Source organism: Bartonella sp. AU55XJBT, assembly GCF_028618525.1.
This window is the reverse complement of record NZ_JAQITC010000001.1, coordinates 1-57671: the sequence shown is the minus strand read 5'-3', so window position 1 is coordinate 57671 and position 57671 is coordinate 1. Positions and strand designations below refer to the sequence as shown.

At 38.2% G+C, this 57671-nt stretch carries 34 protein-coding genes, 3 tRNA genes and 1 pseudogene (1 of these 38 running past the window's edge); 24 read left to right on the top strand and 14 right to left on the bottom strand.

What is annotated here, in order from left to right; translation table 11 throughout:
- Nucleotides 1-325: the beginning of a heme exporter protein CcmB gene (ccmB, locus tag PVV70_RS00190; RefSeq protein WP_273717503.1), read on the bottom strand. It extends 341 nt beyond the left edge of the window; the window shows 325 of its 666 coding nt (coding positions 1-325); the start codon lies at nucleotides 323-325; its stop codon lies beyond the left edge, outside the window.
- An 11-nt stretch (nucleotides 326-336) separates the two neighbouring features.
- Nucleotides 337-948 carry a heme ABC exporter ATP-binding protein CcmA gene (ccmA, locus tag PVV70_RS00185; protein WP_273717504.1) on the bottom strand — a complete coding sequence of 204 codons (612 nt, stop codon included), beginning with the start codon at nucleotides 946-948 and terminating at the stop codon, nucleotides 337-339.
- Nucleotides 949-1244: 296 nt separating this feature from the next.
- On the opposite strand from ccmA, the gene acnA reads away from it, so the two are divergent.
- From acnA to gpsA, 11 genes are all read left to right on the top strand, one after another.
- Nucleotides 1245-3932 (top strand): aconitate hydratase AcnA, encoded by a 2688-nt coding sequence (gene acnA / locus PVV70_RS00180; protein ID WP_273757411.1) that lies wholly within the window; start codon nucleotides 1245-1247, stop codon nucleotides 3930-3932.
- A gap of 241 nt (nucleotides 3933-4173) precedes the next feature.
- A complete protein-coding gene (rpsT, locus tag PVV70_RS00175) occupies nucleotides 4174-4440 on the top strand; it encodes a 30S ribosomal protein S20 (RefSeq protein ID WP_273757410.1) in 267 nt (88 codons plus the stop codon).
- Nucleotides 4441-5143: 703 nt separating this feature from the next.
- Entirely contained in the window at nucleotides 5144-6715 is a 1572-nt protein-coding gene (dnaA, locus tag PVV70_RS00170; protein ID WP_273757409.1) for a chromosomal replication initiator protein DnaA, read from the top strand.
- Nucleotides 6716-6903: 188 nt separating this feature from the next.
- The gene (gene dnaN / locus PVV70_RS00165; protein ID WP_273757408.1) at nucleotides 6904-8025 is read left to right on the top strand and encodes a DNA polymerase III subunit beta; all 1122 of its coding nucleotides are present in this window, start codon (nucleotides 6904-6906) and stop codon (nucleotides 8023-8025) included.
- A 20-nt stretch (nucleotides 8026-8045) separates the two neighbouring features.
- Entirely contained in the window at nucleotides 8046-9179 is a 1134-nt protein-coding gene (gene recF, locus PVV70_RS00160; RefSeq protein ID WP_273757407.1) for a DNA replication/repair protein RecF, read from the top strand.
- Nucleotides 9180-9232: 53 nt separating this feature from the next.
- Nucleotides 9233-9700 (top strand): type II 3-dehydroquinate dehydratase, encoded by a 468-nt coding sequence (aroQ, locus tag PVV70_RS00155; RefSeq protein WP_273757406.1) that lies wholly within the window; start codon nucleotides 9233-9235, stop codon nucleotides 9698-9700.
- A 106-nt stretch (nucleotides 9701-9806) separates the two neighbouring features.
- A complete protein-coding gene (gene cyoA / locus PVV70_RS00150; protein ID WP_273757405.1) occupies nucleotides 9807-10778 on the top strand; it encodes a ubiquinol oxidase subunit II in 972 nt (323 codons plus the stop codon).
- Nucleotides 10779-10853: 75 nt separating this feature from the next.
- Nucleotides 10854-12872 (top strand): cytochrome o ubiquinol oxidase subunit I, encoded by a 2019-nt coding sequence (gene cyoB / locus PVV70_RS00145; protein WP_273757404.1) that lies wholly within the window; start codon nucleotides 10854-10856, stop codon nucleotides 12870-12872.
- Nucleotides 12869-13537 (top strand): cytochrome (ubi)quinol oxidase subunit III, encoded by a 669-nt coding sequence (locus PVV70_RS00140; RefSeq protein WP_273757403.1) that lies wholly within the window; start codon nucleotides 12869-12871, stop codon nucleotides 13535-13537. The genes cyoB and PVV70_RS00140 overlap by 4 nt, the downstream gene beginning before the upstream one ends.
- 5 nt (nucleotides 13538-13542) lie before the next feature.
- A complete protein-coding gene (cyoD, locus tag PVV70_RS00135; protein WP_273757402.1) occupies nucleotides 13543-14325 on the top strand; it encodes a cytochrome o ubiquinol oxidase subunit IV in 783 nt (260 codons plus the stop codon).
- Between the two features lie 405 nt (nucleotides 14326-14730).
- Nucleotides 14731-15735 (top strand): NAD(P)H-dependent glycerol-3-phosphate dehydrogenase, encoded by a 1005-nt coding sequence (gene gpsA / locus PVV70_RS00130; RefSeq protein ID WP_273757401.1) that lies wholly within the window; start codon nucleotides 14731-14733, stop codon nucleotides 15733-15735.
- 494 nt (nucleotides 15736-16229) lie between these two features.
- Here the strand turns inward: gpsA and fabI are convergent, their stop codons facing one another.
- The 3 genes from fabI to fabA are packed head-to-tail and all read right to left on the bottom strand — an operon-like array spanning nucleotide 16230 to nucleotide 18883.
- On the bottom strand, nucleotides 16230-17048 hold the full coding sequence (gene fabI, locus PVV70_RS00125; RefSeq protein ID WP_273757400.1) for an enoyl-ACP reductase FabI: 819 nt from the start codon (nucleotides 17046-17048) through the stop codon (nucleotides 16230-16232).
- Between the two features lie 48 nt (nucleotides 17049-17096).
- The gene (fabB, locus tag PVV70_RS00120; RefSeq protein ID WP_273757398.1) at nucleotides 17097-18317 is read right to left on the bottom strand and encodes a beta-ketoacyl-ACP synthase I; all 1221 of its coding nucleotides are present in this window, start codon (nucleotides 18315-18317) and stop codon (nucleotides 17097-17099) included.
- 56 nt (nucleotides 18318-18373) lie between these two features.
- Nucleotides 18374-18883 (bottom strand): 3-hydroxyacyl-[acyl-carrier-protein] dehydratase FabA, encoded by a 510-nt coding sequence (gene fabA, locus PVV70_RS00115; RefSeq protein WP_005774470.1) that lies wholly within the window; start codon nucleotides 18881-18883, stop codon nucleotides 18374-18376.
- Between the two features lie 232 nt (nucleotides 18884-19115).
- Here fabA and irrA point away from each other — a divergent pair, with 232 nt between their 5' ends.
- The gene (irrA, locus tag PVV70_RS00110; RefSeq protein WP_273757596.1) at nucleotides 19116-19628 is read left to right on the top strand and encodes an iron response transcriptional regulator IrrA; all 513 of its coding nucleotides are present in this window, start codon (nucleotides 19116-19118) and stop codon (nucleotides 19626-19628) included.
- A 46-nt stretch (nucleotides 19629-19674) separates the two neighbouring features.
- On the opposite strand, the gene PVV70_RS00105 is transcribed toward irrA, so the two are convergent.
- The 4 genes from PVV70_RS00105 to PVV70_RS00090 all read right to left on the bottom strand — a co-directional run bounded on the left by PVV70_RS00105 (nucleotide 19675) and on the right by PVV70_RS00090 (nucleotide 24579).
- Nucleotides 19675-20235, bottom strand: a complete 561-nt coding sequence (locus tag PVV70_RS00105; RefSeq protein ID WP_273757397.1) for an SH3 domain-containing protein — start codon at nucleotides 20233-20235, stop codon at nucleotides 19675-19677.
- A 1457-nt stretch (nucleotides 20236-21692) separates the two neighbouring features.
- Nucleotides 21693-21926 carry a 30S ribosomal protein S21 gene (gene rpsU / locus PVV70_RS00100; RefSeq protein ID WP_273757396.1) on the bottom strand — a complete coding sequence of 78 codons (234 nt, stop codon included), beginning with the start codon at nucleotides 21924-21926 and terminating at the stop codon, nucleotides 21693-21695.
- A 186-nt stretch (nucleotides 21927-22112) separates the two neighbouring features.
- Nucleotides 22113-23786 carry a formate--tetrahydrofolate ligase gene (locus tag PVV70_RS00095; RefSeq protein WP_273757395.1) on the bottom strand — a complete coding sequence of 558 codons (1674 nt, stop codon included), beginning with the start codon at nucleotides 23784-23786 and terminating at the stop codon, nucleotides 22113-22115.
- Nucleotides 23787-24502: 716 nt separating this feature from the next.
- Nucleotides 24503-24579: transfer RNA gene (locus PVV70_RS00090), tRNA-Arg, on the bottom strand.
- 365 nt (nucleotides 24580-24944) lie between these two features.
- Between PVV70_RS00090 and PVV70_RS00085 the strand changes: the two genes are divergently transcribed.
- The 4 genes from PVV70_RS00085 to PVV70_RS00070 all read left to right on the top strand — a co-directional run bounded on the left by PVV70_RS00085 (nucleotide 24945) and on the right by PVV70_RS00070 (nucleotide 33145).
- Nucleotides 24945-26087, top strand: coding sequence for an efflux RND transporter periplasmic adaptor subunit (locus PVV70_RS00085; protein WP_273757394.1), 1143 nt, complete (start codon nucleotides 24945-24947; stop codon nucleotides 26085-26087).
- On the top strand, nucleotides 26084-29221 hold the full coding sequence (locus tag PVV70_RS00080) for an efflux RND transporter permease subunit (RefSeq protein WP_273757393.1): 3138 nt from the start codon (nucleotides 26084-26086) through the stop codon (nucleotides 29219-29221). The genes PVV70_RS00085 and PVV70_RS00080 overlap by 4 nt, the downstream gene beginning before the upstream one ends.
- 188 nt (nucleotides 29222-29409) lie before the next feature.
- Nucleotides 29410-31074, top strand: a complete 1665-nt coding sequence (gene pgi, locus PVV70_RS00075; protein ID WP_273757392.1) for a glucose-6-phosphate isomerase — start codon at nucleotides 29410-29412, stop codon at nucleotides 31072-31074.
- A gap of 838 nt (nucleotides 31075-31912) precedes the next feature.
- Entirely contained in the window at nucleotides 31913-33145 is a 1233-nt protein-coding gene (locus PVV70_RS00070; protein WP_273757391.1) for an MFS transporter, read from the top strand.
- Between the two features lie 460 nt (nucleotides 33146-33605).
- Here PVV70_RS00070 and PVV70_RS00065 read toward each other — a convergent pair.
- Nucleotides 33606-33695, bottom strand: a tRNA-Ser gene (locus PVV70_RS00065).
- A gap of 294 nt (nucleotides 33696-33989) precedes the next feature.
- On the opposite strand from PVV70_RS00065, the gene rplU reads away from it, so the two are divergent.
- The 4 genes from rplU (at nucleotide 33990) to PVV70_RS00045 (ending at nucleotide 38906) form a co-directional block, all read left to right on the top strand.
- Nucleotides 33990-34466, top strand: a complete 477-nt coding sequence (rplU, locus tag PVV70_RS00060; RefSeq protein WP_273757390.1) for a 50S ribosomal protein L21 — start codon at nucleotides 33990-33992, stop codon at nucleotides 34464-34466.
- Nucleotides 34467-34478: 12 nt separating this feature from the next.
- Entirely contained in the window at nucleotides 34479-34748 is a 270-nt protein-coding gene (gene rpmA, locus PVV70_RS00055; protein ID WP_273757389.1) for a 50S ribosomal protein L27, read from the top strand.
- Nucleotides 34749-35732: 984 nt separating this feature from the next.
- On the top strand, nucleotides 35733-38267 hold the full coding sequence (gene ptsP / locus PVV70_RS00050) for a phosphoenolpyruvate--protein phosphotransferase (RefSeq protein ID WP_273757388.1): 2535 nt from the start codon (nucleotides 35733-35735) through the stop codon (nucleotides 38265-38267).
- Nucleotides 38268-38816: 549 nt separating this feature from the next.
- A tRNA-Ser gene (locus PVV70_RS00045) sits at nucleotides 38817-38906 on the top strand.
- 153 nt (nucleotides 38907-39059) lie between these two features.
- Here the strand turns inward: PVV70_RS00045 and PVV70_RS00040 are convergent.
- From PVV70_RS00040 to PVV70_RS00030, 3 genes are all read right to left on the bottom strand, one after another.
- Nucleotides 39060-40265, bottom strand: a complete 1206-nt coding sequence (locus tag PVV70_RS00040) for an ATP-grasp domain-containing protein (protein WP_273757387.1) — start codon at nucleotides 40263-40265, stop codon at nucleotides 39060-39062.
- On the bottom strand, nucleotides 40262-41476 hold the full coding sequence (locus PVV70_RS00035; RefSeq protein WP_273757386.1) for an MFS transporter: 1215 nt from the start codon (nucleotides 41474-41476) through the stop codon (nucleotides 40262-40264). Before PVV70_RS00035 ends, PVV70_RS00040 begins: the two co-directional genes overlap by 4 nt.
- A gap of 530 nt (nucleotides 41477-42006) precedes the next feature.
- Entirely contained in the window at nucleotides 42007-42783 is a 777-nt protein-coding gene (locus tag PVV70_RS00030; protein ID WP_273757595.1) for a trans-aconitate 2-methyltransferase, read from the bottom strand.
- A gap of 624 nt (nucleotides 42784-43407) precedes the next feature.
- On the opposite strand from PVV70_RS00030, the gene PVV70_RS00025 reads away from it, so the two are divergent.
- Nucleotides 43408-44619: an MFS transporter gene (locus tag PVV70_RS00025; protein WP_273757385.1), complete on the top strand. Its 1212-nt coding sequence runs from the start codon at nucleotides 43408-43410 to the stop codon at nucleotides 44617-44619.
- Nucleotides 44620-44936: 317 nt separating this feature from the next.
- Here the strand turns inward: PVV70_RS00025 and PVV70_RS00020 are convergent, their stop codons facing one another.
- Nucleotides 44937-45206: a hypothetical protein gene (locus PVV70_RS00020; RefSeq protein WP_273757384.1), complete on the bottom strand. Its 270-nt coding sequence runs from the start codon at nucleotides 45204-45206 to the stop codon at nucleotides 44937-44939.
- Between the two features lie 961 nt (nucleotides 45207-46167).
- Between PVV70_RS00020 and PVV70_RS00015 the strand changes: the two genes are divergently transcribed.
- The 3 genes and pseudogenes from PVV70_RS00015 to PVV70_RS00005 all read left to right on the top strand — a co-directional run.
- The gene (locus PVV70_RS00015) at nucleotides 46168-46692 is read left to right on the top strand and encodes a helix-turn-helix domain-containing protein (RefSeq protein WP_273757383.1); all 525 of its coding nucleotides are present in this window, start codon (nucleotides 46168-46170) and stop codon (nucleotides 46690-46692) included.
- A 681-nt stretch (nucleotides 46693-47373) separates the two neighbouring features.
- Nucleotides 47374-53670 (top strand): Vomp family autotransporter, encoded by a 6297-nt coding sequence (locus tag PVV70_RS00010; RefSeq protein ID WP_273757382.1) that lies wholly within the window; start codon nucleotides 47374-47376, stop codon nucleotides 53668-53670.
- A 1225-nt stretch (nucleotides 53671-54895) separates the two neighbouring features.
- Nucleotides 54896-57671 (top strand): annotated as a pseudogene (locus tag PVV70_RS00005) (hypothetical protein); the annotation flags it as partial.

Below are 57671 nucleotides of genomic sequence, written 5' to 3'. Positions count from 1 at the left end.
TGAGAGGAAGCATCGTTCCTACCCAATGGGCGATGCATTTGGTAAAGACAATCAGCATAAAACTTTGTCTTTGTTCTGAAAGGATAAATTGGTCGAGATTGCCATCATCACGATCAATTTGAAAAAGTTTATTCAGATTGAGGAGTCCTGAAAGAAGGGCACCAAACCACAATATTCCTGGCCCTATTTGTGCAAGAATTTTGGGATCTGGTCCAATAGCAAAGGGGGTTATGATCACAACAGCGATGAAAAACAATAGTCCTGTTAGCGACGAGGCTTGTGGCGCTAATAATAGTTTAAGATCACGCCAGAACAGTGCTTTCATTTTATTCTCTCCTAGAGAGGTAAAAATTTTTCCAGAGCGATTGTATGGTTTTCTGGAATGCCTAAAGAATTATGGGTTGCGGCGATAATCATACCACCTTGATTGAGATGACGCTGAAGAATACGAGTAAGGCGTTTTTGAGCATGGTTATCAAGTCCCGATATGGGTTCATCTAAAATCCAAATAGGACGATAGGAGAGCAAAAGGCGGGCAAGAGCGACACGCCTTTGTTGTCCAGTAGACAGAGCGTTAAAGGGTAAATATTCAAGATCAGAAAGACCAAGATCGGCAAGGGCTTCATAGGGGGAGCATAGAGGTTGTCCATAAAACTCTGCCCAAAATTGCAAATTATCAATGACAGATAAAAGAGGTTTCATGGCATTTTGAGGACCAAGATAATGACACGCAGTTGTAACAGGGTATCTTTGTTCATAGTCTTTAAGTATGATATGACCTTCAGCAGGTTCAAGAAGACCGACAATGATTCGGAGCAATGTAGATTTTCCAATGCCATTTGGTCCAGTGATTGTTATCAATTGCTGTGGAAATAAACGAAAAGAAAGACCTTTGAATAGAATTTCCTCGTTTCTGTAAGCTGCTAAATCTTTGCCTGATAACACCATGCGATTGCCTATTTTTTTATTTTCCTATTCTTTATTGCATTATAGAATAAAAAAACACGTTTTTTTATGCAATTGTCCCTAGAATAGTTCTAGAAATAGTTCTATAAGAGGTGCGTTACATCAAAATCTGGTGTAGAATGGTTTTTGGCGCTGATTTCCGCATTTACCTATGCAAGGTGGAGGGGGAAGTGGATGGCGGAGGTAATTGCGTCTGCACTCAAGCTGCGACCTTGACTCGTGGTTTGTGTTGTTCATTCCTGGAAATTGGGTAGTTTGTAGTATGAGGGTGGACAGTCATGACTCACATTGATAGCTTTAATTGTCGCAGAACGTTAAATGTTAGTGGCAAAGAATATACTTATTATAGCTTGATCGAAGCGGAGAAGAATGGGCTTGAAGGCATTTCGCGTTTGCCGTTTTCGATGAAAGTTATTCTCGAAAATTTATTGCGCTTTGAAGATGGTCGCACGGTTAAAAAAGAGGATATCCTCAATGTTGCTAAATGGTTAAGCGACAAAGGGAGCGCAGGGGCAGAAATCGCCTACCGTCCTGCACGCGTTCTTATGCAAGACTTTACTGGTGTTCCGGCGGTTGTTGATCTTTCTGCAATGCGTGATGCTATGGTCAAACTTGGTGGTAACGCTGAAAAAATTAATCCTCTCATACCCGTTGATCTCGTCATTGATCACTCAGTTATTGTTGATGATTTTGGCACTCCCATGGCTTTTAAGGAAAACGTTGAGCATGAATATGAACGCAATGGTGAGCGTTATCGTTTTCTGAAATGGGGACAACAAGCCTTTCAAAATTTTCGCGTTGTTCCTCCAGGAACAGGGATTTGTCATCAGGTTAACCTCGAATATTTAGCACAATGCGTGTGGATGAAGAATGAAGAGGGGAGGGAGACAGTTTATCCTGATACTTGTGTGGGAACTGATTCGCATACGACGATGGTTAATGGTTTGGGTGTTTTAGGTTGGGGTGTTGGTGGCATTGAAGCCGAAGCGGCAATGTTAGGCCAACCCGTCTCTATGTTGTTACCTGAAGTGATTGGTTTTCGCCTAACAGGGAAGCTTAAAGAAGGTGTAACAGCTACCGATCTGGTGTTGACGGTGACCCAAATGCTCCGCCAGAAGGGCGTTGTTGGTAAATTTGTTGAATTTTTTGGCCCTGGTTTGGAGCATATGACGCTTGCTGATCGGGCGACGATAGGGAATATGGCACCTGAATATGGAGCAACCTGTGGCTTTTTTCCAATTGATAAGGAGACGGTGCGTTATCTCAATATGACAGGGCGTGATGAAAATCGAATTGCCTTAGTGGAGGCTTACTCCAAAGCACAAGGAATGTGGCATGACGAAGTGGTGGCTAATCCCATTTTTAGTGATACCATTGAATTAGATATGGGAACCGTTGTTCCTTCTATGGCTGGTCCTAAACGTCCTGAAGGACGTATTGCATTGGAAAATGTTGGGCAAGGTTTTGAAAAGGCATTGGTTGAAGACTATAAGAAAACTTCTGGACAAGATGAGCATTATCAGGTTGAAGGAGAAGAATATACGCTTAGTCACGGTGATGTGGTAATCGCAGCGATCACTTCTTGTACAAATACATCGAATCCAAGTGTTCTTATTGCAGCAGGTCTTTTGGCGCGAAATGCTGTGGCAAAAGGTCTCAAAAGTAAGCCATGGGTAAAAACTTCTCTTGCACCTGGTTCACAAGTCGTTGAAGCTTACCTTCAAAATTCGGGATTGCAAAAAGATTTAGATGCATTAGGATTTAACTTAGTAGGGTTTGGGTGCACAACATGTATTGGGAATTCTGGTCCTTTGCATCCAGATATTTCCAAAACGATTAATGACAATGGTGTCATTGCCGCTGCAGTTCTTTCAGGAAATCGTAATTTTGAAGGGCGAGTTTCCCCTGATGTGCAAGCGAATTATTTAGCTTCCCCTCCATTAGTTGTTGCACATGCGCTTGTCGGAACGGTACGTAAAGATTTAACCAAAGAACCTCTTGGTGAAGATTCAGATGGTCAACCGATTTACTTGAGAGATATTTGGCCAACTTCTCAAGAAATACAGGCGTTTATCGAAGAAAATGTCACGCGTAAGGTTTTTGCCGAAAAGTATGCAGACGTCTTTAAGGGTGATGAAAATTGGCAAAAAGTTCAGATCCCTACGGGGTCTACGTATTCTTGGGATGAACAATCCACCTATGTTCGTAATCCACCATATTTCGATGATATGCAGAAAACACCAGATGTTTTACCAGATATTAAGGAGGCACGAATTTTAGGTTTGTTTGGTGATAAAATCACGACAGATCATATTTCTCCTGCTGGTTCTATTAAAGCAGCTTCTCCTGCTGGAAAGTATTTAATGGATCATGGTGTTAACGTCGCTGATTTTAATCAATATGGGACCCGTCGTGGGAATCATGAAGTTATGGTTCGTGGGACCTTTGCCAATATTCGCATTCGTAATTTTATGTTAGGAGAAAATGGACGAGAAGGAGGTTATACGGTTCATTATCCGTCAGCGGTAGAACAAACCATCTACGATGCAGCAATGGCGTATAAACAAGAAGGTATTCCGCTCGTTGTTTTTGCGGGAATTGAATATGGCAATGGATCGTCACGCGATTGGGCCGCTAAGGGGACCAATCTTCTTGGTATCAAAGCGGTAATTGTGCAATCTTTTGAAAGGATTCATCGCTCTAATCTTGTTGGTATGGGCATTGTTCCTTTTGTCTTTGAGGAGGGGCTAAGTTGGAAATCTTTAGACTTAAAGGGAGATGAAAAGGTAACGATTGAAGGGATTCATAACTTGAAACCTCGTCAAAAGACAGTGGCGACAATTACTTTTTCTGATGGTACGGTAAGAACCATTCCATTATTATGCCGTGTTGATACTGAAGATGAGCTAGATTATTTGCATCATGGTGGAATTTTACAATATGTCTTGCGTAAGCTAGCTGTTTAAATACCTTTGTTCGTTGAGGAATATCTTTAAACGATTAAGCTATAAAGTTGCGGATTAGAGAATTTAGCTTCGTTTTTTATGTCTGTCTTTGAAAATTTAATTGACGTTGGCTTTGACATTGCGCTATAAGCTACATGAGTTATAGGAAACTTTATAGTTTTGCTTGGGTTAGGTTTATTTACATTGGTAGAGTTGTTATTGAGAATCATTTTACCAAGGTGTTGAAAGAGAGATTATATTTATGGCGAATACACCTTCTGCTCGAAAAGCGGTGCGCAAGGTTGCAGCACGCACACAGGTTAATAGGGCCCGCCGTTCACGCGTTCGTACTTTTATGCGTAAGTTTGATGATGCTTTAGCAGGGGGCGATAAAGCGTCTGCAGAAATTGCATTTAAGAATTTTGAGCCTGAGATTATGCGTGCGGTTTCTAAAGGCGTTTTTCATAAAAATACTGCTGCGAGGAAAGTGTCACGTTTAGCGAAGCGTTTAAAGGCTCTCAGCGTTTAAGCTTTTTCTATTTTATTAAGAATCAAGCCAGTATCCGTAAGGATACTGGCTTTTTGTTTATCTTTTCAAAGAGTTTCGATTGAAAACAAGAATCGACAACGATTCTCCTCTTGAAAAAGGAGAGAAAGTTTATAGGGGAGGAGTATGGTTATCCACAAGCTTTGTGGATTTTTACAGAGTCTTTTTTGTCAAGCATTTTATTTTTTTTTTTTAATTTGAAGAGATTCTTTAATGATTGGTAAATTCAGAGAAAAAAAATGAATTGAATCAATTATTTTTCTCATTCCTCATTGAAATGAGCATTTTTTTGGAGCTTTTGATTTTATTTTGACCTCTTGCTTTTTACCTCTGCTGTTTTGTATGGTTCTCATGAAGACTAAAAAGTATGAAGGGGTCACATCAGCACATTATCCTATATTTTGTTGAATATAAAATCTTTGGTTTAGGCTTTTTAAAAGCTTTTGTGTTGGGTGGTTTTTTTTGATGGTTTTTTAGTTCTCTTAGTTGGTATGTTTACCATTTTAGAAGGGTGGGTCATATCATGAGTGCAAGTAAATCTTATTGGTCATCTTTGTTAGTGGGGTTGTGATGAGGCTATCCTAGGGGAGGGTGAGTAATCTTATTTGGGGTAGGGCGTTTTGCCTTTGCTAGATTTATTTTAGTGGTTTGGCAGGACAAAATTTTATTTTTATCAGGATGGAAGATGGTGGATAAATTGAACTCTAAAGCTAGTTCCTTTAAAAGGGTTTCGGTGAATATCCTGTCGGCAGAGAACATAATAAAGAATAGAATGACAGAGAGTGATGGGGTTGTTTGTAGAAGTGCTTCTATAGGGCATTCTATTGTTTCAGAGGAGGAGAGTGCGGCGGCTTTTGTACGCGTTATGGCACAATTAAAGGCGCAGGTTGGTGTTGAAGCTTATACCAGTTGGTTTGGTCGTGTGAAACTTGCTGAGTATAGCCATACTTTTGTAAAGCTTTCTGTTCCTACAGCTTTTTTACGTTCATGGATTAATAATCACTATGGTTCTCTTTTGACTCATTTATGGAAACAAGAGAACTCAGCAATTCTTCGTGTTGAAGTCATCGTTCGCGGTATGGAACGGGTTTCAAGAGATGTTGTTTGTAAAACAAGTGCGCCTTCTGTTGTGCTGGAGGAGCCGGCGACTTCATCTTTTGTTGAGAATTCTGCAGAGCATTCAGTCAAAAGTTCTCAAGCGGGAGTTTTTGGATCTCCCCTTGATTCTCGCTACACTTTTGAAAGCTTTGTTGAGGGGGCATCTAATCGCGTTGCTTTAGCAGCGGCGCGTTCAATTGCAGAGGGGCATAAAAGTGCTTTGCGTTTTAATCCTCTTTTTATTCACGCGTCTGTTGGTTTAGGAAAAACACATTTGCTTCAAGCGATTGCGGCTTCTGCATTGAAGCGTTTAACATCTGCACGTGTTATTTATTTAACTGCTGAATATTTTATGTGGCGTTTTGCAACAGCTATTCGTGATAATGATGCTCTTTCTTTTAAAGAACAGCTTCGCGATATCGACCTGTTGATTATTGATGATATGCAGTTTTTGCAAGGTAAGTCGATACAACATGAATTTTGCCATTTACTTAATATGTTGCTTGATAGTGCAAAACAGGTTGTTGTCGCTGCAGATCGTCCGCCAGCGGAATTAGAATCGCTTGATCTTCGCGTTCGGTCTCGTCTTCAGGGAGGGGTTGCCCTTGAAATTGAGGCACCAGATTATGAAATGCGTTTGCAAATGTTGCGCCAGCGGTTGAAAGTGGCACAGCAAGATGATAGCATGATATCAATTTCTGATGATGTTTTGGAATATATTGCAAAAACGGTTTTAGGGTCAGGGCGCGATATTGAAGGTGCATTTAACCAGCTCTTATTTCGTCAATCTTTTGAGTCTGATTTATCTTTAGAACGAATTGATGAGTTATTAGGTCACTTGACTCGTCCTGGTGAACCTAAGCGCATTCGGATTGAAGAAATTCAGCGTACGGTAGCGCGCCATTATAATGTTTCTAAACAGGACTTGTTGTCTAATCGTCGAACACGTACGGTTGTAAAGCCACGGCAAGTTGCGATGTATTTAGCGAAAGTATTAACGCCTCGCTCGTTGCCAGAAATAGGACGCCGTTTTGGTGGACGTGATCATACAACGGTTTTACACGCTGTACGTAAAATTGAAGATTTAGTTTGCGGTGATCAGACCTTGGCCAAGGAACTTGAATTACTGAAGCGATTGATTGGAGAACAGGCTGTATAGCGTTTATCATTTCTTTTTTTGAAGAAACTTTAAGGGATTTAATAAAAGGGTTTGTTTTTTCTTATGCAGGAGTGACTTGCCATTTTAAAAGAGGTTTAATAAACTCCAGCAGGCGATTCTTTAAAAAGAATCTGTTGTTTTAATTCGAAGGAATTCTTATAGTTTTTGGTAAATCATACGGGGCTTTTATGCGCATTACAGTGGATCGGAATCAATTTCTCAAGTCTCTTGGTCGTGTTCACCGTGTGGTAGAGCGCCGTAATACTGTTCCTATTTTATCGAATGTTCTGATTGATGCAGAAAATGGTCATATACAGTTAAAGACAACAGATCTTGATTTAGAGGTTACAGAATCTTTTACAGTTAATGTAGAACAAGCCGGAGCAACGACTGTTCCGGCACATTTGCTCTATGATATTATTCGGAAGCTTCCTGATGGCAATGAAGTTGCATTATCCGTCGATGAGAATCAATCAGGTACAATGTCCGTTATTTCGGGTTGTGCGCATTTTCAACTTCAGTGTCTTCCAAAGGCAGATTTTCCAGAGTCACTTCCTGGGCAGTTTGGTTATCGCTTTTCTCTATCGGCATCAGGGTTGAAACATTTACTTGATTGTACGCAATTTGCCATTTCTACTGAAGAAACCCGCTATTATCTTAATGGTATTTACTTCCATGTTATTCATGATGATGTTTTGAAACTGCGTTTGGTGGCAACGGATGGTCATCGTTTGGCACAAGTTGAGATGGAAGCGCCTTCAGGAGTTGAAGGAATGCCTGGTGTTATTGTTCCTCGTAAAGCTGTAGGAGAGTTGCAAAAACTTCTTTCAGAAGAAAATGATGGTAATGTATGTGTAGAGCTTTCAGAGACAAAGATTCGTTTTTCTGTAGGTTCCGTGATTTTTACATCAAAGTTAATTGATGGAACATTTCCAGATTATCAACGTGTTATCCCTCTTGGAAATGATAAAGAATTAGTTGTTAATAGACAGGATTTTTCTTCTGCGGTTGATCGAGTTTCAACGATTTCGAGTGATCGGGGGCGTGCAGTTAAGTTAACGATTGAGCATGGACAGTTAAGGCTTGTTGTGAATAGTCCTGATTCGGGCAGTGCGGAAGATCAATTATCCGCAACTTACACATCTGAACCACTTGAGATAGGGTTTAATTCACGGTATCTTTTGGATATTGCTGGGCAGCTTTCAAGCGATGAAATGGTTTTTATGCTGGCTGAAGCTGGAGCACCAGCCTTGATTCGTGATAATGATGATGCGGATGTGCTTTATGTACTGATGCCTATTCGTGTTTAGGGGCGATTATTTTGCAATGCATGGCAAGTCATGTGCATAAAGTGTCTGTGAGGCAGCTAAAGCTTTTACGTTATCGCAATTATTCTTTTTTTAATATTCATTTTTCGGGTCAGCATGTGGTTTTCACGGGCCACAACGGTGCGGGTAAGACGAATCTTTTAGAGGCGTTATCTTTTCTTTCTCCGGGTCGTGGTTTGCGACGGGCTGCATATTCTGATATTAGCTTGATAGATGGAGGTGGTGAAGGATTTGTTATCTTTGCCTGTCTTGAATGTGCTCTTTATGGTGAAGTAAAGATTGGTACAGCTTTGGAGGTTAGCGATAACAGTCGAAAGGTCCATATTAATGGTGTGAATGCGCCAAGTGATTGTTTAACAGATTACAGTCATATTAGTATCTTAACACCCTCTATGGATAGTCTTTTTACAGGTCCTTCGCTTGAGCGCCGTCGTTTTTTGGATCGTATGGTTTTGGCCATTGATCCTTTGCATAGGCGCCGCATAGCTGATTATGATAGAGCGATGCGCGCACGTAATCGTTTATTTTTGGATGGCAATGAAGATACTGCTTGGTTTGATGCTTTAGAAAAGCAGATGGCAGAATTGGCGACAGCTATTTCTGCGGCGCGTATTGATGTTATTAGGCTTTTAAATGACATGTTTACACAAATGCCATCTCAGATACCTTTTCCACGGGCTTTTTTGCAAATTGATGGTTTTTTAGAAACAGCTCTAAGGAGACTATCAGCTACTGAAGTTGAAGAGCAATTTTGTGATCAATTGCAGCGTAATCGTGCAATGGATCGTGCTGCTGGGCGGACATTAGAGGGACCACATCGTACAGATTTACAAGTTTTTTATGCGGATAAAAATAGAGCAGCAACATCTTGTTCAACGGGCGAACAAAAAGCGTTGCTGACAGGTCTGGTTTTGTGTCATGCTCGTCTAACAGGTATGATATCGCAAAGGGCTCCCATTCTTCTTCTTGATGAAATGGCTGCTCATCTTGATTCACATCGACGTGCTGCTTTATTTGATATTCTTGATGATTTAGCTGTGCAAACATTTATGACAGGAACAGATCGTCTTTTATTTGATGACTTAAAAGGACGCGCGGAATTTTTTGAGATTAAGGATGGCACTTTATTGCTGTAAAAAACATGCTAAATATTTTTTAATAAGTGATGGTCGAGAAGAAAAGGGTTGCCATGTCTGTGATGATAACGATTTTAAATGGTCCTAATTTAAATTTTCTGGGTCAACGTGAGCCAGAAATTTATGGAACTGAAACTTTAGAAGATATAGAAAAAAGTTGCAAAGAATGGGCAAAGAAAGCTAATTTTATCATCAGTTTTTATCAAAGTAACTATGAAGGTCAGCTAGTAGAATGGATACAAGAAGCTATAGGGCTAAGTTCTGGATTGATCATCAACCCAGCGGCTTACAGTCATACATCTGTTGCTCTTCTTGATGCTCTAAAAATGTTTTCAGGGCCAAAAGTAGAAGTTCATTTATCCCATATTCATCAACGGGAAACTTTCCGTCACCATTCTTACACATCGGCAGGTGTAGACGCTCTCATAAGTGGGTTTGGAAGTGATGGATATCGGTTTGCGCTTGAGTATATTGCAAAACAATTAATAAGTTGTAAAGGTAAAGAGTTAAGCGTTGGATAAGAATAATATAGGCATTGAATTCACTTGATAATTATTTTCAAATCTGTACAATATGAGGTATTATATTTATGGCAATTTTTAGTGCATATGACGGGGGTAAAAGAAGATGAAAAGCTTTGTTCGACAATTAGGAATGCTTGTGATTTTAGGGGGAGCACTGCTTTTGTCTGGTTGTAAAATGGATGTCCTTCAGCCATCAGGTTATGTAGCACGTCAGCAGCTCATTTTGATTGTTGTTTGTGTGCTTGTTATGCTTTGTGTTGTCATTCCAGTCATGGTGAGTGTGGTATTTTTAGCGATAAAATATCGTGCTTCGAATACGAAAGCGAACTATTCTCCTGATTGGGCGCATTCAAATAAAATTGAAGCTGTAATGTGGGGTATCCCAATTGTAATTGTAATGGTTTTGGGTTCACTAGCGGCTTATTATACCTATAAGCTTGAGCCTGCTAAGCCTCTTCCAATAGAGGTTGTGGGTGAAGGAGAGCCGTTGCAGATTGATGCTATAGCTCTTGATTGGAAATGGGTTTTTATTTATCCTCAATATGGTGTTGCATCGGTCAATGAAATTTACGCGCCTAAAGGACGTCAAGTTTTATTGCAATTGACGTCAGAAAATTCTGTCAATGCCTTTTGGGTCCCTAAATTGGGTACAGTTCTTTACGCTATGCCGCAGATGAATGCTAAGTTGCATTTGATCGCTGAAGAACAAGGCGTATTCAAGGGGACCTCAGCAAATTACAGCGGCGATGGTTTTTCAGGGATGCGGTTTAAGTGGCATTCTGTGTCTTCGCAGGATTTTGAAGATTGGATTGTAAAAGCTCGGGCTAATGGTCGAGCACTTGATCGTAAGTCTTATCGTCAACTTTCTATTGCGCCTCGTATGGGTGATATTGCTGCGAAAGAGAAAGATGCTGAGGTTCGTTATTTTGCACCCGTTGAGAAGCGGCTTTACTATCGTATTGTTAATCGATGTGTCGGTGAAAATACGGTATGTAATGAAGATTTAATGAAACGTGCTGCTGCTCAGACACTGTGGGGTGCATTGTGTTCAGTATTTGATCCTGATGTTATTTAAAGGATCAATAGAGAAAGAGCCCTTTTAACATAAGGTTTCTTTTAAACTTGAATTTCATTTGAAATGGGTTGAGAAATGTTTGGAAGACTTACAGATCCTACGGCAGGTGCTTTTCATGCGCTTGCACATGAGCCGATCGTTTTATATACATGTATCGCGATTGTTGTAATTGGTTTAGTTGCTTTTGTTGCTTTAACGGCGCTTGGGTGGTGGGGGATTTTATGGCGAAATTGGATTACAACTGTTGACCATAAACGTATCGGTATTATGTATATAGTACTTGGAATTATTATGCTTGTTCGCGGTTTTGCGGACGCGCTTATGATGCGAACGCATCAAGCTTTAGCTCTTGGGAGTGAGACAGCAGGTTATTTGCCCCCTGAGCATTTTGATCAAATTTTTTCGGCGCATGGCACGATCATGATTTTTTTCATGGCTACGCCCATTTTATTTGGTCTTTTCAATTATCTTATACCGCTTCAAATTGGTGCGCGTGATGTTGCTTTTCCCTTTGCAAATAATCTAGGTTTTTGGATTACAGCAGCTGGAGCAATCTTGATTAATATATCGCTAGGTGTTGGTAATTTTGGTCGTGGTGGTTGGCTCATGTATCCACCTTTTACAGAGTTGCAAACGAGTCCAGATACAGGGGTAGACTATTATTTATGGTCACTTCAGCTTTCTGGTATTGCGACAACTATGGGGGCAATCAATTTCGTTGCAACAATGATTAAGATGCGTGCTCCTGGAATGACAATGATGAGAATGCCTGTTTTTTGTTGGAGCGCTTTTGTCAGTAATGTCCTTATTTTAGTGATTTATCCTGTCTTAACTGTAGCCTTTGCACTTTTGGCCTGTGATCGTTATCTGAGCATGAATTTCTTTACCAATGTTGGTGGCGGAAATCCAATGGTATGGATTAACTATGTTTGGGTTTTTGGTCATCCAGAGGTTTATGTTTTGGTTGTTCCTGCTTTTGGAATTGTTTCTGAGGTCGTATCAACTTTTTCTTCAAAACGCCTCTTTGGTTACACTTCCATGATATGGGCCATGTTGGTTATTTTGATTCTTTCGCTTCTTGTTTGGGGGCATCATTTCTTCACAATGGGTGGCGGTGAAGCTGTAAATACCTTTTTTAGTATCGCAACGATGATTATTGCCGTTCCAACAGGTGTAAAAGTTTTCAATTGGTTGCTCACGATGTATAAAGGAAGGATACGCTTTGAACCTCCAATGCTTTGGTGCATAGGCATGATCTTTACCTTTGTTGGTGGTGGATTAACCGGTGTTTTATTATCGATTGTTCCTGCTGATTGGCAGTTTCATAACTCGCTCTTTTTAGTAGCGCATTTCCACCATACAATTATTGGAGGTGTGGTTTTTGCTTATTTAGCTGGACTTGCTTTTTGGTTTCCAAAAGTTTTTGGTTATAAACCAAATCGTATGCTAGGGATTGCATCTTTCTGGTGTTGGTTTATTGGTTTTTATCTTGCCTTTTTCCCTGTTTATGCCCTTGGGCTAATGGGAGCGACGCGTCGTCTTCAGCATTACATGGAACCTAGTTGGCAGCCGATGTTTATTATTGCTGCTCTAGGTGCTTTTATTATCTTACTTGGTATCCTTTGTTTTGTGTTACAGGTTGTTTTGGCAATTTGGTACGGTATTAAGCATAAAGGTCACTTACCGGTAACGTTAAATGATTCTTGGGGTGATGCACGTACACTTGAATGGTTTACCTCTTCACCGCCTCCTTCCTATAATTTTGCTCTTCTTCCAAAGATACAGTCTGATGATGCTTATTGGAATATGAAGAAAAGTGGTTATCAACGTCCGACAAGTGGATTTACAAAAATTCATATGCCGTCGAATACATCGGCTGGAATTATTGCTGGCTTCTTCTCATTAGTTGTTGGGTTTGCACTTGTTTGGCACATTTGGTGGCTTGTTGCGATCGGACTGGTTGGTTTTATTGCAACGCTTGTGTGTCATTCATTAACAGGTGATCACCATGGTTATTATATTTCAGCTGAAGAAGTACAAAAAACTGAAGATGCCTTTACAGCTGTTCTTAAAAAACAAGGAGTGACAGTATGAGTGCAGTAACAATGAATAATGCGAGTACTGTGGATAAACTTCACCACGATAGTAGCTCGGTCATGACGTTTGGTTTTTGGGTCTATATTCTTTCAGACTTGATCCTGTTTTCGACACTTTTTTCAAGTTTTGCTGTCTTTTCTGCTTCTTATGGGGGCGGTAAAGCGGGCAATGAATTTATAGATTTAAAGTTTGTTTTAGTTGAGACTGCTTTCTTATTGTTTTCATCCGTCACTTATGGCTTTGCAATGGTACAGGCACATAAAAATAACATCAGTGGTGTGCGTTTATGGATGGCCATAACCTTTGCATTTGGGTGTTGCTTCATTGGTATGGAACTTTATGAATTCCATGAATTATTGGGTGAGGTCTTTTATTATGATCCAAATGCTTATGCGGGTATCGATCCTGCAACAGGTTTACAGCTTTTTGGTCGAGAAATTCTCTCTGCTTATTGGTCAGCATTCTTTGCTTTGGTTGGCACCCATGGACTTCACGTAAGTGTTGGTCTTCTTTGGATGGTTGTGATGTTTTTTCATCTCCGTCATAATGGCTTGGATCAGAATAATAAAACGCGTTTAGCATGCCTTTCCATTTTTTGGCATTTACTTGATATTGTATGGGTTGGTGTTTTCACCATGGTTTATCTGTTAGGAGCGTTGTGATGAGCATGCAAAAAGAAACACATGGTCCCAGTACTGGTTCCTATTTGGTCGGTTTTATTCTGGCTGTATTTTTCACTTTAGGTTCTTTTATTCCTGTAATGTATGGAATGATGGAAAGTTGGGCAATTAGTACAAAGGTTGCGTATCTTATTGGGATGGCAATTATTCAGATTATAGTACAAATTGTTTTCTTTTTACACTTGAGCTCTGGTCCAGATGCTAAGTGGAATTTAAGCGCTTTATGGTTTGCTGCTATTTGCGTTTTTGTTATTATTGGGGGTACGTGGTGGGCTATTTCCCATTTGAATTATAATATGATGGGTGGTTCAGGACGTGTTATTGAACCAGAAATATCAAGAATGGATGATTCTTCAGTATCTGGGCAGCTATCAAATAAAGATATATCTGTAAGAAAACAGCCAGAAAAGACGCTGAACTCAGAAATTTCCATGGAGCAAACTCCAAGTATGCAATCTGCTGTAGATCAAGTACCTGGTTCAGAAATGCCTATAGAGCAAGTTCCGAGTATGCAGACTCCTGTAGATCAAGCGCCTGGTTCAGAAGTACCTATGGAGCAAGTTCCGAGTATGCAGACTCCTGTAGATCAAGCGCCTGGTTCAGAAGTACCTATGGAGCAAGTTCCAAGTATGCAGACTCCTGTAGATCAAGCGCCTGGTTCAGAAGTACCTATGGAGCAAGTTCCAAGTATGCAGACTCCTGTAGATCAAGTGCCTGGTTCAGAAGTGCCCATGGAGCAAACTCCAAGTATGCACTCTCCTGTGGAATAGTTGTGAGAAATACCTGTAGAGCTGATGTGGCATGCATAAGCTCTACAGGGGGACTCGCAAAGATTCGTAGGATATGAAGAGGAGGTTAAGGGTAAGATATCAATAGAATGCATATCATGATTTTGGACGTGCTTTTATTTTTAAGAAGACGATCCATTGTGCATTTAGTCAAGCTTTGATTTTTGAGATAGAGAGCTATTTGTAGAATATACAAAGGATGGTATTTGTACAGTTCAATACAGATAAAGAGAGCGTGAAGAACACATTTTTATGTTTATGTGAGATAAAGCTACGAAGAAGTAACATTGTAGTTTTACAAGATTTATATTAAAGAGAGCATTGAAGTTATTTATAATAATAGCGTGCAACTGAAATCGACAATTTAGAGAATAATCAGAAAACTTAATGAAAACCGTTGCAATGACAGTTATTGGTGCTGGTTCTTTTGGTACTGCGTTAGCGATTGCTCTTGCTCGTAATGGTCATAATGTTTTACTTTGGGGATATAATTCTCAACACATCGAGAAATTACAAGAACAACGTTGTAATCAAGTATATTTGCCCGATATTCAATTTCCTGAAAATTTGTTACTTGAAGATTCGCTTGCAACTGCAATAACAGCAAGTGACAATATACTAATCGCTGTTCCAAGCCATGTATTTCATCAAGTGTTGTATAATATTCAGCCTTATTTGGATAAACATTCACGTGTTATTTGGGCAACGAAAGGCTTAGAACAGGGTACAGGACGTTTTTTACAAGAAGTTGCTCGTGAGATTTTAGGTGAAAAAATCCCTTTAGCTGTTTTTTCTGGACCAACTTTTGCTAAAGAACTCGCTATTGGTTGGCCTACTGCAATGACGATAGCTGCTTCTGATGTTGAGTTTGCTAAAGAATTGCAGCAACTTTTTCATTGTGACAAAAGTTTTAGAGTTTATAAAAGCTCAGATATGATTGGTGTTCAATTAGGGGGAGCCGTCAAAAATGTTATTGCTATTGGTGCAGGAATATCAGATGGCATGGGATTTGGGGCAAATGCACGAACAGCTCTCATCACACGAGGATTAGCTGAAATCAGTCGTTTAGGGGGCGCTATGGGGGCTGAGCTTTCCACATTTATGGGAATGACAGGCTTAGGTGATCTGGTTTTGACATGTACTGATAATCAATCACGTAATCGCCGTTTTGGAATACTTCTTGGTAAAGGAATAGGTATAAAAGAAGCGGAAAAAAAAATTGGTCAGGTTGTGGAAGGGTACTTAAATACCAAGGAAGTACATATGTTAGCGCAACGTATTGGGGTGGAAGTGCCTATTGTAGAACAAATTTATCAAATTCTCTATTGTGGTAAAGACATAACTGAAGCGGCTAATACATTATTGAGTCGCACTCTCAAGGATGAAATATAGTAGTATCCTGTATTCTTAAATAATTTCAATCGTAACAAATAGAAATATAAAATAGATTGTGTTGATGATTGTATAAGTCTGTTATATCTCAGAAAATTACAGATTCATATCATTCGATTTTTTTATGAAGTAGAGTTGAAATATAAAAGTTTTGGCTCTTGTTAAGTATCTCTTTGAAAATAATTTATTATTTCTACTTACATATGTTTGTCTAATGTAATGAAAGAGATATTTTAATTTTCTCTTAAACGCTAATAATATTTGAAGAATAGTAGAAAATTTATAGGGGAGTAGCACCTTATTTATATAAAGTTAAGCTAGAAATTTTCTATTATCCGATTTCCAATATTATTTGTGCGTTTAATAGCTTTTATGCAATAGATTGGATTTGAAGGCTTTCCCCATGAGATTTAATCTAGTAGAGAAAGCACTCATCACTATGCAAACAAAGGACTCTACAGATGAGCGATTTTATTTTTGAAGTCGGATGTTTTTTATCCTTCTTGGGAGTCTTCAGTTTTTTTCAGTTCTTCAAGTATTGGCATAGACATGATATTATAGCCTGAATCAACATAGTGAATTTCACCTGTAACGCCTGATGACAAGTCAGAGAGGAGATAAAGCGCGGATTTTCCAATTTCATGAATATCCACGGTACGACGTAATGGGGCATTACGTCGTTGGTGTGAAAATATTGCACGTGCAGCTGCAATACCATTACCCGCTAAGGTTCTAACAGGACCAGCTGAAATCGCATTGACGCGGATATTTTGCGGGCCAAAGTCTGCCGCTAAATAACGGACCATAGCTTCTAAAGCAGCTTTAGCAACCCCCATGATATTATAATTAGGGACAACTTGCTGTGAAGCGCCATAGGTAAGGGTTAAAAGTGCTCCTCCATGAGGCATAAGCTTTTCTGCACGCTGAGCAATTTCAGTAAAGGAATAAGCTGAAATAACCATTGTACGTTGAAAGTTTTCACGCGTTGTAACATCAACGTAACGCCCTTTTAGCTGATTTTTATCTGAAAAACCAATAGCATGGACAATAAAATCAATTGTTTTCCATTCTTTTTCAAGTTTTTCAAAGACCTCATCAACATTTTCAATTTTTTCAACATCACACTCTAGAACTAATTTGCAGCCAAGCTTATCTGCTAGAGGCTGAACACGTTTTCCGAAAGCATCTCCTTGATAAGTTAAGGCTAATTCAGCTCCTGCTTGTGCGAGTTGACAGGCAATGCCCCAAGCAATTGAATGGTCATTCGCAATTCCCATAATAAGGCCACGTTTGCCCTCCATCAAACCTTTCATATTATTCTCCGTAAGACCGTATTTTTTTCAATTACTAAGAACTTTCATTTATACATAGCGTTGAAAAATAAGCGTTGCATTGGTACCGCCAAAGCCAAAAGTATTTGACAATACGGTATTCAGTTGTTGATGATCGCGTCGTTCACGAACAATTGGCATATCAGCAAAAGCTGGATCCAGTTCTTCGATATGGGCACTTTCACAGATAAAATTATGATTCATCATTAACAATGTATAGATTGCTTCGTGAACACCTGCGGCTCCTAAGGAATGCCCTGTTAGAGATTTGGTAGCAGAAATGGGGGGGCATTGATCACCTGCTCCAAAAATACGGCGGATAGCTTCTATTTCAGGAGGATCTCCAACAGGTGTTGCTGTTGCATGGGGATTGATATAATCAATTTTATCGTGGACTTTTGCAAGGGCCATGCGCATGCACCGTTCTGCTCCCTCTCCTGATGGAGCAACCATATCATGTCCATCGGATGTCGCACCATATCCAACGATTTCTCCATAGATTTTTGCCCCACGGGCTTTAGCACATTCTAGTTCTTCAAGGACTAAAACGCCAGCACCTCCAGCAATAACAAATCCATCACGATTGACATCGTAGGCCCGTGAAGCTTTATGAGGGATGTCATTATATCTACTAGACATAGCGCCCATAGCATCAAATAAAACAGAGAGTGTCCAATCCAAATCCTCGCAGCCACCGGCAAAGACGCGGTCCTGTTTACCATATTGGATCATTTCATAAGCGTTTCCAATACAATGATTGGAGGTAGCACAAGCTGAAGAGATTGAATAGTTGACCCCTTTTATCTTAAAAAAAGTTGCCAGTGTTGCTGAAGCTGTAGAACTCATCGCTTTAGGCACAACAAAAGGCCCAACACGCTTTGGACCCTTTTGGCGTGTAATATCGGCTGCTTCTACGATTGACTGCGTTGAAGCACCTCCGGAACCCATAATAATCCCTGTGTGTTCGTTTGATACTTCATGAGGCTCTAAACCAGCATCAGCAATTGCTTGATCCATTGCAATATGATTCCATGCTGTTCCACGTCCATGAAAACGTAAAGCGCGTCGGTCAACGCGTTCTTCTATATTAATATCAGGCTTACCGTAAACTCTGCTACGAAAGCCTAACTCAGCATATTGAGGTGCGTAAGAAATTCCGGATTTTGCTTCACGTAAACTGGTTAAAACGGCTTGGGGGTCATTTCCAATCGCGGAAACAATTCCCATTCCGGTTACAACAACACGACGCATTCATACCTCCTTATTCCATACAGAATAGTAAAAAATTCTTCCTGATGAAAATAAATTCAATCTTCCTTGAATAAAGCAACGCGCAAATCATTCGCTTTATAAATAGTTTCTCCATCTGCTTTGAGCCATCCATCAGCTATTCCCAAGACTAAATTTCCCCGTCGAATACGCTTAAAATCTATTCCATATTCAAGAAGTTTGGTTTGTGGTGTTACCATACCTGATAATTTCACTTCACCTGTTGATATCGCTCTTCCTTTCCCTGGTTCTCCCAACCAACCAAGAAAAAAACCTGTTAATTGCCACATACCATCCAATCCAAGACATCCTGGCATAACGGGATCACCTATAAAGTGACAATTAAAGAACCAGTGGTCTGGTGTAATGTCAAATTCGGCACGAACCATTCCTTTATCGTATTTACCACCAGTTTCACTGATTTGAGTGATTCGATCAATCATCAACATTGGCGGTGCCGGCAATTGCGCATTACCCTTACCAAACATTTCGCCGCGAGCGCAGCTTAGAAGCTCTTCATAAGTGTAGCGAGACTTTTGTTCAGCCATGGTTACTCCATTTATTTGCATATATCTTTATTTCTGCGCTTTTCCCCGACCTACTTTTAGAGCAAATTTTAAAGAGAGGGAAATGATTTTATATCATTTTTAGTGACAAAAGCCCTTTTTTATGTATTCTACATAGATAATTATTTAAAAATGGAATACAAGATTGCACCATACTGTTCCCATTTTTTATATTTTTATCTTATTGAAGCAGGGAGATATTTTGGTTCGTAATATGTCAGGGAATGCAGACAATTTAGATATGAATGAAAAGCAACAGTCCACAAGAGAATGTGGAGAAGGTGTGCAATATTATTCCACTTCTATGTTACAAAAACGTTTGCGTGAAAATGGTTTGCGTCCAACACGTCAGCGATTAGAGCTTGCACATATGATTTTTTCTGAAGGAAATCGTCATATTACGGCTGAAGAGCTCTATGAGGAAGCGGTGAGGGCAGGTGTTCCTGTATCCTTAGCAACGGTTTACAATACGCTTCATCAATTTACTGAAGCGGGATTATTACGGATTATTGCCGTAGAGGGTTCGAAGACTTGGTTTGATACAAATACCTCTGATCACTACCATTTTTATATAGAAGGTGAAAATCATATCCTTGATATTCCTTGCAATTTAGAAGAATTTCCCATTATTGGAAATTTGCCTACACCACCAGAAGGTATGGAAATTTCACATGTTGATTTGATCGTTCGCTTGAAACAAAAAAATCAATCTTGTGATAGGGAATAAGCATATTCAATGAGGAATGAAAATTAAACTTGATGCATTTGAGCATTCACCAACCTTTTATTTTTTCATCAGGATAGATTCCCCATAATTGAGGTTGATGGAGCCATCCATGAACGTTATTAAGAGTGATTTCGCACCATTGTCCATCGCATTGGTGGATATTGCCAATGACATTAGGCTCTACTTCTGCCACTAGTTGTGCGTCGTCAGTGGGTTTGTTTCGTAGCATCAGCCTTTTTGTTTTATCTTTTTGCCATGGAATAGTTATAGCCGTTCGCTTTCCTGATAAAAGCGATTGATATACCCACCCTTCATCGCCTTCTGCATCACGAATTTTGCGCCATTGATCATATTCTTGTATGATTTCAATAGGTAACCCCTTCTTTTTGTAGGTAAAAATAATAGAATAGTTGCTTCCTGGCCCAACGCGTACATTAACACGAGTGGGTTTAATCGAAGCAAATCGCGGAAGGGGTAAACCACTGGGACCTAAATTTTGATTAAAGGTTTGTGCGTGCAACAAACGTGGTGGACCCAATACAATGACTTTTGCTATTAAGATACATGATGCAAGCATTAAAACGCGAAACCAACAAGAATTTTGCACACTGAACTCCTTTATTTCGTCATATATTAGTCATTTAAAATCTGGAAGATAAGATTGGAGACTGATAAAAAAATTATGCCATATCGCTCGTTAATGAGATCTAAACAATGAAAAAATTGTTGGAAGAAGAGCAAAATAAAGAAACAAAAGTTTGAATTTTTGAGTACTTTAGGGTGTTTATGAGGGGATAGTTGTAGATAAATATTGGGTTTTTAGCGATTTGTATGCGTGAGAAAAATATTAAAATAGCCAAGTATCAAGTATATTGTGGCCGGAGCAGTTTTGTATAGGAAATCAGAGCTAAAATTTTGTCTCTTTTTTCCAAGAGTGTTTCTCGAAATAAAAGTACAGTTATGCATGTTATGAATACGAAAACTGTTCAGTAAAAGGATTATGGTTTGGTTTGAGAAGACAGTTTTGAATGGACAAAAGAATACGATGTATGAAGCATTTAAGCGTAAAAATATGAGCAACATTATAGAATAAGTTGATATATAAAGAGCTAATTTTAACAGGATAGTTTTTGTGATAATTTAATATATGAAATTTGCTCTGTAGTGATCTTACGCAATGATAGTGCTTATCCGTATGTTAATAAGGTAGTGCCGTCATTCTATTTCACAGATCTCAATGTAATATTATTCCTATTATTTGGAGCGTTTATAAGAAGCATTGTTATTTTATTTGCATAATAAATTCCGCTTGTCGATGTACAAGCAAGAAAACTTGATTGATTCAATATGAGAGGATGTTGAGAGAATATGCTGTAAGGGATCAATTTAAACTCGTTATTTAAATTGTAAAACCATTTTCATCAAAAATAGGTATATAAGACACTTGCACCCATATTAAAATAAGAGTGTTTTCTTTGTTTATTTTCAATTTTCTTTTATTTCAGCTCAGTATAAAAAGTTTGATGAAAGAAGAGGGATTATTCGATACGCTTATGAGATTAATTACATAAGCAAAGAGACAGAGGACTATATATTTTCATACCCTTCCACACACAACTGCATATTGCGATAGTCATTTGGTTTTGCAATCTGCTCTAAAATCTTCGAAAGATGCAGAATATTTAAGAAGAAAAAAAGAAAATCATCATCAGACGTGCATATAAGAAATAGTTATGTGAGAGATAAAAAGAAGGAGGAGAATTATAGCAAAAAGTGGTAATAAATATCTTACACTCACTCCACATTTTATACAGGAACAAGTCCCTTAAATATCTAAAGTATCGTTATGTTATCTGTTTTTGAAAACCACAAGAGTGAAGAAAACTGCATCTCTATGACAAAAAAATTTAGCTCTTTCAGATAATTAATATATTCATTTATGTAACTAAAACACAACACAATACTGCACAAACAAACACCTTATTACACTTGCTTATGAAGATAAATTTTTCCGGTAACTTATTCTCTATTGCTTATGCAATTCTATGATGCATCAAAAGTGTATCACTTCACCGCAACACTCCGTCCGTTACTAACAAAACCCTCTCTTTGCGCACGCTTACGAGCAAGCTTACGTGTACGACGAATAGCCTCAGCTTTTTCACGAGCACGTTTTTCAGATGGCTTTTCATAATAACTACGCATTTTCATTTCACGGAAGATACCTTCACGCTGCATCTTTTTTTTCAACGCGCGAAGCGCTTGGTCAACATTATTATCACGAACGAGTACTTGCACTATTTATCCTGCTTTTTTCAGTGTCATAAATGATAGGAAAAACCTACGTCCTTTTAAAGACATATCTAAAAGGACAAAGGCTTATATCATATAAATAAGACATTTGTCTATATAACTTTTTAAAATTCTATTCTTTTTGTAATAAAATACTTTTTATAATAAAGGATAGAGTTTATGGTTATAAACTTATGAAAGCCCTTGTATATTATCATTTTCATCAAGATGGATTTTTTCAGCGGCAGGATAATGCGGTAAGCCGGGCATGGTCATAACATCTCCACAAATGACAACAATAAAGCCGGCTCCCGCACAGAGACGAACTTCTCGTATAGGAATTTCAAAATCAACAGGAGCACCATATTGCTTGGGATCAGCAGAAAAAGAATAAGGTGTTTTTGCCATACAAATAGGGTAGGTGCCAAAACCTTCTTTTTCCCAAGATTCAAGTTGTTTAAGAATAGGCGCTGAGATGATAGCGCCACGCCCACCGTATAACTTTGTTATAATACAATTAATTTTTTGAACGAGGGGAATATCATCTTGATAGAGCACTTTAAAATCGGAATCTTGTTTTTCAATTAAGGCAATAAGTTCTTGTGCAAGTTCTATAGCACCTTTTCCACCTTGTTCCCAATGCTTACAGACAATAGCTTTGTGTCCAGTTGCTGCAACTATTTTTTGTAATGTTTTTATTTCAGCATCGCTATCACTGTCAAAATGATTAATTGCTACAACACAAGGGATATCGTAGAGCTCCATATTTTTGATATGTCTTAAAAGATTAGTGGCTCCCTTTTCTAAAGCGGTGATATTTTCTTCTGTCAGATTATTTTTATCCAACCCACCATTCATTTTTAATGCACGAATCGTTGCAACAATCACTGTTGCATTTGGTACAATGCCTGCTTGCCGACATTTTATGTTGAAGAATTTTTCTGCTCCAAGATCGGCTCCAAATCCTGCTTCCGTGACAACATAATCAGCCAATTTTAAAGCGGTTTTTGTTGCTATAACTGAGTTACAACCATGAGCAATATTGGCAAAAGGCCCTCCATGAACGAGAACAGGATTATTTTCAATTGTTTGTACAAGATTGGGTTGTATGGCATCTTTGAGAAGAACTGCCATTGCGCCTTCTGCATTGAGATCAGCCACTGTTATGGGCGTTTTATCATAACGATAGGCAACAATCACTTTTTTGAGTCTTTGTGTAAGGTTTTCTAAATTTTCAGAGAGACAAAGAAGTGCCATAATTTCTGATGCAACAGTAATGTCAAAACCTGTTTGGCGTGGAAAACCATTTGTTATGCCCCCCAATGAAATAACAATATCGCGCAATGCACGGTCATTCATATCAAGAACGCGCTTCCAAACAATACGACGTGGATCAATGTTGAGAGTATTTCCCCAATAGATGTGATTATCGATCATCGCGGCAAGAAGATTATGCGCTGCTGTAATAGCATGAAAATCACCGGTAAAATGTAAATTAAGATCATCCATTGGGATGACTTGCGCATAACCACCACCAGCAGCACCACCCTTTACACCAAAACAGGGGCCTAAAGACGGTTCTCTCAAAGTGGCTATTGTTTTTTTGCCAATGAGATTAAGAGCATCATTTAGTCCAACCGTTGTTGTAGTTTTTCCTTCTCCAGCAGGTGTGGGATTGATAGCCGTGACGAGGATAAGTTTACCATCTGGATTTTTATTGAGCGATTTTATGTATGCAGAAGAAATTTTAGCTTTATCATGGCCATAGGGAATGAGATTTTCATGTGCGATACCAATTTTTTGTGCAATTTCAGTAATATGCTGCTTTTTAGCAGTGCGAGCAATTTCAATATCTGTTTTAGGCATGGAAAAATTCTTTAAACTAAGCTTTTATTAACATTTGGGATCTGTATTCTATGGATTAATGAAAAAAAACCATAGAGAATAGAAAGTATAAGATATCATAGAGGTCAATGATGTGTCGCGCAAGCGATAATACTAAAGAACGGCAAGAGGAGTTTTATTGTTTTTGGGAAAAAAGAATCTCTATGTTTTTAGTTTCGATAAGTTCTTAGCTAGTCTGCAATATTACGCTTAATATCAGCTCATGATGAATATCAGAAAAAAGTCTTTGGATAATTAATTTAAGAACTTTTTACGCAGCGATTTTGATATCTTATATCTGTTATTCCGAATAGTACACTGAAAAAGTTTTAGAGGTCGCTAAACCGCAATTTGTGGAGTCCCTCTTAAGATGGGGCGGACAGAAATGAAATGCTCAGAAATACCCGTTGATGAAAAAGTATAATCTAGAAGAAATCAAAAACAAGCGCATAGCTTGAAAAAAGAAAGCAACAGCACACACCAACTTATGTAATCTCCACGATTATTGCTAATAAAAAACACCTTTGGGCTGGATTGAAGGCCGCACAACATCCCATTCTATCAAAATAGCTAAGAAACGACTCAAAATAGAATGAAATAAAAAGCCATAAGAAGACCAAAGGTAAGCAAAAAATAAATCACATAAAAAAATTCAAAAGGCTTGAATTCATGAGCAAGATATTGAATTTATTGATAGATGGCGCACCCGAAGAGATTCGAACTCCTGACCCCCAGATTCGTAGTCTGGTGCTCTATCCAGCTGAGCTACGGGTGCACACATTGCGATTTTCTACATTGTCTAAGACAATGGGTTCCTAATCGTTTCATTAAAGAAATGCAAGTGAAACTTGGGGCGTCATAAAAAAAATCTCTTTTTTTTGTGAGATATTAAAAAAAATTATAATATATTATGGTTGCAATTGGATTTTTGATAGGGTCATTTTCCTGTTGTGACCTTACCACGCAATATGAACGATAGTTAACTTGACGTTTTCGTCTATGAACGATAGTCAGCCAGAGATGATATATGTTTTTGCGGTGGGGGGTAAGATATATACCTGCTGTTGGGTTTTTGTGTAAAACGCCGATATGACTGTTGAACACTATTTCAGATAAACATGATACAGTAAGGGTAGGTGTATGGCGTTATTAAAAAAGATCTTTCCATTGGTGTTTTTAATTGTTGTTTTAACGGCTACTTATTGGGCTGGAAAACAGAGCACAGAACAACCCATTTCTATAGTGGATAAAACAAGTATATCGTATAAAGATTCAAAGGGAAAAATGGGAAGACCCCCGACGAATGTTGTCGTTGATCTTGTAAAAGTCCAAGATTTTTATGAACAACTTAACGTTCTAGGGAGTGGACAAGCACTTGCTGAGGTATATTTAACCCCTTTATTACCAGGTGTTATTGATAAGCTTTTTGTGTCTGCTGGTACAAAAGTACAAGTGGGAGACGTAATTGCAAAGCTTGATTCTAAAAAGGAGGAAATAGCAACTGCAAAAGCAAAAGTACAACGTGATAATAATGCTTTAACACTTTCACGTATTCTTAAATTACGTGCTGGCAATACAGCAACGGAAGTTCAAGAAATTACAGCGCGCTTAGAGTTGGATAACGCAAATTTTGTTTTGCGTAATGCTGAGGTAGACCTGGAGCGGCGAACAATTCGTGCACCGATTCCTGGAGTTATTGGTATTCTACCCGTTGATGCGGGGAATAACGTGACCCTTAATACTGTAATAGGCCGTATTGAGAATAGAGAACGTATTTTGGTCGATATATGGGCCCCTGAACGATATGTTTCACGAATCCATAAGGGAGATGAGGTAACAGCAACATTAACAGCGCAGCCAGATAAATCTTTTGTTGGTCACATTTACGCGATTGATAATGTCGTTGACCCAGAAAGCCGTACACTTCACGCTCAGGTTGAAATCAATAATGAAAAAGATACACTCATGTCTGGTATGTCCTTTTCTGTTGCCTTACGATTCCATGGTGGATCTTTCCCTGTCGTTAATCCTCTCGCGATTCAATGGAATAGTAAAGGGTCATTCGTTTGGCGTGTGAGAGAAGGCAAAGTAGAGTCTATCCCTGTATCGATTATTCAGCATAAAGCAGATCAAGTTTTTGTGAAAGCCCCTCTGGAAAATGGTGATCAAGTTGTTATTCAAGGGGTGCAAATGCTTTATCCAGGGAGTAAAGTAATAATTATTGATGATCCAAAGTCCCATCAACAGCAATTATCAGCAGTTTATGGAATGGGTATACAATGAGCCAAGAATTGAGCACAAAACAGCCAATGTCACAGGCGGAGCTAGGTGGTCTCATTGCCTTATTTATTCGAAGACCGGTTTTTACTTTTGTTATAAATGCCATGATCATCATTGCAGGATTTGCAGCATGGTTGAATGTTGATGTGCGAGAATTACCAGATGTTGATACGCCAGTAACAACGATTGTGACGATATTTTCTGGAGCGTCGGCGGAAACAATTGATCGTGAAGTGACAAAAGTTATAGAAGATGTCGTTTCTCGTGTTTCAGGTGTTAAGACGATTTCTTCAACATCTTCTTTTGGACGTTCCCGTGTACAGATTAATTTTAATGTCGGTGTTGATTTAAATGTAGCGGCATCTGATATCCGTGATGCTCTGTCTCGCATTGCTTATTCTTTACCCAAAAATGCCGATTCACCTTTGATTATTAAAGCAGATTCGAATGCTGCAGCCATGATGTATTTGGTTGTGACATCACCAACAATGAGTATTGATGATTTAACAACAGTTGTAGATGATCAGATCGTTGATGCCATTTCTGCGGTTGATGGCGTTGGTGATGTTCAGATTGATAGTGCTCGTACAAAGATTTTTCAGATTGATATAGATCAAGCAAAACTTGCAAGTTATGGATTAACTGTCGCAGATATTTCACGTGTTCTTGCTGATATGACAACGGATGTGCCCGTAGGATCATTGCGCAATTCTAAACAAACTTTAGTTGTCCGCGCCACTGCACGTTTAACAACACCAGAATCTTTTGAACAAGTTGTTTTAAAGCCTCATGTATATCTTGGTGATGTGGCGCATGTGACTTTATCACCCGATATAGAAAATGTTATTCTTCGTATCAACGGAAAGACAGGGATTGGATTAGGTATTGTGCGTAAAGCACAATCCAACACTCTTAATATTTCTGCAGGCGTGAGAGCTGTTGTTGATAATCTCAAAAGTGTTGTTCCTTCTTCTGTACATATAGACGTTATTAGTGACGATGCAATTTTTATTAAAAGCGCTCTTCATGAGGTTGAGGTTGCGTTGGTCATTGCTATTTTGAGCGTTATCTTGGTTATTTTTCTTTTTCTCAGAGACATTCGTGTAACGCTTATACCTGCCGTATCTCTTCCCGTCGCTTTGATTGGGACTATTGCGGCTATTTATCTTGTAGGGTTTTCATTGAATATTCTCACATTTTTAGGACTTGTTTTGGCAACAGGGCTTGTTGTGGATGATGCTATTGTTGTTCTGGAAAATATTGTTCGATGGCGCAATATGGGGATAGGTCCTAGGGCCGCAGCGGTGTTAGGAACCCGTGAAGTCTTTTTTGCTGTTGTCGCAACAACATTGACTTTAGTGGCTGTGTTTGTCCCTATTTCCTTTCTTCCTGGACAAGTTGGAGGACTTTTTAGAGAATTTGGTTTTGTTTTGGCAATTTCTATTTTGCTTTCTTCAATCGTTGCCTTAACGCTTTGTCCCATGCTGGCTTCACGTTTTCTCAAAGAACATATTGAGGAGAAAGAGGGAAAAGCCCATCATCACTTTACTTTTTTATATAAATGGGGTGCTTTGTTTCATAAGGCTTATACGTACAGTTTGCATAAGTGTTTAGGAAAGCCTTGGGCTGTTGTTTTTGGTTCACTTGTTTTTGCAGCGCTTTGTGTTGGAGGCTATACGAAGTTGCAACAAGAATTAACACCAGCAGAAGATAGAGCTCTTATCTTTTTGGTCATTAATGGACCACAAGGTATTTCAACACAATATTTGAATGAGCAAGTAGAGCAAATTGAAGAAAGTTTACAGCCATTACGTGATGCAGGTGAGATAGCTAATAGTTACTCTATCGCGGGTATTGGCGGTTCGCCCAATACTGCTTTTTTGGTTTTATTGCTTTCGTCTTGGGATAAACGTTTACGCAATCAGCAAGAAATTGTGAAAGATGTTAATGCAAAGGTTAGGCAATTTCCAGCAGTTTTTGTGTTTGCTGCACAGGGAAATTCTCTAGGTGTGAGAGGAACGGGGCAAGGGTTACAATTTGCAATTCTTGGCAATGATTATGCGACATTACAACCCATTGCTGATACGTTAGTGCGCGCTTTACAAGCTGATCGGCGTTTTATTCGCCCACGTCTTACTGTTGATGCCACACAACCGCAATTTTTTATTGAAATAAATCGAAAAAAAGCCTCCGATTTAGGAATTGATATCACCAATTTGGGCGATACATTACAAGCAATGTTGGATGGTAAAAAGATTGGTTCCATTAACGTGGATGATCATTCTTACGATGTTAAATTGATATCGCGTAAAAATCCCATGAAGAGTCCTAGTGATTTAGAAAATATTTTTTTAAAGACCAAAGATAATCGATATGTTCCTTTATCTGTTATTGCGCATTTACATGAAAAAGCTATCGCCCCCCAATTAAAACGGGAAAAGCGTATGAGCGCTGTCATTTTAAGCGCAAATCTTGCTCCAGATATCACCTTAGGGGATGCTTACCAAACTGTGCAGAAAATTGCTTCTCCTTTATTATCGAAAGGAACCTATGTGGTCCCCTTAGGAGAAGCCGAAACACTTCATGAAACATCTTCCAATTTTATGATTGTTTTTGGCATTGCCTTTTTGATTATTTTATTGGTTTTAGCGGCTCAGTTTGAAAGCTTTATTTCAGGATTCATTATCATGGCCACTGTTCCATTAGGGATTGGTTGTGCTGTGATTGCTATGCTCTTAAGTGATGTGAGTCTTAATATTTACAGTCAAATTGGATTAATTTTGTTAATTGGCGTTATGGCAAAGAATGGTATTCTGATTGTTGAATTTGCAGATCAATTACGGGATCAGGGAAGAAGCGTGCGTGAAGCTGTAGAAGAAGCAGCAAATATTCGCCTTCGTCCAGTTTGTATGACAATGATTTGTGCCATTTTAGGAGGGATTCCTTTGGTTTTAGCCAAAGGTGCTGGTGCAGAAGCTCGTATAGCTTTAGGTTGGGTTATTGTTGGTGGTTTAGGTCTAGCAACGATTTTTACGCTTTATGTTACACCGGTTGTTTATCTTTTTTTAGGGCGTTTTATAAGATCAAAAGCAGAAGAGGATTTGCGCTTAACCAAAGAACTCAATCAAGTTAAATGATGTATTCAGTAGAAAAGATTTGAAAGTTTATTCTTGTAAAAATATCATTTTCAGATCTTATTTTTTACTTTTATATTCCTTCATTTTTTGTGTGAGCAGTGAAAAGAGCAAGCAATCAAGGAGACGTTTTCTACTTTGTTATTGTTTGGACAGAGATTTCATGATCAATAATCATATAGGATAAGCTTATGGCAAATAGCTTTTCGATTCGAAATGAAAAGGCTTTTGAAGCCGCATTAAGAGCTTTAAAAAACCATGCTGTAAAGGATGGAGTCTATGATATTCGTCAGCATTTTGTGGAGGATGATCAGCGTTTTTCCCATTTTTCTCTCAGACTTGATGATCTTCTTTTCGATTTTTCAAAATGTGGTGTAACATTCAAAACATTGCAACTTCTAGATGATTTAGCTGTCGCAGCAGATGTGTTGGGGCGGCGTGATGCAATGTTTTCGGGCCAAGCCATTAATACAACTGAAAAACGCTCCGTTCTTCATATTGCATTACGTTTACCTGCTGACGAAATTTTCATGCTGAATGGTCATAATCTTATTGGCGATATTCAAGACGTCCTTAAAGATATGGAGAGATTTTCTGAAAAGGTACGTGATGGCAGCTATAAGGGAAGTAGTGGAAAGAGAATAAGGGATATTGTCAATATTGGTATTGGGGGTTCTGATCTTGGTCCTGCAATGGTCACATATGCTTTAAAACCTTATCATGATGGTCCACGTTGCCATTTTGTTTCTAACGCTGACAGTGCCCATATTTCCGATACACTCTCTCTTTTGAATCCAGCAACAACACTTTTTGTCATTGCTTCTAAAACTTTTACAACGGCTGAAACAATTATAAACGCTCAAGTTGCACGTCAGTGGATTTGTTCACATTTAGGGGAAAAAGCTATTCACACGCATTTTGTTGCTGTTTCGAGTGCGCTTGATAAAGTGGCGGAATTTGGCATAGATTCCACAAGAGTTTTTAAATTTTGGGATTGGGTTGGAGGACGTTATTCAATTTGGTCCGCCATTGGGCTTGTTGTTATGTTTGCAGTAGGGGGGCGAAACTTTCGCCAATTTCTCAGTGGTGCTTTACAAATGGACCAACATTTTAAAACCATGCCTTTGCATAAAAATATTCCTATTCGATTTGCTCTTTTAGGGTTCTGGCATCGTGTTATTTGTGGTTATTCATCACGCTCTATCATTCCCTATGCACAGCGCTTAATACATTTTCCAGCTTATTTACAACAGCTTGATATGGAATCAAATGGGAAGCAAGTCTCGCTGGATGGAAAACTACTAAATTTTTCAAGTGGTCCGATCGTTTGGGGTGATTCAGGAACAAATAGCCAACATGCTTTTTTTCAGCTTCTGCATCAAGGAACCGATGTTGTTCCTGTAGAATTTATTTTATTTATAAAAGGGCATGAGAAAAATTTACATTCTATGTATGAGATGTTGCTAGCAAACGGTTTAGCGCAATCAAAAGCCTTGATGAAAGGACGTAGTGTTGAAGATGCTCGGCATATCTTAATAAAAAATGGTGTTGATGAACGTGAAGCAGATTATTTAGCACTTCATAGAAGTTTTAAAGGAAATCGTCCCAGCATGACGCTGGTTCAAGATTCATTAACGCCGTTTGCACTCGGTCGTCTCATTGCGCTTTATGAACATCGTATTTTTGTTGAAGGGACTTTAATGAATATTAATTCATTTGATCAATGGGGTGTTGAACTTGGTAAAGAATTAGCAAATGAGTTACTCCCCATTCTTCGTGGAGAAAGTAAAGCGGATAATCGCGATAGTTCAACACTAGGATTGCTCGCCCATATTCAAGCAAGACGCGCAAAATAAATATAATCTGATCGTAGTTTTGACGGTAGAGTGAGAGAGAAATATGAGACAATGCTCTATTTTATTCGGTGCTCCCTTATTTTTGAATTGGATTTTTGCAATAAATCAAAAAAAGAACAAAAAACAGATTTTACAGGTTCCATACAGTGTTTGTGAAATAACTATCCATGTGAAAAAAGGCTTTAAATGCTTTGCGGTCAGAAAGAGATAGATATTTTATGAGAAGATCTTTTGCCTCTAGAGAGGTGTTCTCCGAAATCGTGGGTTAAGTTATCACTTTGGAGCATAGAGGGATTATGAGGGATCATCAGAGAGGATTGGACGGGAAATTTAAAAAAGCTTATCCAGAGAATCTGATTGAGCGGTTATGGGAACTTTAGCAGTGAAGTTGGCTTTGTCTCGTGTTGCTCGAAAATGAGAATCCAATCTTTTTGTGGTTAGTCTAAATTTAAAAGATCTACTTGCTGAAAGTTTTTATAATTATCATAAGAGATAAAAATATTTCTTCTTGTCCTGTGTATAAAGGGGATGCTATTTGTATTTATCATTCGTAGTACCATTGCGCAACATACTTTAGATGGTTGTCATTTGAAATATGTCTTAGAAAATTATTTGGTAAGGGAGTCTCTCCATATGTATTGGAGAGCCGTTTTCTATTCTTTATTTCAATTTATGAGCACAACGTTGTCTCATATAGAATTGATACTGATAGATGACTTGCGCAAAATAAATACCTACAACGCATTTATATTCAAATTTTATGAAAAATCAGAATTTAGTACCGAGCTATATTCGACGATGAAGAAAAGCATAAAACGGCTTAACATTTTGCCTAGAGGTGAGAAAACGATTGCGTAATTCTGTTTTTCTTATGATTTTGATTGGATGTTTGACAAGTTTTTGTGCAAGCGGTGTACTATCTATAGGCCTTTCTTTATTACAATTACAAGATAAAACGGGACAAGCGTCTGCTGCTTTAAATGTTATTAATTTAATCGCAATCGGAATCGCAGGCTTTTGTTTGGGGAATGTGTTAGTCCGCTATCAAGGTTTTATCATTGGATTTTATAGTCAAATTATTTGTGCGGGCTTGTTGTCTTTCTTATTATTCATAAACAACTCAGTACTTATTTTATTTGTGTTTTTTTTACTCGCACTATTGATGGGGGCTGATAACCCAAATAATAACACTGCCTTGAATAAATTGATTCCAGACCCTAAACAAAAAGCCAGTATTTTTGCATTTTATACGAGTTGCTGTCAGTTTTTTATTATTGTGTCTCCATTGCTTATATATTTTATAATTGCACATTTTGGGCATAAAATAGCTATAGCCTTTGTTGTCTTTGTTTATCTTTTAAATGCTGGTCTATGGTTTCATATAAAGTCTATACAACAAATAAATAAGATAAAAGAGCCATCGAAAGAAGCAACCCAAAGAGCTTATGGAGCTGGTTTTAAGTACCTTTGGCGAATTTCTGCTTTGCGTTTTTTGACGATTAATCGTATTTTGAATAATTTTCTCTATACTGGAGCACTCGTTTTATTACCACTTATTCTTTCATCGATAACATCAGATAATATACAATTTACAGCCATTCAAAATTTTATTTTCGCTTTGTTAGCGTTGGGTTTTGTAATCAATGGCTTTGTCTCATCCTATTATTTACGGAAATTTCCATCTTTAATTCGTGTCTTTGTGTGGGGGGCACCGGCTTTTGCAATAATCGCAATTTCTTTTGTTTTATATTTAAATTTCACCCAATATTCTCTCTATATCATGGGCTTTTTATTAGGCATTGGGCAATTTTATTTTAGGGTATCTGGGATAACAATTGGTCAAGCTGTTACACCTAGTGACAATTTGGCGGAGGTGATTTTGATCGGTGATGCCAGCGTGCGGATTATAACAGCTTTATTTTCTATTGTACTTTTATATGCAGCAAACTTTTTTCCATTTTCTACATTATACGGTCTCTGTATATTCATAGGGTTTTGCGCACCTTTATTTATTTTACAAGGACTATCTATTTACTTAAAAAGCTTAGAAATAAAAGAAAGCACTGTATGAAAGATATTCAATTATTACACGCCTTTTTGTGATTATAAGAAGAGAGAAAAATTTAGAATAAATACTCATAATATTCATTCTAAATGCGCACATTGTATGAAAAAAGTTTGAGGGGCTTATTAATATAAAAACCTCTGATGCAGATAAAACGCCTTGAGCCCGTTAATAAACGGAGCCCTATGGTCACCATGGTTTCTAAAACTCTATTAAAGGTTGTGATTGGCAAAAGTCTTTCATAATATTTGAAGAGATATTTTATACCAGATTAGGAAATCTAAGGATCGGAAGAGGAGGAGCCTAGAAATTATAAAACTCGTGGAAATCTAATACCAATTTCTAGGGATGCATAGTGACAGGCATAGATGGGAGCAAACTGGCCAATTGCAAACCACAAAAATCCTGCAAAAGCTGCGCTTTAAGCTATACTATACTGAGCATAGACAAGTTTGTTTTAAGTCAATGGCGGAGAGAGAGGGATTTGAACCCTCGATAGAGTCACCCCTATGCCGCATTTCGAGTGCGGTGCTTTCAACCACTCAGCCACCTCTCCATATGAAGTACAACAAAAATGGACACTATTTAAGTTAAGTATAGTATATGATGGGTAGATAACCTTCAATTGTTTTTGGTACAACCTTTTTTTCTTTTTTATGGGACTTTATTGACAGAGAATAGAAATTCCTTCATATATGCAGGATATGAGCGTGGAGAAATCTGCGTATTTTTGTGTTGAGGAAGGTTTTATCCTTCTTGAAGATTGGTTACGACTGATAAAAAGCAGCTTATTTTCCCTTATTTCAAGGTAGAAATTAAATAAGAGCTGGAGTGAACGGAAGGATAAAAAATGTTCGCAGTCATTAAAACCGGTGGTAAGCAATACCGCATTGTTGCTAACCAAGTGGTAAAAGTTGAAAAAGTGAGTGGAAATGCGGGTGATGTTGTTGAATTCAATGATATCTTGATGGTTGGGCAAGAAGGTAATGCAGTTATCGGAACCCCTGTTGTTGCTGATGCGCTGGTGACAGCTGAGATTTTAGAACAGACACGTGGGCGCAAGGTTATCGCGTTTAAGAAACGCCGCCGTCAGAATTCTAAACGTACGCGTGGTCATCGTCAAGAATTTACAACACTGCGTGTTTTAGAGATTTTAATGGGTGGTTCAAAGCCTAAAAAAGCAGCTGCAAAACCCATAAAAGAGGAAGCAACGGCAGCAAAAGAAACAAAAGATGCTGTTGTTGAGAAGAAGGCTGAAAAAACGGCTGAAAAAAAGACTGCATCGCAGAAGAAAGCGGCTGTAGCATCAAAAAGTAAGAAAGATTAAAGGAGAGCGTCTATGGCACATAAAAAAGCTGGTGGTTCCTCGCGTAATGGTCGCGATTCAGAATCGAAACGTCTAGGCGTTAAAAAATTTGGTGGTGAAACCGTTATCGCTGGAAATATTATCATCCGTCAGCGTGGTACACGTTGGCATGCTGGTGACAATGTCGGCATGGGAAAAGACCATACGCTTTTTGCTTTATCAAGAGGAAAGGTTTCTTTTCAACGGAAAGCAGGTAACCGTTCCTATGTTTCAGTCATTCCTATATTGGAGGCAGCAGAGTAATCTGTAGTATTTTCTCTAACAATCAACGGGGGCATTGGATTTTGTAATTTTACTGAATTGCAGTTGTGGTTTTTAAGTATTAATAAATTTAAGTATTAATAAACGCTATAAGGGAAAGATAAATGTTATCTTTCCCTTATTTTATTGGTAATATGATAAATCTAGAAAATATACGGAAAACAAAAAAGGTAAAATTGAGGAAATGAGTTTTCTCAATAAGGGGAGAGACTTGTGCTGTGTTGTGTTTGTTTTGAAGGTATTGATGTTATGATGGAATTTATTGGTAAATTTGTGTATGATAAATAGTGAGAAGAATTTACTTTCCTCTATACATAAAGAAGGGCCTCGTGACTGATGATGGTGTTTGGGGGCGTTGTGTATTTTGCAAATGTGTGACAGAGGGCATTGTGTGTTTGCGATATTGATTGCAGCAAAGGGTTCGCTTAAAATATATCACTGTTATATGATGAATGGATGAGTATCGTAGGGCGAGTTGGGTAAAATTTTAAAGATAATAAGTTGCATAGAATAATTTTTAAGAGTGTAATAAATTGATAAGAGGGACACAGTAAGTTAAATCAGCTTGGAGGAAGAGTTAAACTGTTAGCTGAGTTACAGATGATTGAGAAGGATGCTTTCTTATAGGGAGAATAATGGTAAGTTATGTTGAATAACTTGGGATAAAGAGAGCGTTTTTAAAACATAGTTTTTCAGGTGATTGGGGCTGTAAAAATTGAGGTTTTGTCTTTGTAAAGTAAGAGTTAAGAGTCAGATTTGCTTATGATGGTTTAAGCAACCCGCGGGATTATAGTATCCAATTGTTTTATCGGTTATATTGAGGTATTTAAGCACCTCACTTAGCTCTATTGAATTGCGTGAAACAAAAAGTCGTGATGATGTGTACCTATTGTATTTTTGAAAATGGGGCTTTGAAATGAAATTTATCAGGGATATTTGTATTTAAGTGTGAGGCAGTTTGAATTCATGATGGGATTTGAGAAAGCAGAAGCAATGAATGTAGATTTTACCGAGAGTGAAATCTTGTCTATCAAATCAGTACAACTTGCAGCTGTTTTTAATCATAAAAATGATGCGATTTATGCTGCTGCTGAATTGCTTGTGCAGGTTGGTGCAGTTGACGAGTGTTATCTGGCAAGTATGCTTGCACGTGAAGAAATAACGAGTACTTGGCTTGGAAATGGTATAGCCATTCCTCATGGATTGGTTGAAAATTGTGATTTAATCATCAAGGATGCCATTGCTGTTATACAGGTTCCTGCTGGTGTTGAATGGCAGGATGGAAAGAAAGCACATTTGGTTATTGCCATTGCAGCGTGCCCAGATCGCTATAGAGAAATTTGCAAAAAATTGACGTCTCTTTTATTTGATAAAAAACAGCTTGAAGTACTTGCGACAACGACGGACAAACAGAAAATTGTTACAACTCTGTTTGATCAAGATATGAAGCAAGAAGAAACTTTTATTGGTGATCTTTCGGTGTGTCAGGAATGGACTTTAGACTATCCAAGTGGTCTTCATGCGCGACCAGCTTCTCTTTGGGTTGATTTTGCAAAAAAGATTCAAAATTCTATTAGAGTTCGCCATGGTCAATATGCCGTTGAAATGAAAAATTTGGTTGGGTTATTACAATTAGGCGCAAAAAATGGTGATGTTCTGATTTTTTCTACAGATGCTATAGAAGGAGCAAAACTTCTCAATGATGCCATTTCTATTGTAAAAAAGGTGAGTGTTAGTGAAAAATGCGTGGTAAGAGAGATAGAATCTCAAACAAAGACTTTTCATGGTTGGTATCCACGTTCCATGCAAAAAGGCATTTCTGGTGTTGCAGCAAGTTCAGGGTTAGCGTTTGGTAAGATTTTTGTTTTAAGGCAAAATGATATTTCCATAATAGACCAGCCAATTGATTTTGCGGTTGGTGCAGCGTGTCTTGAAAGTGCTCTTACAAAAACAAAACAAAAAATGGCATCTGTGATTTCTGATATTACAGTACGTATGGGAGCGGATTCTGCTGCGATTTTTTCTGCACAAATGGTTTTGCTTGAAGATGAGAATCTTATAGCTCAAGCTTGTCGTTTTATAGCAGAAGGTCATGGTGTCGCTTGGTCTTGGGATAGAGCGGTTCGGCAGTTTTCAGATATGTTTTCTAAGGTGGATAATCCTTTGTTAGCAGCACGTGCTGTTAATTTAATTGATGTTGGTCGTCGTGTTTTAGGTGAAATAAATCCATCTTATAGATCCTTCTTTTTAAATGATATTCCAAGTGGTGTTATTCTGGTTACAAATGATCTTTCTCCTTCTGATGTCGCACAACTTGATTGTACAAAAGTAAAAGGATTAGCAACAGCATGGGGAGGTCCACTCTCTCATACAGCTATTTTGGCGCGTACGCTTGGTATTCCGATGATTGTTGCCGTAGGTGATGATATTTTAGCGGTTCAGTCTGATATTCGGGCTATTATTGATGGCGATAACGGGTTCATTTACCTTGATCCTACGCATGAAGATGTTGAAGATGCTCAAAGGCATATTGATACTGTTGCGCAAAAACGTGTCAGTGAGATAAGTGCGTCTCGATTACCAGTGCAAACGACAGATGGTCAAAGAATTCGTATCATGGCTAATGTCAATTATGCAAATCAGGTTCCAGTTGCGTTTGATTTGGGGGCTGAAGGTATTGGACTCATGCGTACAGAATTTTTATTTTTAGAGAATCCGCATATTCCGGACGAAAAGATCCAATTTGATGTATATCGGGCGATGGTTGCAGCTGTAGGAGATAAGCCATTAATTATTCGGGCGCTTGATATTGGCGGGGATAAACAGGTTACGCATTTACATTTATCTAAAGAAGATAATCCTTTTTTAGGTGTTCGAGGAACGCGGCTTTTGTTACGTCGGCGTGATCTTTTGGTTCCTCAATTACGTGCTTTGTATCGAGCAGCAAAAGAGGGCGGAGATTTATGGATTGTGTTTCCGATGGTAATGTCTGTTTCAGAGATTGTTACTATAAAAAAGATTGCAGAAGAAATCCGCAATGATATTGATGCACCAAAATTAAAACTTGGGATTATGATCGAGGTTCCAGCAGCAGCTATTATGGCAGATGTATTGGGCGCTCATGTTGATTTTTTCTCAATTGGAACCAATGACTTAACACAGTATACAATGGCTGTTGATCGGCAAAATCCATATCTTGTGTCTGAAGCGGATAGTCTTGATCCAGCAGTTTTGCGGATGATTTATCAGACTATTCAGGGAGCCGCACAACATAAATGTTGGGTTAGTGTATGCGGTGGTGTCGCTGGAGATCCTTTTGGTGCGATGATTTTGACTGGATTGGGAATTAATGAGCTTTCCATGATATCTTGCGATATTTCCCCAGTAAAGGCGTGTTTGCAAACTCATAGTTTTGAAGAGATGAAAATTTTAGCACAAAAAGCACTACAATGTGAAACTGCACGAGCTGTACGTTCTCTAAGCAAGGATATACAGTGGTAAGAACGTGAAGAGAAAAGAACGCGCCCATTGTGGCAAGGCCTTAGATCTTTAATATGGTGGCTCATAGTCTTTTAAAGCGATTATAGGCAACATATTAATATTTATAGTGATAAATTATCATTATAAATTAAAACTTTGCCTATGAAGTAAAACATAAAAGTGATGAGCAGATAGCTCTCATTTTAAGAGAAAGCAATTTTAAATCAGATTTGTCATGGTTAAGAATCCTCGTTAATAGGCGAGAGAGGTTTAATTATTTCATTGTGAAGAAAACATAGACTGTATGCCAATTTTAAGAGCAGTGTTTTTTCATAAAGCAGAAGGTGCGTAAGTAAGCATGAAAGTTTATGGTTGGGGATAAGCTTTTTATTCTCATTTTTGCATTATACATAACTATCCACGGAAAAAGTTTTTTCTTAAAAAGGAAGGATATGCTTGTTATTCAAAAGGTATAAGCTTTTATTTTAATAAATGAATTTGTTTTTTGAATTTTGAATGTATAATTTGGGCTTGCACGTTATTTCTTTCTGGGTATAGTGCGAGACTTCTGGAGAGGTGGCCGAGTGGTTGAAGGCGCACGCCTGGAACGCGTGTATATGGGAAACCATATCGAGGGTTCGAATCCCTCTCTCTCCGCCATTTATCGTAAAATCAAAGGGTTATATAAAAGTTCAAGGATTTTTATTTCTTTGATTTTGTTGATTTATGTTGTACCCTTAAATAGATTTTTATAAGTTTGAAGGCATAGCTTAAAGTTCAGCGTTTTTAGGCTTTTTTCAATTGATGTTTTTTCTATAAAAAATTACGACGAATTATCCTTTCCAGAGTCGATAATTCATCATCACTCCGTCCCCAAATTGCTATAATGGCTGGGCAGGTATTTAAATCGATGGTCAGGGGCAGAGGCTCATTTTCTTTAAAAAAGAGCATAAAATGAACCACATTTTCCCAAGAATGAAGCTTTTTCTTCCACAGGTTAACATCTTTTATAATATGACCATCGATCTTGTTGATAAGAAAGATAATACGTCCTTTCTTCTTAAAACGGCTTGGTGTTGGCGAAAACACTCCCGCAATAAGGTTAACGGAGCTTTTCAGTAAATCATCTTCATAGCAATGCGCGAACAAGGAGGGTGCAATCCCTCCGTGGAGGCGGGCTCCCACTTCAATCATTACTAGACCGTGAGCGGTTTGCATGATCTCCATATGCGCAGGTCCATATTCAATCCCCACCGCGTGAATGCACTGTTTTGCATAAGAGATCAGAGCGGTATAAAGGGGGGCTTGAGCATCAAGCACATCAAGCGATTCATAAACAAAGGCACTTCCATTATGGATACCCTTTTTATAGCGCGATAAACTACATATCTTTATAGCCTCTCCCTTTACAACGGCATCTACGATGTATTCTTCTCCTTCCAATCTTTCTTGAAGCAAATAAGCCTCGTTAGGTACACCAAAAATATTTTTCTGCCTCCAGTCAATTTCAGAAATCCACGCTGCCACTTCCTCACGGCTAGAGAAAAACAAAACACCATCACTCCCAGCAGAATCGTTTGGCTTTATCACATAGCCGCTGGGGCTTTCAAAATCATTGAGAGCACAATCATCTTTTGTAAGAATCTTTGACCTTATATAGGATAAACCATTTTCACAAAGGCGCTTTTGCATTGCTGCTTTTTTCCGCCGCCAATCGGTGGTCAAGGGGTTATTTCTAGGACAACCATAGTAAGCAGCCAATTGTTCTGCACAATAAATACCTCCTTCGGCACCTGCTATAACAGCTTCTATCGCGCCGATAGGAAAGCGCTGTTTTATCTCATCGATACTATGAAGTTTTGCTTCTGCCATGCCTTCACCCTGATAAGAAAGTATGAAGTGTGAAAAAGGAATTGGTTGAGAGATAACACCGTAACAGGTATAGCCCAATTTTTGCAAAGCAGGGGCATAGAGAGCACCCGTGGAGAAAGGATCGACAATAAGAATGGTTTTGCTCATGCTTTGTCCCGCTGTGATGAAAGAAAAAGAACATAGATAAAGATTATGAATCCTATAAGGGGGAGAAGATAAATGGCTGCTTGAGGTCCCATAAGGGCAGAGCTTGTAAGAAGACCAAGGATAACATAACCAGCCGATTGAGAGAGAGTATAAAGCATGCCGCTATAGCTTCCCACCAGCTCTGCTTGAGTTTCTGTTCGGGTTGCTTCAATCATATGTTTGCGGGCGTTAATCCGCATGGTATTCATTGAAAAGCCAATAAAAAAGCAAAAAATCACAGCCAAATAAGGCGATTGCGTGGTGCTAAAAATAAGATCAGCTAAACCCAACATAAGAGCTGGAAGGATGAATTCAAAGCGCGGGATCTTGATAAAAGCAGCCAGAAAAGCGCCCACACCTGCAACAGCACTGCACAACCCATAATATTCAGAGCCAAAATTTTTCACACTCTGAAAAAGGATAGTTGCCAGTGTATTATAAGCGCAAATGTGAAAGCCAATAAGGCCTATGCAGATGCATAAAAGTTTAAGCTCTAGGGAAAGCCCATCTGCTTGCGGTATAAGCATTGGCTCTTTATCGGTGATAGGCGGCAAGCTGTTTGTAGTGCTGTCGGCATGATATTCATCGCGAAAGATGACATATCCGGCCACAAGGCTTACGATAATGTCAAACACACAAATCGCTGCAATCAAACCATTATAGCCGACTTCAGCTGCTACCCCTCGTGGGCTGGTTGCTTCTAAGAGATAACCACTCAATGCTGCCCCCAAAAAGGCGCCAATCTGCACCACTGTTTGCATAATGCGAGAAGCCTTTTGAGCACTAATATAGCCACTAAGCGCGAGTTTAGTATTATAAGTCTCCAGCGTACTTAAGGTGATCAAAGAGAGATAACCAATAGAGATAGAGACCACAATAAAACCAAAACGGGAGTCGACATAATGAAAAAGAGCAATCAATAAAAGGAGGCTATAGATGATGATCCGTCTTGTGTATAAATCGATCAATCGCAACGATGCTTTAATGTGCACAAAACCACTCTTTTTCAAAAGATAGGGTGTAAGGGTCCCTAAAGCCATGGTTATGCCTAGAAAAACCGATGAGGATGTTATGCGATAAGCATTCCAAAGGTTACTTAAGAAAAGCACCATATCAGAAAGATAGAGCAGAACAACAAGCCCATAAAACCGAAACATTAGCTGTTTGCGCACATCATTCCCCCCATGTCTGCATCTTTAAAAATATGCAGTATTATAATTGGTACACACGCTCATAAACAGTTAGTACATCTATTACGGGATAAGTCAAGTGTTTTCGATAGGGGCATGATATAAATTTGAACGCTGATATTTACTGTAATAATATCCCATTTTCAGAAATTTAAGTAGCGAGGACAACTGGTATTTTTGCTACGTTTTTTGTGGGACACCTTGCCGATAAAGGGGTACTTATTCGATGATGAGCGCAGCTACGCCTAAGAGCCATATTTGGTATTTTAAGGGGTGTCTCTGTTTAATTCAAGGTTGCTGGGTTGTTATTGATTATTGACTGGATAAGCTTGGATTTTGAAGGGACAACAAACCTTAATTATCGGGCAGAAATTATTTATGGCTTCAGATTGAGGTGTGCTAGTACAGCTTTAGGTGGCTCTTTATACAATCAATTTGGGGCGGACGACTTCATTTGTTGGGGGGAGATTATAATGCGTTGAAAGGTAACGGGGATAACCATAGATGTAAGATTATTTCATATAGATGTAGAGTTCACTTCGATACAAAAGTTCCAAATTTCCTTGCACTTCGTATTGTTTTATGAGTGTAACCAATTGCTGCAAATATTCTTCTCCATGGCTGGCAATGGCGCGTTGCGCTTGCGTTGAAGAGCGGCTCATGCCGATAAAAGCTTCGGATGGGATTGTCATTGTCCAATTGTGTGTACGTAAAGCAACCTTTTCTGGGTTTACTCCAAGACCGTCACGCATTTCTTGTAAAAAATCAAAATTGCGATAATAACGGGAATAATTAGGGCTCATCTTCTCTAATAATGTCTCATAAGTGGCTAGAAATTGACTATTTTGAAAATCACGATTGTTTTGAATGACAGCCATGACACCACCGGCGCGAAGTTGACTTGAGACATTGCGAAGCAACAGAGGGCGATCCATCCACTGAAACGCTTGTGCCGCAACAACAAGATCAACCTTGCCGATTTGGGGCAAGAGGCTTTCGGCTTTGCCGTGATACCACTGCACAAAAGGAAATTTGCTTTGTCCCTGTTTAATCATATCTGCTGATACATCAATAGCATGATAGTGGTGTTCATTTCCTAAAAGTTTGACAATTCCCTCTAATGCAATGCCCGTTCCAGCCCCTACATCCACGATAGACAAATGCTTTTTGTCTTTAAAAGGAAGCAGCATGGTTTTAAATAAGGTGAAGGGGTAGCGTGGACGATAACGATCATAATCATCAGCCAGTCCATCAAATTTTTCACTTTGCGGTTGAATAGTTTTTAACATATGGTGTGATCCCCCTTCACGAATTGCACTGTACATAAAGAAGCTCTCCTTTGTCCATTATGTCAAGTAATAAATTCTAAAAGAAAATTGAATGGGAGCTGCTCTTTGACACTTTCTATAGAGTTGATATTTACATTCTCTTCTGCTTCAAATGATGCATTTTGAAAGTAAATTGTTTTTTGAGCAATCAGTTGGAAATTCCATATATTCCTCTAAAAATCTGTCTTACTTCTGGTGCGATTACCTCTTGCATGCCTTTTATGAGCATTAAATTTATAACTTGCTTGCGGAAACGATTATTCTCAAACACTCTATCGTAAAAATGAGATTGCCTATTCGCTTTGTAACTGTACAGCCAAAACAACACATTTCAGCGTCACTATTTTATATCTATAGTGCCAATGTAACGCGCAATGAAAGTAGAAATATTTATTAATCTTCAGTATGTTAAACTTATCCCATATGATATTTAGAGAGTTTTCTTTTCATAAAAAATGTATCACGCTCTAATAAAACGAGGAATTTCATTCCTTTAAATTTAATGAACTAAAATAAGAACTCAATATATATTTTTAAATGTGATTATGTGGCATACTGAATGATGTATGTATGAGGGAATGATTTATGTTCGTTGCAAATTTGAAAGAACGTGCTGCTTTATTTGAAAATAGAACTTTCCTCTATTTTACCTTGAGCGGCTTATTTGCTACATTTGGAAATGGGCTAAATTATATTGCATTATCATGGCTTGCTTACAATCAGACAAGTTCGATCCGTGGTGTAGCGTTGATGATGCTTTTTCTCTGGACGCCTAGCATTCTTTTTGCACCTTTTTTGGGTGTATTGGCGGATAAATACAATCGTAAAATGCAGATTATCACTTCAAATCTTGTCAGAGGTTTGGTGATTGTGGGGTGGGTAATGCTTGGGTATTTTGGCATGGAAATTGATTTAATGATCTTATCTGCTCTATTGGGTATTTTTATTTCTCTTTATATGCCATCAGCTGTCCCTTTAATCCAAAGTATTGTTCCTAAAAAACAGCTCATCAATGCAAATGCAACCATCGATATGGTTTATGAACTTGGCACTATCATAGGTATGGGGCTTAGTGGATTTATACTCGCCTGTGCCGGAACAAAAGGAACACTTCTGATAGGCGGCATATTTTTTATTATTGCTGGTTTGTTTAATTTTGCAATGAAAGTACCTAATGCCCATAGATCTAAAAGTCAAAGTAAGCAAAACTGGTGGAAAAATTATAGAGCGTCCCTTCATTATTTTAAGCAGAATCCGGTTCTTTTTATGCCTTATATAAGCCAGATGATTATTATGACGCTTTTGATGACTATTCCTGTTATTTTGGTGCCTTATACACAAGAGGTTTTAAACGCAGATAGCAGGACTTTTGCAATATTTGAGGCGCTTTATTCCATGGGCGTATTTACTGGTGCGCTTCTTTCTCCATTTTTTTGTAAAGTTTTATCTATAAGGAAAACATTGGCACTTTTATTAGCTGTTATGGCTATCGGTCTTGCCATTCTATCTGTCAATACACACACGCTTGTTGTTTTTCCTGTTTATTTCATGATTGGATTTGGGCTTTCAAGTTGGGCTCTTTCGATTTCTTTATCGCAACTCTCTTGTGATCCCGAATATCAAGGAAGATTGCAGGCAAGTTTTAATGGTTTGTCTGGATGCTTTATCCTCGGAGTCTATCTCATTATGGCAAGCGATAGCAGTAACATATCACCTCAATCGATATATTTTCTTCAAAGCATTGTTGCGCTTGTTGGAATATTTATTGTGCTATTTTATCAACATGAAAAACGATAAATTACATTGAAGTGTAGTAAAACTATACGCTATTTTATAAACATTTATAACGCCGTATATTTCATATTTTGCTTTTAAAGGGGTGGTGAGCAAATGTGAAAGTGTTGGTGCTTTTAATGAAGAAAGCATAAATTAATTTATGCTATAAAATACTCTTTATTTTTTGATGATGACCAAAGAGGATTAATGCGTTTCTTTAATTCATCGGACTTTTGTAAGGAGGCAAAGACGCAACACGTTAAAGTTTCTTAAAAATTTTTTGGTTTAAACACAGCAGAAAGTAAAGTGCTCTCTCATCATATGGGGAGAGTGGTGCGTTATTTTTGTTTTTCAAAATCCATACGAAAAATTGCATCAATTTCATCCTCATTTGAATGAGCATTTCTGCGACGATGCAAGGTTTGTACAATCTCTTTTTTTAAAAGCGTATCTGTTTCACTTAAACGGAGAATACTGAGCTCTAATTCAAGAGATAAAGCTAAATCCACACATAGTTTAAGCTCTTCTCCAATGTCGAAACCACGTTGATAGTCGTCATAAAGGCCAACCAGTGTATCGGATAATTCCTTATCGCATAAAGAGGTCATGCTGAATTCCTCCACGTTGTGGTTTCCTGTGCAGCTTTGGTCTGTTTAAGGATTACTCCACTATCATCACTCAGAGTTGCCATATATACGAACCTCATGGATTTGTCAATTTTCTGCAAAATATGCACTTTTAAATCAATGCCTATTAAAAATTTTATCACTCCAAGATTTGGAAGCGCTCAATTGTAAATATAGATGGCAATGTGTTTACTTGTGTTTACTATAGAACTTATAGCATTTAAAATACATCGCAAAAAGGCTTTTAATTTTCGTAGAGGAGGCGTGTTTTGATGATAAACCAAATACCTTGAAATCTCTATTGCTAATCGCAATTAAATTAGTGCCATTAATATCTACAATAAGCAAGCATGGTTTGTAAACGTTTAGCTTTTTAAGAATGTGTGATAATCTCATTTTTTGTAGAAATGCAATGATTTTGCCTCTTTTATATTGAGTTTTAGACATTGATGAACCTTTTATCCTATAAAAAACTATGGAAAGTGCAAATGCATATTTCTGTAATAGGATTTCAATGGTATATTGCACGGTACGCAATGAAAAGAACCACATGTTTTTTTTACTGCTGTGAGACATATGACTGCGCTTTTTGAGAGAGCCGTTGAGTTGATAAGAACTTTGCTCAACGGGCATACAATTGGCCAGAGCAGGGATTGTTTTTTCATGAGAGGATGCTCAAATGTTTTTGACACTGAAGGTCGATATTTGGTAAACTTTCACGCGTTTTGCTTATGGGGATGAGAGTGAGGGCTTGGCAAAATACTATGGCGGTCGCATTTTTTGTGTAATTGTCATAATTTTCGCTCCTGCTGAAATGGATGCTGTAACATCCGTTTTTGTGGGGTTATGTATGTGATAAATGCTTTTTTCTAAGAGCAGTAACGATAGATATAAATCAATATAATTATTTAGTCAACAATTATATTGATTTTGGAGTAATTTTTTGGCTCGTCCGGAAGCAAAACCTAAAACTGAGTTGGCAAAACGTTTTCGTGAAGTGCGTCACGCTCTTGGTTTCACAGAGCGTAAGCAGTTTGCTGAACATCTTGGAATCACTGCTGGCTCTATAGGAACTTATGAAACGGGTATCAGTGAACCTACAGCCTCTGCGCTCTCCAAATATCAAGAAATTTGCGGTGTTTCATTAGATTGGCTTGTAACGGGTAATGGCGAGATGTTTTCAGATATGGCAAAGGCGAAAGCGGCTGGTTTAAAAGCACAAGCAATCCCTGCTGGTTTGATGAAAAAGCTTGGATATTTAGCTTATACAACATATCATGATGCGAACATAACACTTTCTCCTGAAGATGTTGCGGAATTAGCAGCAGAGCTTTACGGAAAATTGCAAGGGCTTATTGAAAATCTCAACGACATGGAAGAAGTCGAAGCCACTTTGCCACTTTTGAAATTGCATTTAAAGCGCAAAATTGAAGCTGAAAAGGTACATAAAACGCCCCAAGGTATATGAGTTACAGCCTTCTAAAATAAAATTCCTTCTGCTATAAAATCAGTTTGAAGAAAAACGCATTGAGTGATAAAAATATCTATAAAAACAATAAGTTATGCAATATTTTTTTAATTTTTTCAATATTCTATATTTCTTATAAAAATAGGGAACCTCTAGAATAGCTTATCCCATAACAAAGAACGAGGTTTCATAAGGGTCATAATCTACTAGATTATAAAATAAGTCTAAAAAGTTATAATTTTCATACAGATAAGCACAACTGTTATAAAACAACACTTTTTGTATTTCATAAGAAGTATTTTTACAAATTGATAAAAAATTATTTTTTATACTCTTGCCATTTTGCTGATGCGCTTTATTTGAAAGGTAGAATTGCTTTTTAGTGAAACTGTTTTTGTTAAGAGATAAATCGCAGTATTTTTTAATGGAGATTACGGTATATTTTCAAAGTCTTGTATTTTTATTTATTTTTTAGCTTGAATCCCTCTAGCTAAAAGGGTTGGGGACTTTTCTAGATTCGATGTTGTTGCAAAGATTTTAGGATGATGCCGTAAGGAATGCCGGCGTCAGAGGGGGAATTTTATATTGATTTATTGTTTTTTTGAGGTGCGCAAACAAGGGTTTTGCCATGAGTGTTTTTGCGCGTTGTGATGATGTTGAACTCTGTTGGAGGAGATTCTTATGAAAAAAAAATATTCCACACCAAATTTAATTAAAGCTGTCTCGCTCAGCGCGGCAATGGCCACACTCTTATCAAGTGTTTCTCCCGTTTTTGCTGCCAATCTCGCGATAACAGGAGCAGCTAATTTGAGCACAAGTGGCACCGGCGTTTCATATGCATATGGTAGTCATGGCAGTGTTGTTTTGTCTGGTGATGATGACTATTGCGGTGCAGACAACGTTGTTGGTCGTGGCGGTAAGCAACAACAAGGAATTGCTGATAATCAACGAATAACAGTACAACAACAATATGACAGATTTATCAATGGTTACACTGGGGGAAACGGTCGTAATGCTTATGGCACGACCACTGAAAAGGTTACTTGGCAGGGTGATGGGACTCTGACCAACAATGCTACTTATATGGGACCAGTTGGCTCTGGAGGGTTTCTAAATGCTATGCCTGAGGCTTATGGTGTTTATTCTTTTGCAACGGGCTGTGGTTCTGCGGCAACAGGAAATTATTCCACGGTATTTGGTGCAGGCGCGACAGCAAAGGCTGGTGGAGCACAAGCTTTTGGTGTTTCTGCGCTTGCAAGTGGTAAAGCAAGTGTTGCCATGGGCGTGGGATCAGAGGCGTCAGGGGAGTCTACGGTTGCTATTGGAGGGCTTGCGACTGCTTCTGGTTATAATAGTGTTGCGTTAGGGCTCAAAACCAAGGCAATGAAAGATTATACGGTTGCTATAGGTTCGAAGGCTGAGGCGCAAGCTCTTGGTTCTATTGCAATAGGTGGTGGAGAGCCTGCAGACAACGGGCAGGAAAGAAAGGTAATAGCGAAAGGTAAAAATTCGATTGCCATAGGTTCCCATACTTATGCTGAGATGGCTCATTCAGTTGCAATTGGTATAAACGCACAAGTACGTGTTATAGATGGTGTTGCTGTGGGGGGGGGATCTGTCTCTCGTATTGAAGCAAAGGTTGCAGGTTATGATCCTGTAACAAATGCTGCAACGAAAAAGACTAGTCTTGCATGGAAAAGCACTGGAGGTGATTTTAGTGTTGGTAATACTGAGCAGAAATTAACGCGACAGATTACAAATGTTGCAGCAGGGACCAACGATACTGATGCTGTGAATGTAGCGCAATTAAAAGCCTTGAGAGATGTGGCATCAGGAGCTTGGAAGCTGTCTGCTAACGATAAAAATCCTACAGACGTGAATCCAGGCAGCATAATAGATTTTTCAGTGAAAAATGGTAAAATAGGAAAAGACAATTTAAAGATTGAAAAAAATACTGAAGACACTAAGCATAAAATTGAATTTATTTTAAATGATCAGCTTGAATTGACGAAAGTCACCACAGGTCAAAGCACTATGAGTGATGATGGCTTTTTTGTTAATGGTAGTAACAACAGTTCACGCATGACTGTTGATGGCTTTTATGTTAATGATAATGGCCCAAGTATGACTGAGAATGGTATTGATGCTGGCCGTACAAACATTAGAAATCTGTTAGAGGCGACTGAAGATCATGAGGCAGTGAATTTTGGGCAGTTGAAAGAATATGTAAAAAAGAACGGGGGCGGCTGGAAGCTTGCTGTTGAAAATGCAGAGGCTGTAGATATTAATCCAGGCAACGAAGTTCATTTTTTTGCTGTTGAGGCTGTAGATACTGGTCACAAAAATATAAAAATTGCAAATACAAATGGGAAAAACGTCTCTTTTGATTTAGCTGATGATATTAATGTAACGTCTGTCACAGCAGGAGAAAGCATTATGGATGCTTCGGGCTTTCGGTTTGACAGTGCTGATGGGCCGAGCATAACTGTTAATGGCATTCATGCTGGAGATAAAGCGATTAAAGGAGTAACGGCAGGGGAAGAAGATACCGATGCAGTGAATTATAAGCAGTTGCAAGAGGTAAAAACACTTGCAGAACAAGGCTGGAAACTTTCCGTTGATGGTAACAATGCTACAAATGTTGAAGCAGGGAGTACAGTAGACCTTGTTCCAGGTGCTGATGACAACGATATTAAAAACATTAAAATTGTCAAAAGTAATGGAAATAAAGTTACATTTACTTTGAAGAGTAATCTTCAGTTAACAAGCGTCACTGCAGGTAACAGTCTTATAAATAGTGAAGGCTTTAAGTTTATTGATGATAATGGACCAAGCATAACTTTGAAGGGTATTGATGCGGGTAGTAAAAAGATTACAAAAGTAGCAGATGGGTCTGATGAGACTGATGCAGTAAATTATAAACAGCTGAAAGATGTAAGACAGCTTGCAGAAAAAGGCTGGAAGCTTTCTGTTGATGGAAACAATGCTACAGATGTTACAGCTGGGGGTACAGTAGATCTTGTCGCGGCGGAGAGTGGGGACGGAAGCAAAAATATCAAAATTGCAAAAGATAACAGCAATAAAGTTACTTTTTCTTTGAATGATACTCTTAATCTCACAAGTGTCACGACAGGCAACAGCATTATGGATAATAATGGCTTTGGGTTTGTTGACGGTGGTCCAAAGATAACGATGAATGGGATTGATGCTGGCAATAAGAAAATTACGAAAGTGGAAACTGGGACTGAAGATACGGATGCTGTAAATTATAAACAGTTGAAAGACTTTAGAGCAGGAATAAAAACGGGTTGGAAACTTGCTGTTGAAGATGAGGAAGCTACAGATGTTGAAGCAGGAAGTACAGTAAAGTTTGTAGGTATTTCAAGTGAGGCTAATAACAAAAACACCAATAATATAAAAATTACAAAAGGCGCAAACAATGAAGTACAATTTGCTTTAAACGATATTATCAGAGTGGACCGTGTTATAGCAGGAAAGTCGAGTATAAGCGATAATGGTTTTGTAATTACTGATGGTCCTAAAATGACTACTGGAGGTATTAATGCTGCAAATACACAAATTAAAGGAATTGCAAATGGTAGCCATGATAATGATGCTGTTAATGTTTCACAGTTGAAGACGGTAGAAGAGAAAATAAAAGAAGTAGAAGATAATAGTCTTGTTAAATGGGATGATGAAAAACTACTCATTACCATTGGAGCAGAAAAAGGTGGCAAGACAATCAATATTGCCAATAATGGAGATGAAAATCGAAATATTACTGGTGTTGCTGATGGGATTATTTCTGAGGTTTCTACTGAGGCGGTTAATGGTTCACAACTCTTTACAACGCTTGAGCGAATTGATAGGTTGAATGATTATTTTGGTGGTGGTGCAGACGTAATTAAAGGTCAAGCACCCACATATACTGTTCAGAAGGAAACACATCAAAATGTTGGGTCTGCATTTGAGGCGATCGATACCTCTATTACGGATATTTACAATCAGATTAACAATGTAACAGAAAATAGCCTTGTTAAATGGGATGAGAATGAGAAATTTATCACTATTGGTAAAGAAAAAGGCGGTACAAAAATTGATATTACAGGTACTGATGGAAAGCGAACCATTGCAGGTGTCAAAGATGGTAAAATTTCTGACAGTTCAGCAGAAGCCATAAACGGTAGTCAGATTAATAAGATATCTGGAGATATTGCAAAATTCTTTGGTGGTGGTACAGAATTTAATAACGGAGTTTTTTCAGGTCCACAATATAACTTATCGATAGTTTCTACAGATGGTAATGTAAAGCAAAAAACCTTTGAAAATGTTGGTGATGCTTTGACAGGGATTGATGCGAATGTCAAAAATGTTAATAGTCGTCTAACATATGTAGATAATAAATTTGATAAACTCTCTCAAGATGCCTTATTATGGAATGATGATAAACAAGCATTCGTTGCACGTCATGGAGAAGATGGACAGAAAACAAATAGTAAGATTACCTTCCTCGCGGATGGCAATATTTCAGAAGAGTCAACAGACGCGATCAATGGTTCTCAACTTTATAAGATGGGTGATCAGATTGCGAATTATTTCGGGGGGGGCGCTAGCTATCAGGATGGAGAGTGGATAGATCCTACTTTCATAGTTTCTCGACGTAATGAAAACGGTGATATTGTTGAGAAAAAATATAATAATGTTGCTGAGGCTTTTAACGGTGTCGATAATTCTATCACGGATATCTATAGTCAGATTAACAATGTGACAGAAAACAGTCTTGTGAAGCAAGAAAACGGGTCAGGGCTTATCACGATCGGTAAGGCAACAGGTGGTACTGAAATTAATATTGCAAACAAAAGTGGTATGGAGCGTACACTGTCCGGTGTAAAAGATGGAATGATCTCTCAAACATCAACGGAAGCCATAAATGGTTCACAGCTCTTTAAGACGAATGAAAATGTCAAAACTGTTACTGATAACTTATCAAAAGTTGCTCAAAATACATCAAAATATTTTGGTGGCAGTACAGATGTATTGAACGGTATCGAACCTTCCTTCCTTATTCAGGGTAAGCCCTATAATAATGTTACAGATGCATTTACGGGTGTGAATACTTCTATTACAAATATTGATAATAAGATTTCCGATGTGGTAAAAAATAGTCTTGTTAAACAAGACGGAATTTCAGATCCTATCACGATTGGTAAGGATACAGCTGGGACTGAAATCAATATTGCAGGATATGGTAAGGTAGCACGTTCCATTTCTGGTGTTAAAGCAGCAGAGAAGGGTGATGAGGCTGTTAACAAAGACCAACTTGATAAAAGCATAAAGGATATTACGAAAGATATTGAGACAGTAACTGCTGCTGCCGTTCTTTACGATAAGAATGACGATGGTAGTGTTAATTATGGTAGCGTAACTTTGGGCGGTGATAAAAACAACGGACCAGTTGCTCTTCATAACGTCAAAGATGGTAGCATTTCCCAAGATTCCCACGATGCAATTAATGGCAGCCAGATTAATAAAATATCAGAAGATGTTGCCAAGTTTTTTGGTGGTGGCGCAAAGTTTGTTGATGGTGCCTTTAAAGGACTGAAATATACTTTATCTGCTATCGTAGATGGTAAGGTAGGGAAGGCTAATTTTTATGACGTTGGTTCAGCTTTAGACGGTCTTGATAATAATGTTCAAGATGTGAATAAGCGTTTAACGAATGTATCCAATGAGTTTAATCAGAAAATTGAAGGTATCTCAAAAGATGCTTTACTTTGGGATGATGAAGAAGAAGCATTCGTTGCACGTCATGAAAAAGATGGCAAGAAGACAAACAGCAAATTGAAATATCTTTTGGATGGTGAGATTGCGGATGGTTCAACGGATGCTATTACGGGTAACCAGCTTTATTTCATGAGTAACCAGCTTGCGAATTATTTCGGTGGTGGTGCTAAATATGAGAATGGCAAATGGACAGATCCTACTTTCAAGATTTCTAAAGTCGATAAGGACGGCAAGACTGTTGAGACAGAGCACCATAATGTTGCTGATGCTTTTGGTGATATTAATGATGGGATGTCAAATATTAATAACCGTATTGATGACGTCATCAACAAGGTCGATTCAGATGCTTTAAAGTGGAATGATAAAGAAAAAGCCTATGATGCTGGTCGCGATGGTAAGCCGAATAAAATTATCAATGTAGCTGATGGCAAAATTGAAAAAGGTTCAAAAGACGCGGTTAATGGTGGACAACTTTGGGAAACCAATGAACGTGTAGCGGGTGTTGAAAAAGATGTTAAGCATCTTAACAACAGAGTCGATAACATTTCCAATACCATTGCTGATATTGGTGACACAGTTATCAATATTGATGCTAAAGTTGATAATATTGATAATAAAGTTAACGATATTGCTGAGGATGCTGTTCGCTATGACAGAGATGAAAACGGTAAAAAAACCAACAAAATCACATTAGCAGGGGGTGATGCCAGTGAACCAGTTCTGATTGATAATGTCGCTGATGGTAAAATTGAGAAAGGATCAAAAGAAGCTGTAAATGGTGGTCAACTCCATGACTATACTCAAGAACAGATGAAGATTATTCTTGATGAATCCAAGCATTATACGGATCAACGGGTTAATAATATTGTGATTGATGCGATTGACGATGCGGTTGATCGGTCTAAACAGTATACCGATATGAAGTTTGACGTTTTAAACTACAGCATTGAGAGTGTAAAAAAAGAGGCAAGACAAGCAGCGGCTATTGGTCTAGCAGTGTCTAATTTACGCTACAATGATACCCCTGGAAAATTAAGCGTTGGATTTGGTACTGGTTTATGGCGTAGTCAATCTGCATTTGCCTTTGGTGCTGGTTATACCTCAGAAAATGGAAAGTTTCGGTCTAATGTATCCGCAACGACTTCTGGCGGACATTGGGGTGTAGGTGCGGGATTCAATATGACCCTGAACTAATAATCAAAAAAACACATAAAAAATTCTTTTTACCCTTGTCTCGTGAGGCAGGGGTGAATTGTTTTTTACATCTTTAAAAAAGGCGCATATATAAATTAATAAATACATGTTTAAAAAACAGAAAAAACTTATATTCTCACTTAAGCGAGTAAATTTTAAAAAAATGCAATTTTTCCATAAATTACACATTCATTATTTTCTACTTTTAAATTTTACAGCTAAAAGTTTTTGCAGCACTTTATAGGTAGAAAAATGGGATCTCCTTTGCTCTCTAAAAAACTGTAAATTTACTACCAATTTTCTAATGGGAAAAATAGTTCTTTAAAGATATTTTAGTTTTACTAAGAGCAGTGATAAAAATGATATGCAAAATGAGCCAACAATAATTTAAACTTTCGTTCTTGTTATTGTTTGCCTTTTATACGGTATTATTTCATAAATGTAGCTGTTCTTATAGTTTTGTCGAATATTGTTTTACAAGTCTTGGTATGACTGTAGAAGGAGAGAGCATAAATACTTTTACCCTCTGCAAACAAGCAAAAGCCAACATTCAATAACAGTTGAGCAATATTTAATTGACGGTGTCTATAGATTCTGAAGGCATGAAAAATTATAGTGTTGATGACGAAATACCACTTTTTAGCGCTTTCACGCTTAAAGGAGAGGAATGAAATTATAAATGCTTTATTTAGCAAAAAAGTTAAGCAGCACTTAATAGCGGCATACAGCGTACCCCAACATGTATTTGCTTTTGGTATTGAAAACTGTAAAATGACAACACGTACTCTAATTTTTAAAGTTCAAAAGAAAAGCATCAGTGTAAGAAAGAGTAACAACATCTCCCCTTAAAATTTTTCAAGAAAAACCACCCGCCCGCTCATATTGACTTCATTTTACTTGAAAAAACTCCCCTTCATTACTCTAGATTTGCTCATTTCAAATTAAAAGAAAAAACGAAAAACAAAAAAAATAATATTATTCTTGCAAAAAATAACCAAAAAGCCTAAAAATTAAACAAATATTAACTAATATATAAAAAAATAGGTCTTATTTTCTTAGAGAACACAAAAAGCGGGTATATTCACTCTAACATTTAAATACATAATTTTTCTATCTTTTCATCACATAAATTTCGATGTTAAAAAATTAAATCTAGATAAAATTCTAGCGTTTAAATATGTCTTTTTGTGTTTGTCGTTAAAATTTTTTCATTGGGGAATTTGTTATGAACAAATTATATACTAAATTAGCGGGGAGTGAATTAAAATTTTCTCGTTTTCCTTTTATTAAAGTTGTGACAGTGACTTCAATTGCTGCACTTTTGTCAAGCGTTTTTCCAGTTTTTTCAAAAAATCTCTCTCCAAGAGAAGGGGGATCTACAGATATAAAGGCTGTTTCTGTGGTTTCTCCCCAAAGTGTTATCTCTGTTTATGATGATTCTCTTGATGTATCAAAAGATAATTATATAACAGTATCGAATACGACGTTGGCACCAAACGCTCATGTTTTGAATGATAATGCAAATTTTTTAACAAGCCACCTTTCTGATGTGGGAGATGATAACTCTCTTGCAAATACTCTTAAAGCAGGGGGCAGTAACCGATTGAAAAGAGCGGTCAGTACAGAGGAAGAAAAGAAACAAGCTATCATCAGCCCACAATTTTCTATTCTTAATAGTATGTCTTCTCAAAAGTTTGCACAGCATGATGAGAGTCCAGTGATCATTGGTGTATCTGACGCCTCACGTAATGTTTCAACTGCAATAACAAACCGTGATGCCGGATTACAACGTGCAGACACAAATGTTACTTTGGGTGAGGGATCGCAAGTGCAAAAAAAATCGAGTGTTGCTATAGGCTATATGGCTCACGCTATGGGAACAAGCAGTACTGCGCTGGGTGGTGAATATAATGATAAGAGTGAACACGGGGAGAATGATTATACAATTGCTCAGGGTGATTATTCGACAGCTTTAGGCGCGGTTTCTAAAGCTTTGGGGTATGGTTCGACTGCTGTGGGGCATCGTGCATACGCAACGGATAAAGAAGCTGTTTCTATAGGATTTTATTCGAGAGCAAACGTAGATCATGCTATTGCTTTAGGTGCTGATTCTATAGCGAATGTTACTTCTGGTGTTCTAGGTTATAATCCTCTTTTGCAAGGGGTGGCGACAGAGGAGACTTTTGCATGGAAAAGTACTTACGGTGCTGTGAGTGTTGGTGATATTAAGCAAGGGAAAACACGGCAAATTGGAGGCATAGCGGCAGGTACTAAAGATACTGATGCCGTGAATATTGCGCAGTTAAAGTCATTACAAACCTACGTAGACAAGGGCTGGAAACTGTCTGTTGATGGTAACAATGCTAAAGCTGTGGGGATAGACGGTACAGTAGATTTTGCAGCTGGAAGTAACTTTGAAATCATAAAAGGCGACCAAGACAATAACATAAAATTTGATCTCGCGAAAAACATTACACTGGAGAGCATGAACATTATAGATGGTCCTCAAATAACGAAAGATGGTATTAATGCTGGTAGTAAAAAGATCACAGGCGTACAAGCCGGTACGAATGATACCGATGCTGTGAATTTTGCGCAGCTACAAGCGATGCAAGAAACTGTGGCTGTAAAAGGTTTAAAAATTAACACGACTGGCAATAATTTTAAAGATGCTATAGCAGATGGGGAATCTTCAATTGCTATAGGTTCTGAGGCATCTGCACTTGGTATTAATGCTGTAGCTTTGGGGATGAGATCACAAGCAATGGTGAACGGAGGGATTGCTATAGGAGCGTATTCTGTAGCGGATGTTAATAGTGGTATTGCGGGTTATAACCCTTTGACAGGTAATGGATCAGGTGAAATAAGTTATGAATGGAAAAGTACGTTAGGTGCTGTTAGTGTTGGTGATAATACTAATAAGATTTCTCGGCAAATTACAGGGGTAGCAGCCGGTACTGAAGATACTGATGCCGTCAATATTGCGCAGTTAAAGTCGTTGCAAACCTATGTAAACAAAGGCTGGAAGCTTTCTGTTGATGGTAAAAATGCTAAAGCTGTTTCTATAGATAATTCGGTAGATTTAGCAGTGGGAAGTGAGAATTTCAAAATTACAGCAAGCGATAAAGACAGTAAGGTACAATTTGATTTAGCAAAGAAGATTACGCTGGATAGCGTACAAACAGGCACGAATACCTTAGACGCAACGGGTTTAGTAATTACGGGTGGTCCAAAAATAACGACTACAGGTATTAGTGCTGGTGGTCAGAAGATAACAGGAGTGGCAACGGGTACTGATGATACTGATGCCATTAACAAAGCGCAACTTGATCAAGATGTGAATAATCTTTCTGGAAAAATTGAGGATGTACGCTCTGTGGCAGTTTTTTATGATGATGAAGAACCACAAGGTGACAATATATTTATGAGATCAGCGCGTAAAGTTAATAAGAGTAATGTAACTTTTGGTGATCCCAAAGCTGGTACTGTCGGATTACATAATGTTGGTCTAGGTAAAGTGACAGCAGATTCAACCGATGCAATCAATGGTTCGCAGCTTTATTTGATGAGTAATAAGCTTTCCGCATATTTGGATGGTAATGCTGGATATAAAGATGGAGAATGGAAAGAGCCTACCTTTACGCTTAAGACAGTTAAGGAAGATGGAACAGAAGAGGAGCAAAGCTATCCGAGTGTAGCAGAAGCATTTGCTGGAGTTGGCACATCTTTCAAGAATATTCAGAATAAAATTACCAATGATATCACCAACCAGCTTAATGAAACAAAAGGTGATGCTTTATTGTGGAACAATGATAAAGGAGCATTTATCGCTCAACATGGTGAAGGTGAAGGAAAAACCAATAGCAAGATTACTTTTCTTGCGAATGGTGACATAACTGAAAACTCCACCGATGCAATTAATGGTTCGCAGCTTTATTTGATGAGTAATAAGCTTTCCGCATATTTGGATGGTAATGCTGGATATAAAGATGGAGAATGGA

Bases quoted from the DNA above. Each gene is read 5' to 3' on its own strand.
- PVV70_RS00080 (WP_273757393.1), top strand. From the start codon at position 26,084: ATGAGCCAAGAATTGAGCACAAAACAGCCAATGTCACAGGCGGAGCTA.
- irrA (WP_273757596.1), top strand. From the start codon at position 19,116: ATGTCAGGGAATGCAGACAATTTAGATATGAATGAAAAGCAACAGTCC.
- PVV70_RS00095 (WP_273757395.1), bottom strand. From the start codon at position 23,786: ATGCCTAAAACAGATATTGAAATTGCTCGCACTGCTAAAAAGCAGCAT.
- dnaA (WP_273757409.1), top strand. From the start codon at position 5,144: ATGGTGGATAAATTGAACTCTAAAGCTAGTTCCTTTAAAAGGGTTTCG.
- rpsT (WP_273757410.1), top strand. From the start codon at position 4,174: ATGGCGAATACACCTTCTGCTCGAAAAGCGGTGCGCAAGGTTGCAGCA.
- pgi (WP_273757392.1), top strand. From the start codon at position 29,410: ATGGCAAATAGCTTTTCGATTCGAAATGAAAAGGCTTTTGAAGCCGCA.
- PVV70_RS00085 (WP_273757394.1), top strand. From the start codon at position 24,945: ATGGCGTTATTAAAAAAGATCTTTCCATTGGTGTTTTTAATTGTTGTT.
- rplU (WP_273757390.1), top strand. From the start codon at position 33,990: ATGTTCGCAGTCATTAAAACCGGTGGTAAGCAATACCGCATTGTTGCT.
- aroQ (WP_273757406.1), top strand. From the start codon at position 9,233: ATGTCTGTGATGATAACGATTTTAAATGGTCCTAATTTAAATTTTCTG.
- cyoB (WP_273757404.1), top strand. From the start codon at position 10,854: ATGTTTGGAAGACTTACAGATCCTACGGCAGGTGCTTTTCATGCGCTT.
- ccmA (WP_273717504.1), bottom strand. From the start codon at position 948: ATGGTGTTATCAGGCAAAGATTTAGCAGCTTACAGAAACGAGGAAATT.
- dnaN (WP_273757408.1), top strand. From the start codon at position 6,904: ATGCGCATTACAGTGGATCGGAATCAATTTCTCAAGTCTCTTGGTCGT.
- fabB (WP_273757398.1), bottom strand. From the start codon at position 18,317: ATGCGTCGTGTTGTTGTAACCGGAATGGGAATTGTTTCCGCGATTGGA.
- PVV70_RS00025 (WP_273757385.1), top strand. From the start codon at position 43,408: ATGTTCGTTGCAAATTTGAAAGAACGTGCTGCTTTATTTGAAAATAGA.
- PVV70_RS00010 (WP_273757382.1), top strand. From the start codon at position 47,374: ATGAAAAAAAAATATTCCACACCAAATTTAATTAAAGCTGTCTCGCTC.
- rpmA (WP_273757389.1), top strand. From the start codon at position 34,479: ATGGCACATAAAAAAGCTGGTGGTTCCTCGCGTAATGGTCGCGATTCA.
- cyoD (WP_273757402.1), top strand. From the start codon at position 13,543: ATGCAAAAAGAAACACATGGTCCCAGTACTGGTTCCTATTTGGTCGGT.
- ptsP (WP_273757388.1), top strand. From the start codon at position 35,733: ATGATGGGATTTGAGAAAGCAGAAGCAATGAATGTAGATTTTACCGAG.
- cyoA (WP_273757405.1), top strand. From the start codon at position 9,807: ATGAAAAGCTTTGTTCGACAATTAGGAATGCTTGTGATTTTAGGGGGA.
- acnA (WP_273757411.1), top strand. From the start codon at position 1,245: ATGACTCACATTGATAGCTTTAATTGTCGCAGAACGTTAAATGTTAGT.
- PVV70_RS00040 (WP_273757387.1), bottom strand. From the start codon at position 40,265: ATGAGCAAAACCATTCTTATTGTCGATCCTTTCTCCACGGGTGCTCTC.
- PVV70_RS00140 (WP_273757403.1), top strand. From the start codon at position 12,869: ATGAGTGCAGTAACAATGAATAATGCGAGTACTGTGGATAAACTTCAC.
- PVV70_RS00020 (WP_273757384.1), bottom strand. From the start codon at position 45,206: ATGACCTCTTTATGCGATAAGGAATTATCCGATACACTGGTTGGCCTT.
- fabA (WP_005774470.1), bottom strand. From the start codon at position 18,883: ATGGCTGAACAAAAGTCTCGCTACACTTATGAAGAGCTTCTAAGCTGC.
- PVV70_RS00030 (WP_273757595.1), bottom strand. From the start codon at position 42,783: ATGTTAAAAACTATTCAACCGCAAAGTGAAAAATTTGATGGACTGGCT.
- gpsA (WP_273757401.1), top strand. From the start codon at position 14,731: ATGAAAACCGTTGCAATGACAGTTATTGGTGCTGGTTCTTTTGGTACT.
- fabI (WP_273757400.1), bottom strand. From the start codon at position 17,048: ATGAAAGGTTTGATGGAGGGCAAACGTGGCCTTATTATGGGAATTGCG.
- recF (WP_273757407.1), top strand. From the start codon at position 8,046: ATGGCAAGTCATGTGCATAAAGTGTCTGTGAGGCAGCTAAAGCTTTTA.